Origin of the sequence: Collinsella sp. LCP19S3_B7, assembly GCF_052121795.1 — a bacterium.
GTDB lineage: Bacteria > Actinomycetota > Coriobacteriia > Coriobacteriales > Coriobacteriaceae > Collinsella.
Genome location: NZ_JBQKDO010000001.1, coordinates 1 through 57,671, shown reverse-complemented (window position 1 = coordinate 57,671; position 57,671 = coordinate 1). Strand labels below are relative to the sequence as shown.

The 57,671-nt window shown below is 62.3% G+C and carries 43 protein-coding genes, 4 tRNA genes and 1 pseudogene (1 of these 48 running past the window's edge); 43 read left to right on the top strand and 5 right to left on the bottom strand.

Annotated features, from left to right (window positions below; all coding sequences use genetic code 11):
• The 12 genes and pseudogenes from selB to ACTQW0_RS00185 form a co-directional block, all read left to right on the top strand.
• Positions 1-1,215, top strand: the 3' portion of a protein-coding gene (gene selB / locus ACTQW0_RS00240; RefSeq protein WP_441566355.1) for a selenocysteine-specific translation elongation factor. Its footprint begins 753 nt before the window's first position; the window shows 1,215 of its 1,968 coding nt (coding positions 754-1,968); its start codon lies beyond the left edge, outside the window; it ends in the stop codon at positions 1,213-1,215.
• Between the two features lie 36 nt (positions 1,216-1,251).
• Positions 1,252-1,348 (top strand) — tRNA-Sec (locus ACTQW0_RS00235).
• 348 nt (positions 1,349-1,696) lie between these two features.
• Complete coding sequence (gdhA, locus tag ACTQW0_RS00230) at positions 1,697-3,052, top strand: NADP-specific glutamate dehydrogenase (protein WP_154515369.1); 1,356 nt, start codon at positions 1,697-1,699, stop codon at positions 3,050-3,052.
• Between the two features lie 133 nt (positions 3,053-3,185).
• Complete coding sequence (locus ACTQW0_RS00225; RefSeq protein ID WP_441566353.1) at positions 3,186-4,088, top strand: FAD binding domain-containing protein; 903 nt, start codon at positions 3,186-3,188, stop codon at positions 4,086-4,088.
• A pseudogene (locus tag ACTQW0_RS00220) lies at positions 4,088-4,531 on the top strand ((2Fe-2S)-binding protein); the annotation flags it as partial. The gene ACTQW0_RS00225 and the pseudogene ACTQW0_RS00220, both read left to right, overlap by 1 nt.
• A gap of 180 nt (positions 4,532-4,711) precedes the next feature.
• Positions 4,712-6,919, top strand: coding sequence for a xanthine dehydrogenase family protein molybdopterin-binding subunit (locus ACTQW0_RS00215; protein ID WP_441566464.1), 2,208 nt, complete (start codon positions 4,712-4,714; stop codon positions 6,917-6,919).
• Positions 6,920-7,189: 270 nt separating this feature from the next.
• Positions 7,190-7,273 (top strand) — tRNA-Leu (locus ACTQW0_RS00210).
• Between the two features lie 88 nt (positions 7,274-7,361).
• Positions 7,362-8,663 (top strand): trigger factor, encoded by a 1,302-nt coding sequence (gene tig / locus ACTQW0_RS00205; protein WP_370450562.1) that lies wholly within the window; start codon positions 7,362-7,364, stop codon positions 8,661-8,663.
• Positions 8,664-8,826: 163 nt separating this feature from the next.
• Positions 8,827-9,447 (top strand): ATP-dependent Clp protease proteolytic subunit, encoded by a 621-nt coding sequence (locus ACTQW0_RS00200; protein WP_022095182.1) that lies wholly within the window; start codon positions 8,827-8,829, stop codon positions 9,445-9,447.
• Between the two features lies 1 nt (position 9,448).
• A complete protein-coding gene (gene clpX, locus ACTQW0_RS00195; RefSeq protein ID WP_154515377.1) occupies positions 9,449-10,864 on the top strand; it encodes an ATP-dependent Clp protease ATP-binding subunit ClpX in 1,416 nt (471 codons plus the stop codon).
• Positions 10,865-11,151: 287 nt separating this feature from the next.
• Positions 11,152-13,848 (top strand): valine--tRNA ligase, encoded by a 2,697-nt coding sequence (locus ACTQW0_RS00190; protein WP_441566351.1) that lies wholly within the window; start codon positions 11,152-11,154, stop codon positions 13,846-13,848.
• Positions 13,849-14,094: 246 nt separating this feature from the next.
• Positions 14,095-15,438: a bifunctional folylpolyglutamate synthase/dihydrofolate synthase gene (locus ACTQW0_RS00185; protein WP_441566349.1), complete on the top strand. Its 1,344-nt coding sequence runs from the start codon at positions 14,095-14,097 to the stop codon at positions 15,436-15,438.
• Between the two features lie 239 nt (positions 15,439-15,677).
• Here the strand turns inward: ACTQW0_RS00185 and ACTQW0_RS00180 are convergent, their stop codons facing one another.
• The 4 genes from ACTQW0_RS00180 to ACTQW0_RS00165 all read right to left on the bottom strand — a co-directional run bounded on the left by ACTQW0_RS00180 (position 15,678) and on the right by ACTQW0_RS00165 (position 20,529).
• Positions 15,678-16,766, bottom strand: coding sequence for a M24 family metallopeptidase (locus ACTQW0_RS00180; RefSeq protein ID WP_441566347.1), 1,089 nt, complete (start codon positions 16,764-16,766; stop codon positions 15,678-15,680).
• Positions 16,767-17,232: 466 nt separating this feature from the next.
• Positions 17,233-17,631, bottom strand: coding sequence for a DUF1667 domain-containing protein (locus ACTQW0_RS00175; RefSeq protein ID WP_441566345.1), 399 nt, complete (start codon positions 17,629-17,631; stop codon positions 17,233-17,235).
• A 2-nt stretch (positions 17,632-17,633) separates the two neighbouring features.
• Positions 17,634-19,055 carry an NAD(P)/FAD-dependent oxidoreductase gene (locus tag ACTQW0_RS00170; RefSeq protein WP_441566343.1) on the bottom strand — a complete coding sequence of 474 codons (1,422 nt, stop codon included), beginning with the start codon at positions 19,053-19,055 and terminating at the stop codon, positions 17,634-17,636.
• 1 nt (position 19,056) lies between these two features.
• Complete coding sequence (locus ACTQW0_RS00165) at positions 19,057-20,529, bottom strand: NAD(P)/FAD-dependent oxidoreductase (protein WP_441566341.1); 1,473 nt, start codon at positions 20,527-20,529, stop codon at positions 19,057-19,059.
• A 797-nt stretch (positions 20,530-21,326) separates the two neighbouring features.
• On the opposite strand from ACTQW0_RS00165, the gene ACTQW0_RS00160 reads away from it, so the two are divergent.
• The 4 genes from ACTQW0_RS00160 (at position 21,327) to ACTQW0_RS00145 (ending at position 25,079) form a co-directional block, all read left to right on the top strand.
• The gene (locus ACTQW0_RS00160) at positions 21,327-21,758 is read left to right on the top strand and encodes a double zinc ribbon domain-containing protein (RefSeq protein ID WP_006234085.1); all 432 of its coding nucleotides are present in this window, start codon (positions 21,327-21,329) and stop codon (positions 21,756-21,758) included.
• A gap of 255 nt (positions 21,759-22,013) precedes the next feature.
• The gene (gene thrS, locus ACTQW0_RS00155) at positions 22,014-23,777 is read left to right on the top strand and encodes a threonine--tRNA ligase (RefSeq protein ID WP_441566339.1); all 1,764 of its coding nucleotides are present in this window, start codon (positions 22,014-22,016) and stop codon (positions 23,775-23,777) included.
• 55 nt (positions 23,778-23,832) lie between these two features.
• Positions 23,833-23,994 carry a GH32 C-terminal domain-containing protein gene (locus tag ACTQW0_RS00150; RefSeq protein WP_441566337.1) on the top strand — a complete coding sequence of 54 codons (162 nt, stop codon included), beginning with the start codon at positions 23,833-23,835 and terminating at the stop codon, positions 23,992-23,994.
• 95 nt (positions 23,995-24,089) lie between these two features.
• Positions 24,090-25,079, top strand: coding sequence for a PLP-dependent transferase (locus tag ACTQW0_RS00145; protein WP_441566335.1), 990 nt, complete (start codon positions 24,090-24,092; stop codon positions 25,077-25,079).
• A 104-nt stretch (positions 25,080-25,183) separates the two neighbouring features.
• On the opposite strand, the gene ACTQW0_RS00140 is transcribed toward ACTQW0_RS00145, so the two are convergent.
• Positions 25,184-25,528 carry a winged helix-turn-helix domain-containing protein gene (locus ACTQW0_RS00140; protein WP_427719637.1) on the bottom strand — a complete coding sequence of 115 codons (345 nt, stop codon included), beginning with the start codon at positions 25,526-25,528 and terminating at the stop codon, positions 25,184-25,186.
• Between the two features lie 193 nt (positions 25,529-25,721).
• Here ACTQW0_RS00140 and ACTQW0_RS00135 point away from each other — a divergent pair, with 193 nt between their 5' ends.
• The 27 genes from ACTQW0_RS00135 (at position 25,722) to ffh (ending at position 57,411) form a co-directional block, all read left to right on the top strand.
• Positions 25,722-27,233: an IMP dehydrogenase gene (locus ACTQW0_RS00135; RefSeq protein WP_154515410.1), complete on the top strand. Its 1,512-nt coding sequence runs from the start codon at positions 25,722-25,724 to the stop codon at positions 27,231-27,233.
• 259 nt (positions 27,234-27,492) lie between these two features.
• The gene (leuS, locus tag ACTQW0_RS00130; protein ID WP_441566333.1) at positions 27,493-30,069 is read left to right on the top strand and encodes a leucine--tRNA ligase; all 2,577 of its coding nucleotides are present in this window, start codon (positions 27,493-27,495) and stop codon (positions 30,067-30,069) included.
• 256 nt (positions 30,070-30,325) lie between these two features.
• Complete coding sequence (rimP, locus tag ACTQW0_RS00125; protein WP_441033500.1) at positions 30,326-30,820, top strand: ribosome maturation factor RimP; 495 nt, start codon at positions 30,326-30,328, stop codon at positions 30,818-30,820.
• A gap of 1 nt (position 30,821) precedes the next feature.
• A complete protein-coding gene (gene nusA / locus ACTQW0_RS00120; RefSeq protein WP_154515419.1) occupies positions 30,822-32,069 on the top strand; it encodes a transcription termination factor NusA in 1,248 nt (415 codons plus the stop codon).
• A 91-nt stretch (positions 32,070-32,160) separates the two neighbouring features.
• The gene (infB, locus tag ACTQW0_RS00115) at positions 32,161-34,836 is read left to right on the top strand and encodes a translation initiation factor IF-2 (protein ID WP_441033496.1); all 2,676 of its coding nucleotides are present in this window, start codon (positions 32,161-32,163) and stop codon (positions 34,834-34,836) included.
• Positions 34,837-34,847: 11 nt separating this feature from the next.
• A complete protein-coding gene (gene rbfA, locus ACTQW0_RS00110; protein WP_006234038.1) occupies positions 34,848-35,258 on the top strand; it encodes a 30S ribosome-binding factor RbfA in 411 nt (136 codons plus the stop codon).
• Complete coding sequence (locus ACTQW0_RS00105; RefSeq protein ID WP_441566331.1) at positions 35,251-36,294, top strand: DHH family phosphoesterase; 1,044 nt, start codon at positions 35,251-35,253, stop codon at positions 36,292-36,294. Before rbfA ends, ACTQW0_RS00105 begins: the two co-directional genes overlap by 8 nt.
• A 15-nt stretch (positions 36,295-36,309) precedes the next feature.
• On the top strand, positions 36,310-37,242 hold the full coding sequence (gene truB / locus ACTQW0_RS00100) for a tRNA pseudouridine(55) synthase TruB (RefSeq protein WP_441566329.1): 933 nt from the start codon (positions 36,310-36,312) through the stop codon (positions 37,240-37,242).
• The gene (gene ribF, locus ACTQW0_RS00095) at positions 37,239-38,246 is read left to right on the top strand and encodes a riboflavin biosynthesis protein RibF (protein ID WP_441566327.1); all 1,008 of its coding nucleotides are present in this window, start codon (positions 37,239-37,241) and stop codon (positions 38,244-38,246) included. The genes truB and ribF overlap by 4 nt, the downstream gene beginning before the upstream one ends.
• Positions 38,239-40,347 carry a DNA primase gene (gene dnaG, locus ACTQW0_RS00090; RefSeq protein WP_441566325.1) on the top strand — a complete coding sequence of 703 codons (2,109 nt, stop codon included), beginning with the start codon at positions 38,239-38,241 and terminating at the stop codon, positions 40,345-40,347. The genes ribF and dnaG overlap by 8 nt, the downstream gene beginning before the upstream one ends.
• A 110-nt stretch (positions 40,348-40,457) precedes the next feature.
• The gene (rpoD, locus tag ACTQW0_RS00085) at positions 40,458-41,801 is read left to right on the top strand and encodes an RNA polymerase sigma factor RpoD (RefSeq protein WP_370450567.1); all 1,344 of its coding nucleotides are present in this window, start codon (positions 40,458-40,460) and stop codon (positions 41,799-41,801) included.
• Between the two features lie 342 nt (positions 41,802-42,143).
• Positions 42,144-42,218, top strand: a tRNA-Asn gene (locus tag ACTQW0_RS00080).
• A gap of 33 nt (positions 42,219-42,251) precedes the next feature.
• Positions 42,252-42,326: transfer RNA gene (locus ACTQW0_RS00075), tRNA-Asn, on the top strand.
• Between the two features lie 161 nt (positions 42,327-42,487).
• Positions 42,488-42,877, top strand: a complete 390-nt coding sequence (locus tag ACTQW0_RS00070) for an Asp23/Gls24 family envelope stress response protein (protein ID WP_187361832.1) — start codon at positions 42,488-42,490, stop codon at positions 42,875-42,877.
• Positions 42,878-42,904: 27 nt separating this feature from the next.
• Positions 42,905-44,566, top strand: coding sequence for a DAK2 domain-containing protein (locus ACTQW0_RS00065; protein ID WP_441566323.1), 1,662 nt, complete (start codon positions 42,905-42,907; stop codon positions 44,564-44,566).
• Between the two features lie 10 nt (positions 44,567-44,576).
• Positions 44,577-46,754 (top strand): ATP-dependent DNA helicase RecG, encoded by a 2,178-nt coding sequence (recG, locus tag ACTQW0_RS00060; RefSeq protein ID WP_441540868.1) that lies wholly within the window; start codon positions 44,577-44,579, stop codon positions 46,752-46,754.
• The gene (gene rsmD / locus ACTQW0_RS00055; RefSeq protein ID WP_441566321.1) at positions 46,751-47,395 is read left to right on the top strand and encodes a 16S rRNA (guanine(966)-N(2))-methyltransferase RsmD; all 645 of its coding nucleotides are present in this window, start codon (positions 46,751-46,753) and stop codon (positions 47,393-47,395) included. The genes recG and rsmD overlap by 4 nt, the downstream gene beginning before the upstream one ends.
• The gene (gene coaD / locus ACTQW0_RS00050; RefSeq protein WP_154515440.1) at positions 47,388-47,885 is read left to right on the top strand and encodes a pantetheine-phosphate adenylyltransferase; all 498 of its coding nucleotides are present in this window, start codon (positions 47,388-47,390) and stop codon (positions 47,883-47,885) included. Before rsmD ends, coaD begins: the two co-directional genes overlap by 8 nt.
• A gap of 68 nt (positions 47,886-47,953) precedes the next feature.
• Positions 47,954-48,451: an ATPase gene (locus ACTQW0_RS00045; protein ID WP_154515443.1), complete on the top strand. Its 498-nt coding sequence runs from the start codon at positions 47,954-47,956 to the stop codon at positions 48,449-48,451.
• Positions 48,451-49,005, top strand: coding sequence for a YceD family protein (locus tag ACTQW0_RS00040; protein ID WP_154515446.1), 555 nt, complete (start codon positions 48,451-48,453; stop codon positions 49,003-49,005). Before ACTQW0_RS00045 ends, ACTQW0_RS00040 begins: the two co-directional genes overlap by 1 nt.
• Before the next feature lie 64 nt (positions 49,006-49,069).
• Positions 49,070-49,249, top strand: a complete 180-nt coding sequence (gene rpmF, locus ACTQW0_RS00035; protein ID WP_022094017.1) for a 50S ribosomal protein L32 — start codon at positions 49,070-49,072, stop codon at positions 49,247-49,249.
• Positions 49,250-49,337: 88 nt separating this feature from the next.
• A complete protein-coding gene (gene plsX, locus ACTQW0_RS00030; RefSeq protein ID WP_441566319.1) occupies positions 49,338-50,354 on the top strand; it encodes a phosphate acyltransferase PlsX in 1,017 nt (338 codons plus the stop codon).
• Positions 50,355-50,471: 117 nt separating this feature from the next.
• Positions 50,472-50,714, top strand: a complete 243-nt coding sequence (locus ACTQW0_RS00025) for an acyl carrier protein (RefSeq protein ID WP_154515452.1) — start codon at positions 50,472-50,474, stop codon at positions 50,712-50,714.
• 3 nt (positions 50,715-50,717) lie between these two features.
• On the top strand, positions 50,718-51,443 hold the full coding sequence (gene rnc, locus ACTQW0_RS00020; protein WP_154515455.1) for a ribonuclease III: 726 nt from the start codon (positions 50,718-50,720) through the stop codon (positions 51,441-51,443).
• A 10-nt stretch (positions 51,444-51,453) separates the two neighbouring features.
• Positions 51,454-54,990, top strand: coding sequence for a chromosome segregation protein SMC (smc, locus tag ACTQW0_RS00015; protein WP_441566317.1), 3,537 nt, complete (start codon positions 51,454-51,456; stop codon positions 54,988-54,990).
• Positions 54,990-55,907 carry a signal recognition particle-docking protein FtsY gene (gene ftsY, locus ACTQW0_RS00010; protein WP_271807278.1) on the top strand — a complete coding sequence of 306 codons (918 nt, stop codon included), beginning with the start codon at positions 54,990-54,992 and terminating at the stop codon, positions 55,905-55,907. Before smc ends, ftsY begins: the two co-directional genes overlap by 1 nt.
• 10 nt (positions 55,908-55,917) lie before the next feature.
• Positions 55,918-57,411, top strand: coding sequence for a signal recognition particle protein (gene ffh / locus ACTQW0_RS00005; protein ID WP_441041149.1), 1,494 nt, complete (start codon positions 55,918-55,920; stop codon positions 57,409-57,411).
• Positions 57,412-57,671 lie beyond the last annotated feature (260 nt).

The window sequence follows — 57,671 nt, the reverse complement described above, 5'->3', positions numbered from 1 at the left end:
GGGCAACGCGTGGCGCTCAACCTGGTCGGTGACGGTGTCGCGGCGCTTGACCGTGGTGAGATGCTGGGCGTGGAGGGTCGCTTTGGTCAGACGTTGCGCTTTATGATGACGTTTACCTACCTGGGCCGCGAGGGCGCCAAGCCGCGCGTGCTCGAGTCGGGCGCGCGCGTGCACGTGATGGCCGGCACGGCCGAGGTCGTCGGCCGCGTTATGCTTTTGGAGGGCGAGGCCCCCATGGCGGTGGGCGAGACCCGTACCGTGCAGGTGCGCCTGGAGGAGCCATTGCCGCTGCGCGCCGGAGACCATGCCGTGGTGCTGTCGTATTCGCCCGTTATGCTCATCGGCGGCGGGCGTGTGCTGCTTTCGCGCTGCCGTCGCTCGCGCGAGCTTTCGGCCGGCGAGCGTGCGCTGTTTGCGGCGCTTGAAGCCGGCGATGCCGTTGTTGGCGTAGACGCGTGGCTGGCGCTGCAGGCGCTGCCGGTTGCGGCGGCTGATGTTGCCGAGGCGCTCGATCTTGTTGCCGGTGAGGCTGAGGCAGCGCTGGGCGAGTTGGTGGCGCGAGGTGTTGTTTGCGAGCTTGCCGGCTCGGGCGGCACGTTGTATGCGAATGGCGCCGTGCTCGATGCCGCCATGGACGTGCTGGCGGCGACCCTGTCTGCCATGCACGCGGCGGCTCCCAAGGAGACGGGTTTTACGCCCGGCGCCGTTGCCCATGCTGCGTGGCCTGCCGCCGATGAAGGCGTTGCCGCGGCTCTGATTGCCGAGGGCTGCTCGCGTGGCGTGTGCGCCGCCGAGGGCACCGAGGTGTTCGACCCGCGCTCCGCTGCTGCCGCGGCGCGTGTGGTGCGCGAGGCGTGTGAGCGCATTGCGGCGCTGCTCGACGGGGCCGGCCTCGATGCGCCGACGCTGCCCGAGGTGGGTGAGCGACTGCAGCTCGACCGCGACACCATGACGCGCGCTCTGCGCGAGCTTTCGCTCAACCGCTCGATCGTTAAGGTCGAGCGCGACGTTGCCCTGTCTGCCATCTCGGAAGCCCATGCGCGCGAGCTTGTCGCCGCTGCCATTGAGGCAGCCGGCGGCGCTGCCACCACGAGCGTGCTGCGCGAGGCGCTGGGTGTGTCGCGCAAACGTGCCATCAGCATCTTGGAGCACCTGGATGCCGTACGCTTTACGGTGCTCGACAAGGAAGCCGGTGGCCTGAGGTCCCTACGCTAGACTGGCTGCTCGGTTTGGTAAAATACCGCCGCACTTGGGAACGGATGGGCTCCGGTGGGCTCCGCGGTCCTCAAAACCGTTGCGAGGCGTGCAAAACGTCTTGGATGTGTTCGATTCACATACGTTCCCGCCACACGCCACCAGCGCTTTTGTGCTCGCGGTCTTGCTGCGTGCCGCAAAGGCGCTGTTTTGTTTTGTGCGGGTCGGCCGTGTCGTCTGTCTTGCCGCCGGTGTGCCCGGGCGCATCATGTGTCCCCAATGTGGTGGTTTGGAACATGTGGACGAAACAGCTTCGAAACACGCGATTTCTACGTCGGGTGCTCAAAAACGCTTCTACCTGCATCGTAATCAAAACGAAACATCTGCTCGTCGGCTTATGCGAAACTTTGCTGCAACAGTGCGATATTATCCATACACGATAAAGTCCGCGGCGCATAGGGTGCCGTGACCGACATTTTCGTTTCCCATCATTGGAGGAAGCATGAGCTACACGCAGAAAGTTCTCGAAGAGCTCAAGGCCCGCTATCCCGAGCAGCCTGAGTTCATCCAGGCCGCGACCGAGATCCTCGGCACCATCCAGCCGGCGCTCGACGCCCACCCCGAGTACGAGGAGGCCGCCCTGCTGGAGCGCCTCGTCGAGCCCGAGCGCATCGTCATGTTCCGTGTTCCCTGGGTCGACGATCAGGGCAAGGTTCAGGTCAACCGCGGTTACCGCGTCGAGTTCAACTCTGCCATTGGACCCTACAAGGGCGGCCTACGCTTTAACCCGACGGTCACCCTGGGTATGCTCAAGTTCCTGGGTCTGGAGCAGATCCTCAAGAACAGCCTGACCACCCTTCCCATGGGCGGCGGCAAGGGCGGCTCCGACTTTGACCCCAAGGGCAAGTCCAACAACGAGATCATGCACTTCTGCCAGTCCTTCATGACCGAGCTCTATCGCCACATTGGCCCCAACACCGACGTTCCCGCCGGCGACCTGGGCGTTGGCGGCCGCGAGGTTGCCTACATGTTCGGTCAGTACAAGCGCCTGACCAACGAGTGGACCGGCGTCCTTACCGGCAAGGGCCTCTCCTTTGGCGGCTCGCTCGCTCGTACCGAGGCCACCGGTTACGGTCTGGTCTACTTTGTGGACGAGTACCTCAAGAGCCGCGGCGACTCCTTCGAGGGCAAGAACGTTGTCGTTCACGGCTCCGGTAACGTCGCTATCTACGCGGTCCAAAAGGTCGCCCAGCTCGGCGGCAAGGTGCTCGCCTGCTCCGATACCCACGGCTGGGTCGAGGATCCCGACGGCATCGACTACACCGTGCTCGAGCACGTCTACAACAAGAAGCGCTCCGGCCACGACAAGGGCGTCACGCTCGCCATGTATGTTGACGAGAAGCCCAACGCCGTGTGGCACGAGGGCGACGGCCGCGGCGTGTGGCAGCTGCCCTGCGACATCGCGCTGCCCTGCGCTCGCGAGAACACGCTGCTGCTCGAGGACGCCCAGGCGCTCGTCGCCAACGGCTGCAAGGTGGTCGGCGAGGGCGCGAACATGCCCACGACCATCGAGGCCACGACTTACTTCCAGGAGAACGGCGTCGCCTTTATGCCCGGTAAGGCTGCCAACGCCGGCGGCGTGCTCGTGTCCGGTCTGGAGATGAGCCAGAACGCCGAGCACCTGTCCTGGACCTTCGAGGAGGTCGACGGCAAGCTCGAGCAGCTCATGCGCGGCATGTTCCACAACGTGGACGACACCGCCAAGGAGTACGGCCAGGAGGGCAACTTTGTCATGGGCGCCAACATCGCCGGCTTCCTGAAGGTCGCCGACGCCATGCTCGCCCAGGGCGTCTGCTAAATCTTCGCTCGACATAGCATGTGATGAGGCTCCCAGCCATCCGGCTGGGAGCCTTTTTCTATGGTGGCGAGGGCTGTGCGCCCTCGTTTGGTACACTTAGAGGTACTGGACAAGTGAAGAGATGGGGGAGAACGTGCTCAAGTTCGGTACCTACGTTCGCGTTGGAAACGCGGCCGAAGCCTATGAGCTCTTACAGAAGAACCGCAACAACAAGATTGTGGGCGGCGGCATCTGGATGCGCCTGGGTTCGCGTCGCGTGGCGACGGCGATTGACCTTTCGGCCTGCGGACTCGATCAGATCGAGGAGACCGAGACCGAGTTTCGCATCGGTGCCATGTGCACCCTGCGCCAGCTCGAGCGCCATGCCGAGCTCAACGCGCTTGTCAACCATGTCTTTGAGTTCGCCGTCCACGATATCGTGGGCGTGCAGCTGCGCAACACCGCCACGGTGGGCGGCAGCATCTACGGTCGCTTTGGTTTCTCGGACGTGCTCTCGGCCTTTTTGGCGCTCGATTCATACGTTGAGCTGACGGGGGCCGGTCGCGTGTCGCTCGCCGAGTTCGTGGATATGGGCTACGTGCGCGACGTGATCGAGCACGTGGTGGTCGTTAAGCACGATTACCGCGCAAGCTACGAGGCCGTGCGCAAGGCCGCGACCGACTTCCCCTCCTTAAACGTCACCGCTGCCTGGTGGGACAACAGCTGGCATGTCACCGTGGGCGCCCGCCCGCTGCGCGCGACCCTGCTGCAGGGCGAGGCGTGCGGCCTGGTGAGCGAGCAGCCTTCCGAGGACGAGCTGCGCGCCCTGGCCGCGTCCGTACGCGCACTGAGCTACGGCACCAACCTGTGGGGCTCAGCCGACTATCGCCGTTGCATCTCGGCGCCGCTGGCGATTCAGGCCGTGCGTCGCGCCGCCGGCATCGAGCTTTCGGCCTCGCTTGCCCGCGAGCTCGAGGGCGTGCAAGTGCCTAAGTTTGCCACGGACGAGTATTCCTGCCGCCGCGTGCCCGGCGTCGATTCTAGCGAGGTGCGCTAATGGCTGCCAAACTCATCGATCTTTCCTTTACGCTCAACGGCCGCAAGGTCAAGGTTCAGATTGCCCCCGACACCATGCTCTTTGCGCTGCTGCGCGAGCAGGGCTGCGCGTCGGTGCGCTGCGCCTGCGAAACCACCAACTGCGGCCTGTGCACGGTGTGGCTCGACGGCGACCCGGTGCTGAGCTGCTCGGTTCCCGCTGCGCGCGTCGAGGGCCGCTCCGTCACCACGCTCGAGGGCCTCAAGGCCGAGTCCGAGGCGCTCGCCCACGCAATGGCTGCCGAAGGCGCCGAGCAGTGCGGTTTTTGCGCCCCCGGCCTCATCATGAACGTGCTGGCGCTTGCCCGCGCCGCCAAGGAGGACCCGAGTCTCGTCGCCACGCGCGAGGAGCTCTCGCGCCAGCTCGCCGGCAACCTCTGCCGCTGCAGCGGCTACGAGAGCCAGCTGCGCGCCATCGTCCGCTTCCTTAACGAGTCCGGCGTGCAGGTGGGCTTTGAGATGCCCGAGCTTCCGGTCAACGACACCAGCTGCGATGGTGTCTCGTACAAGCAGATCACCCATAAGCAGCCCAAGAAGGACTCGAAGGCCCTGCTCGAGGGGCGTCCCGTCTACACAGGAGACCTGGTGCCCGCCGGCGCCCTTATCGTCAAGCTCAAGCGCAGCCCGTATGCCCGTGCCAAGATCCGCTCCATCGATACGTCGCGCGCCCTGAAGGTGCCCGGCGTCGTGGGCGTCTACACCTACGAGGACGTGCCCAAGCGCCGCTTTACCATCGCCGGCCAGAGCTATCCGCAGCCGAGCCCCTACGACCGCCTGATCCTCGAGAACCTGGTGCGCTACCAAAACGAGGAGGTGGCGATCGTCGCCGCCGAGACCGAGGAGGCCGCCGACAAGGCGCTCAAGCTCATCAAGGTCGACTACGAGGTGCTCGAGCCCCTGCTCGACTTTACCCAGGCGCTCGATAACGACATCGTGGTCCACCCCGAGGGCGACGTGACCTTTATGTTCCCGCAGGGCGGCGACGTTGCTCGCAACCTGGTGTGTAGCGGTACCAGTGATTTTGGCGACCTGGACGAGGCCTTCGCCCAGAGCGACATCGTCTTTGAGCGCACTTACACCAGCCAGGCCACGCAGACCGCGCCCATGGAGACCTTCCGTGCCTTCGCGACGACCGACGCGTTCGGCCGCATCTCGGTGACTACCTCCACGCAGGTGCCCTTTCATGTGCGCCGCATGGTCGCGCAGTCGCTCGACATTCCTCAGTCGCAGGTGCAGGTTATTAAGCCGCGCATCGGCGGCGGCTTTGGCTCCAAGCAGACGGGCTGCTGCGAGATCTTCGTGGCGTTCGTGACGCAGCAGACTGGCCGTCCGAGCTATTGCTGCTACACCCGCGAGGAGACCATCACTGCGGGCAACTCGCGTCACCAGATGCAGATGACCGTCAAGCTGGGCGCCATGAACGACGGCACCATCACGGCCATCGACCTGCACACGTTGTCCAACGCCGGCGCGTATGGCGAACATGCCACCACGACGATCGGCCTCTCGGGTCACAAGAGCCTGCCCATCTACAACCACGTGAAGGCGAGCCGCTTTAGGTGGGACGCCGTCTACACCAACACCAACCGCGGCGGTGCGTATCGCGGCTACGGCGCCACCCAGGGCCAGTTTGCCGTGGAGAGCGCCGTCAACGAGCTTGCCGACATGCTGCACATGGATCCCGCCGACCTGCGTCTTAAGAACATCGTGCGCGAGGGCGAGATTATGCCGCAGTACTACAACGAGAAGCTCAACGCCTGCGCGCTCGACCGCTGCCTGCTGCGTGCGATGGACATGATCGGCTGGCGCGACAAGCCGCTGGCCGTGGACCTGGGCGACCGCGTGCGTGCTCTGGGCTGCGCGCTCACCATGCAGGGCTCGGGCATCTCCAACGTGGATATCGGCGGCATTGACATGCGCCTGGAAGAGGACGGCTTCATTACCATCGGCACCGGCGCCACCGATAACGGCATGGGTGTCGACACGATCCTGGCGCAGATTGCCGCCGAGGAGCTGGGCGTGGAGAGCTCGCTTATCGTGGTGCGCGGCGTGGACACCGACGTCTCGCCGTTCGATGCCGGCTCGTACGCGAGCTCGGGCACGTACGTGACGGGCCTGGCAGCCAAGAATGCCGCGACCGAGCTGCGCGAGAAGATCTGCGCCAAGGCTGCCCAGATGTGGGACGTGGACGCCGCCGACGTGGTCTTCGACGGCCAGTACGTGCGTCTGTCTGACGAGCGCGCCGCTCGCGAGTGCGGCCGCTACCTCACGCTGCGCGACTTTGCCAACCTGTGCGTCAAGAACATTGCGGGCGGCGACGCGCTCACCTCGCATGCTTCTGCCTGCCTGCCCGTTTCGCCTCCGCCGTTTATGGCTGGCATTGCCGAGGTCGAGGTCGACAAGGCCACCGGCAAGGTGACTGTGGTGGACTATGCGGCGGCTGTGGACTGCGGCACCGTGATCAACGAGGCACTCGCGCGCGTCCAGGCCGAGGGCGGCATTGCCCAGGGCATCGGTCACGCGCTCTACGAGATTGTCGAGCACGACGACCGCGGTCGCCTGCGCACCGGTAACTTTATGAGCTACAAGCTGCCCACGCGCCTGGATATCGGCAGCATTCGCGTGGCCTTTGAGCCGAGCTACGAGCCGACGGGCCCGTTTGGCGCCAAGTCGATCGGCGAGGTCGTCATCAACACACCGCTCGCCGCCGTTGCCTCGGCCGTGGCGCACGCCACCGGCCACCAGGTTCGCTCGCTGCCGATCACGCCCGAGAAGGCCCTGCTGGGGGAGTAGGCGAGGAGTCGCTGTCGACACTCTTTGCCTAGCCCGGGGAAACCGCAGCCCACTTTTCAACCGAATTGTGGGCGGCGGGAGATAGCCGATGGGGGTAGCTAATTTGGGAGGGGGGTTTTTTCGCACCCCCCACAAGCGGGGTAGCTAAAAAAGCCCCGTCCCAAATTAGCTACCCTGTTCCGCTGTAACTCGTGGTGAGGTCGTGGGCCTAAAAAGGTGTGCGTGCGCTTGCCGTTCGTATCTGCTATCATTCCTAGTCTGTGCGCTCATGCGGGCGTGGCGGAATTGGTAGACGCGCCAGATTTAGGTTCTGGTGGGATTCCCGTGAAGGTTCGAGTCCTTTCGCCCGCACCAACGCACCTGCGTCGGCCTCGGCCGTCGCGACACTTTGTTGCATAAAGGTACCAGCACCTCAGATAAGCTGGGCAGTATGAGGAGGAACGTGTTGAACATCACCGCTTCTGACGTCAAGGACGCCAAGCTCACCGCTACGGTCACCATCCCGGCCGCCGACGTCGACGCCGCGATCAAGAAGGCCTACAAGGACACCGCCAAGAAGTACCGCTTCCCGGGCTTCCGTGCCGGCAAGGCTCCCCGTCCGGTCATCGACGCTGCTCTTGGCGCCGAGGCTACCCTCGCCCAGGCCACCAACGATCTGATCGCCGCCAACGAGCCCGCCGTCCTCAACGAGCTGGACATCGTCCCCACCAAGAACGGTGACTACAAGGAGCTCGACCTCGCCAAGGATCACGAGGACTACACCTACACCGTCGAGTTCTCTCTGCGTCCTGCCGCCGAGCTCTCCTCCTACGACGCCGTCGAGATCGAGATGCCTCCCGCGGAGGTCACCGAGTCCGAGATCAACAACCAGGTCGAGATGCTCCTCAACTACCGTGCCACCTTCGAGGACGTCGAGGATCGTGCCGTCGAGGCCGAGGACTACGTTACCGTCGACCTCAAGGCCGTCGAGAACGCCGACAACTTCGCTGCCGAGGGCCGCATGCTCATTGCCGGTAGCGACAGCAACCCCAAGGAGTTCAACGAGGCTCTGATCGGTGCTAACGTCGACGACGTCAAGACCGTCACCTGGACCGACGAGGTCGAGGATGGCGAGGAGGCCGAGACCCACACCGTCGAGGTCACCGTCAAGGGCATCAAGGTCCGCAACACCCCCGAGCTCACCGACGAGCTCGTCAAGTCCGACTTTGGCTTCGACAGCATCGACGCTATGCGCGACGCCATCAAGCTCGAGATCGAGCAGGACAAGGCTTCCCGCCTTCCGGCCGAGAAGGAGAACCGTTGCGTCGCCGCTCTCGCCGAGCGTCTGCAGCTCGAGGAGATGGACGCCGACTACGAGCAGTCTGTCTTTGAGGAGCTTGGCCAGAACTTCCTGTCCAACCTCGCTGCCCGCGGCATGACGCTGGACACCTGGCTGCCCGCTTCCGGCCTGACCATGGAGCAGTTCATCGGCGACCTGCACAAGCAGGCCAACGACGTTGCCCGCGAGTCCCTGGCGCTCGACGCCCTCGCCCGTGAGCTCAAGATCGAGGTCACCGAGGACGACGTCAACGCCGAGTTCGAGAAGGCTGGCGTCAAGGACGTCGAGGCTTCCAAGGCCGAGTTCATCGCCGATGGACGCATGCCTGCCGTCCGCGAGTCCATCCGTCGCTCCAAGGCCGTCGACCACCTGGTCGAGAACGCCAAGGTGACCGAGGTCGACGAGACCGCCAAGGACGCCGAGTAATTCTCGCCACCTTTCCCGCGAGCGCATGCAGGCGCCCGTGATGGGGTAAAGTTATAAACCGGTTATTCGGTTGCTTCGTACGGTGCCAGCCAATGCATAGCATGCGGGCACCGTACGTTTATCTAGAACCAATTTGGTCCGCAAGAGAGAAATGGAGATGCGTATGATCGCTAAGTTCGATTCCGCCCTCGTGCCATACGTTATCGAGCAGACGCCGCGCGGCGAGCGCAGCTACGATATCTATTCGCGCCTGCTCAACGACCGCATCATCTTCTTGGGCGAGGAGATCAACTCCGTCAGCGCCAACCTGGTCGTTGCCCAGCTGCTGCATCTTGAGAGCCAGGATGCCGAGAAGGATATCTCGCTCTACATCAATTCGCCCGGTGGCGAGGTCTACTCCGGCCTGGCGATTCTGGACACCATGAACTTTATCAAGCCGCAGGTCTCCACCATTTGCGTCGGTATGGCCGCGTCTATGGCCGCCGTGCTGCTTTCGGCCGGCGCCAAGGGCAAGCGCTTCTGCCTGCCGCACTCCAAGGTCATGATTCACCAGCCCAGTGGCGGTGCCCAGGGTCAGCAGACCGAGATCGAGATCGTGGCCGAGGAGATCAAGAAGACCCGTCGCGAGCTCAACCAGATCTTGTCCGACGCCTCGGGCCAGCCGATCGAGAAGGTCCAGGCCGATACCGAGCGCGACAACTACCTGACCGCTGCCGAGGCGCTTGACTACGGCCTGATCGACCGTATCGTCACCTCGCGCGATCTTGCCGCGAAGGACGCCTAGGATGGCCGGTAACATGCAGGACAACTTTGACGAGAACGGCAACCCCATCCGCTGCTCCTTCTGCGGAAAAGAGCAGGGTCAGGTGCGCCGCCTTGTAAAGGGCCCTACCAACATCTTTATCTGCGACGAGTGCGTTGCCGCCTGCTCCGAGATCTTGGAGGAGTCGCTGGCTTCGGACTTTATGGATGCCGCCTGCAACGGCAAGCTGCCGGGCTTCCTCAACGACCACGGTCAGGCTGCCGGGCAGCCTGCCATGGATCCCGAGGCCGAGGGCTTTGAGCTCGAGGACGACGTACGTCAGGTCATCACGCACGTGCCGACCCCGCACGAGATCTATGACGAGCTTTCGGCCTATGTCATGGGTCAGGAAGACGCCAAGCGCGCCATGTCGGTTGCCGTGTACAACCACTACCGTCGCGTGATCGAGGGTGGCGCCGCGCTTTCGGCCTTTGACGAGGCCTCGGGTGCGGGTTCGCGGCTCGACGACGATATGGACGAGGTGGAGCTCGCCAAGTCCAACATCTTGCTGCTCGGTCCCACCGGTACCGGTAAGACCTTGCTCGCCCAGACGCTCGCGCGCATCCTCGAGGTGCCGTTTGCCATCGCCGACGCCACCGCACTCACCGAGGCCGGTTACGTGGGCGAGGACGTGGAGAACATCCTGCTCAAGCTCATCAATGCTGCCGATGGCGATATCGAGCGTGCGCAGGTCGGCATCATCTACGTGGACGAGATCGACAAGATCGCCCGCAAGGCCGAGAACCTCTCCATCACCCGCGACGTTTCGGGCGAGGGCGTTCAGCAGGCGCTGCTTAAGATTCTTGAGGGCACGGTGGCAAGCGTTCCGCCCACCGGCGGCCGCAAGCACCCCCAGCAGGAGCTGCTGCAGATCGACACGACCAATATCTTGTTTATCTGCGGCGGTGCCTTTGTGGGTCTGGACAAGATTATCGCCGATCGCGTGGGCAACAAGGGCGTGGGCTTTAACTCCGAGATCGCCGGCCCCACCTCGGTCGACGAGAACGACCTGCTGCGTCAGGTGCTCCCGCAGGACCTCAACGCCTTTGGTATGATCCCCGAGTTTGTGGGACGTACGCCCGTCGTCACCCAGACACAGGCGCTCGACGAGGACGACCTGGTGTCGATCCTGACCGAGCCAAAGAACGCCGTTGTGCGTCAGTACCGCAAGATGTTCCAGCTCGAGGACGTTGAGCTTGAGTTTGAGGACGCCGCCCTGCACGAGATTGCTCGCATGGCGCTTGCCCGCAAGACCGGCGCCCGCGGCCTGCGCTCCATCTGCGAGGACGTGCTGCAGCAGACGATGTTCGACCTGCCGAGCGAGGAAGGAGTCGCCAAGGTCATCGTGACCGAAGCCTCCGTAAAGGGCACCGAACAGCCCCAGCGCATCTACGGCTAAACCTGCCTAAAACGTGTTTGTTAATAGCCTCCGACCACCCGCGGTCGGAGGCTATTTTATATATACGCAATAACCGCAACTACCTGTGTTATTCTGTGTGTTTGTTTAAGCCTCAGCGAAGTTATATCAGACTGAAGTAATCGATACCTAAGGGGAGGAATGTAGGCCCGATTTTCGTAGATTCCGCACGAGCCGAAGACCACTTAATGTGGTCTTCGAGCGAGCCCAGGACTTGACCGAGCGAAAATCGGGCCTACATTCCTCCCCGATGGGCAAGGGAGAGATATATGGAAGAAATGCCCAAAAACTACGATCCGTCGACCAACGAGCCGGCGATCCTGCAGAAGTGGCTCGACGGCGGCTACTACAAGCGCCGTGAGGGCGTGGGCGACTGCACTGTCACCATTCCGCCTCCCAACGTGACCGGCAAGCTCCACATGGGTCACGCCACCGACGATTCCATCCAGGATGCCATCATCCGCATGGCCCGCATGCGCGGCAAGTCCACGCGCTGGGTGCTGGGCACCGACCACGCCGGTATCGCCACGCAGACCAAGGTCGACAAGAAGCTCAAGAGTGAGGGCATTAGCCGCCTGGAGATCGGTCGCGACAAGTTTGTCGACGCCTGCTGGGACTGGACCCACGAGTACGGCGGCATCATCGTCGAGCAAATCAAGCGTATGGGCTGCTCCGTCGACTTTGATAACGAGCGCTTTACCATGGACGAGGACTATGCCCAGGCCGTGCGCAAGGTCTTCTGCGACTGGTACCACGACGGCCTGATTTACCGCGGCAAGCGCATCGTCAACTGGTGCCCCAACTGCACTACCGCCATCTCGGACGACGAGGCCGAGTATAAGGACGAGAAGGGTCACCTGTGGCACCTGCGCTACCCGCTGACCGAGCCGGTCAACGGCCAGGACTACATCGTCGTCGCCACTACGCGCCCCGAGACCATGCTCGGCGACACGGGCGTGGCTGTCTCCCCGAAGGACCCCGAGAAGGCCGCCTTTGTGGGTAAGACCGTCAAGCTCCCCATCGTCGACCGTGAGATCCCCATCTTTGAGGATTGGCATGTCGACGCCAACTTTGGCTCCGGCTTTGTCAAGGTCACCCCGGCCCACGACCCCAACGATTACGCCATGGGTCAGGCCCACGACCTGCCGCAGATCAACATCTTTGACGAGCATGCGGTGGTCGTCGAGGGCTACGGCGAGTTTACCGGCATGACCCGCGAGGAGTGCCGCGAGGCCGTCATCAAGTGGTTTGAGGAGCACGACCTGCTCGATCACGTCGAGGATCACGATCACTCCGTCATGCACTGCTACCGTTGCGACTCCGCACTGGAGCCGTGGCTGTCCGAGCAGTGGTTTGTGGCCGTCGACAAGCTCAAGGGGCCGGCGCTCGATGCCGTCAACTCCGGCAAGGTGACCTTCCACCCCGCGCGTTGGACGCAGACCTATACCACCTGGATGGAGAACCTCAAGGACTGGTGCATCAGCCGCCAGCTGTGGTGGGGCCACCGTATTCCCGTGTTCTACTGCGAGGACTGCGGCTGGGAGGATGCCCTTACCGAGGACACCGACGTGTGCCCTAAGTGCGGCGGTCATCACGTGCATCAGGACGAGAACGTGCTGGATACCTGGTTCAGCTCGCAGCTGTGGACTTTCGCCACGCAGGGCTGGCCCCAAAAGCCGGAGCTGCTCGAGGGACATCACCCCACGACGGCACTCGTCACCGCGCGCGACATCATCGCGCTGTGGGTCGCCCGCATGGTCATGAGCTCGCTGTACTTCCTGGACGAGGTGCCGTTTAAGGACGTCGTCATCTACCCGACGATTCTTGCCAAGGACGGCAGCCGCATGTCCAAGTCCAAGGGCAACGGCGTTGACCCCATGGACCTCATTGGCATGTACGGCGCCGACGCCATGCGCTTCAACCTGCTGACGCTCTGCACCAACAACCAGGACGTTAAGTTTGACGCGAACATCGATAAGAAGACCAAGAAGCTTATCGACAGCCCGCGTACCGAGCAGGCCAAGTCGTTTGTGACCAAGATCTGGAACGCCAGTCGCTTCCTGCTTATGAACATGGAGGGCTACACGCCCGGCGAGCCCGTCGTGGAGACGCCGGCCGACGCCTGGATGTTCAGTCGTCTGGCCAAGGCCGTCAAGATGGTCACCGAGGGCATCGAGAACTACACCTTTGGCGACATGGCCCGCGGTGTTCAGCAGTTCTTCTGGAACGAGGTCTGCGACTGGTACGTCGAAGTCACCAAGGCGCGCCTGAAGGGCGAGGGCCGTCTGCAGGCGCAGCGAAACCTGATCTTTGTGCTCGATACCTCTATTCGCCTGATGCACCCGCTCATGCCATTTGTCACCGAGGAGATCTGGGACAACATGCCGGCGAGCGTGCTCGACCTGGACGCCGAGGGCAACGTGGACCGCGCCGAGGCGCTCATGATCGCCAAGTGGCCCGAGCCTGCCGACTATGTCAAGTATGTCGACGAGGACGCCGAGCGCGCGTTTGAGCTGTGTCGCACCGTTGTTTCTGCCGCCCGCGCCACGCGTTCGCGTTATCGCTTGAGCCCCAAGGCCGAGCTCGACGTGGTCGTGCGTGCCGGTGCCGAGGATATCGAGAAGCTCGAGAGCCTGCGCTCGACCATCGAGCCGCTGGCCAATACCGCCTCGCTGGTCATGGGTACCGATGTTGAGAAGCCGGCCGCGAGCATCGCCGTGGTCGACAGCGGCGTCGAGGTCTTTGTGGTGCTCGAGGGCAAGGTTGACCTTTCGGCCGAGAAGGCACGTCTGGAGAAGGAGATTGCCGCGGCCCAGAAGGAGCTCGCCGGCTGCGAGAAGACGCTCGCCAACGAGGGCTTTGTGGCCAAGGCCGCGCCCGCGGTGGTCCAGAAGAAGAGGGACCGTGCAGCTGAGCTCCAGGAGATCCTGGAGGCACTGACTGCTCAGGTTGCTGACTTCTCGTAGGCGTTACTGGGGGACGCGGTTTGGGGCATTGCTCGCTACTGCGGACACCTATTCCGCCGTTCTAACGAACGGCGGCTGACTCGACGCTGCAAACGCCTCTGATGGCCAATCTGCCGTTCAACTTCGGGCGCATGGGCATAAGCCCTATGCGCCCTTGTTTCACGGCACCTTGGCTCATCAGAGGCGTTTTCGCTGACTATCCTCAACCTATACTGTTTTATTTTTCTATGAATGGCGGTTCTGAAAATGCCTAAGCGTTCTGGCTTGTATACCGTTCCTTTTGAGTTTGATTTGCTTTCGTTTGGTGAGGCTGTTGGGCTTGCTGCCGATACGGGGCGGATTTCTGGGGATGCTGGTCCTCTGCTCGAGACGGTTGTCGATATGCTCGATGAGCTGGGGCGGCCGGACGAGTACTTTGATTGCATTCAGGTTGCCGGTACCAATGGCAAGACTTCGACGACGCGTTTTTCGGCTGCTATCCTTCGCGGCGAGGGGCTCAAGGCTGCGCTTTATACGTCGCCGCAGCTTGTTCGCTATCCCGAGCGCATGGAGGTCGATGGGCACGTCGTGAGCGATGAGGCGTTTGCCCGTGGCGTTTCTGCTGCTGTTGAGGCGGGGCATCGAGTGAATGCGCGCCGCGTGGTGGCGGGGGAGCGTGCCTATACCATCACGCCGTTTGACCTGCTGACGGCCGCCGCGCTTGTGGTGTTTGCCGAGGCTCGCGTGGATGTCGCCGTGCTCGAGGTCGGCATGGGCGGTCGCTGGGACGCCACGAGCGCGACCGATCCCGTTGCCGTTGCCATCACGGGCATCGGACTCGATCACACGCGCATTCTGGGCGATACGCTCGAGGCCATTGCGGGGGAGAAGGCTGCGGTCATTAAGCCCGGACGCCTGGTTGTGCTGGGCGAGGGCACGCATGAGCCGAGCGTTCAGCGCGTTATGGACACCCGTTGTCGCGAGTGTGGTGTGGTGCCGCTGGTGGTGAGCCACGCCACGACCAAGGTGCCGGCGCATGTGGGCGATACGGTTGAGTTTAGCTGCACCACGCCGCGTGCGATTTATACGTCGAGCATGGTTAAGCCGGCGTATCAGCCGCAGAATGCCGCGTGCGCGATTATGCTCTGCGAGGGGTATCTGGGTCGCGAGCTCGACCATGAGGCGCTTGATGCTTCGCTTATGGGCTGTCCCACGCCGGGCCGTTTTGATGTGTTGGGAACCGACCCGCTCAAGCTGATCGACGCCTGCCATAACCCCCAGAGCTGCGAGAACTTTGTGAGCGCCTTGGACGAGATCGATCCGTGCGTAGAGAATCGCCCCACGTTGCTGTGCGCCGCGCTGGCAGACAAGGACGTGGCGGGTATCGTCGACGTGCTGATCCCGGCCTTCCCGCGCGTGGTCGTCACACAGACCGATTCCGATCGCGCCCTGCCGGCGGAGGAGCTTGCTGCCCTGGTGGACTCCGATAAGCTCGCAGGCGTGTACCCCAGCGTGTCCGAGGCCCTCGCAGCCTTTGAGGCCGCAGGCGAGCCCTTCGTAGCAGCAGGCACCATCACCCTGGCCGGCGAAGTTGCCGGTCTGCTCCGCTAGATCCCTTCCGCAGGGTAGCTAGTTTGCCTGCTCGCCACGAAATGGGTCTATCTACTACGTTTGACCGGCTACCCTCAACCATGCCGAGAATCGCAAAATCAAAACCGCAGGTAGAAGGCTTGCCAATTTTCAAAAAATACCCGCATGGTCGCCCCATGCGGGTTAAACGTAGTAGATAGGCCCATTTCCTGGCGACATTCATGTGATGCGGCAAAGGGGCTGTCCCTTTGCCGCATTGCCTAGTCTAGGCGGACAGGATCGTGGGGGTAGGCGTTGAGGATCTCGACGCCGCTCTCGGTGACCAGGGCAAGGTCCTCGATGCGGACGCCGGTGCGGCCGGGGAGGTAGATGCCCGGCTCGATGGAAAACGTCATGCCCGGCTCCACGACCTGCTCGTTGACGCGCGAGACGTCACCCGGCTCGTGGTCTTGCAGGCCGATCGAGTGTCCCAGACGGTGCGTAAAGTACTTGCCATAACCCGCGTCCTCAATCACGTCGCGCGCGGCACGGTCCAGATCGCACATACGCACGCCCGGTGCGATGAGCGCCTCGGCGGCCTCGTTGGCGCGGCGCACGATGTCGTAGATGCGTGCCGTCTCCTCGTCCGGCTTGCCCCAAAAGAACGTGCGCGTCATATCCGAGCAATAGTTGCGGCGACGTCCGCCAATATCGAACAGCACCACGTCGCCACGCTTGAGTGCCGTATCGTCTGGCTCGTGGTGCGGGTCGCCGGCGTTGGCGCCAAAGCTCACGATGGGCGGAAAGCTAAAGCCCTCGCAATCGTGCTTGCGATACAGGCCAAGCATCTGGTCGGCGATCTCGCGCTCTGTCACGCCTTCGTGGACGAGCTCGATCGCGTCGGCCATCACGGCGTCGTTAGCGGCCGAGGACACGCGCATAAGCTCCTGCTCGGCGGCGTCTTTGTAGGTTCGCGCGGCGGTCACGGCAAAATCGCCTAGGAAGAATTCGCTCGCGGCATGGCGCTCCATGAGGGGCATCAAGAAGCCGGAGCGCATGACGGTGTCGATGCCGAGCGGTTTGGTCGGATCAACCTCGCGAGCGATGGCGTCGGCCACGACGTCGGTATCGGTGTGGTACGCGACGCGGGCATTGTCATACTCGGGCAGCTGATGCAGCGCGTTGACCAAGATCACGGGCTCGCTACCGCGTGCGAGTAGTACGCCGCAAAAACGCTCGAACATATCGGCATAAAAGCCGGTCAGGTAATAAATCGACCACGGGTCGTTTACGAGCAGCTGCGCGCCGGGGTGCTGAGCCTCGAGCGCATCGAGCACGCGTGCCACGCGCTGGTCATCGACATGTGCCATACATCGTCCTTTCGTTTGGTTGCCACCATGGTATCCCCAATGCCAGGGTAGTCAATTTGGGACGGGGCTATTTTAGCTGCGTCAAACATGCGAGCTGATAGGTAAAAGTAGTCAATATGGTCCCGTCCCAAATGGGCTGGTTTCAAAACTATGGCGGATTACGGGGCTGGACCTGTATTACTTGACCATGGGAAAAATAGCGAAATTAAAACCGCAGGTAGAAGGCTTATCAAAAATCGAAAATTGCCGGTATGGGTGGGGGTCTCCGAATCAGCCCCGTAATCCGGCATAGTTTTGAAATGGCACTAAAGTAGGCACAAACTAAATACCGATCCCAAGGCAAGTTGCGGTGGAATAGTTCCTTGATGCCGGGGTTTTGGCGGAAATCGGGAATTATTTCACCGCAATTGAGGAGGGGCGGGGCGGATGCGGGGTAGCTAAAAGAGCACCGTCCCAAACGAGCTGCTTAAGCCGGGTCGATGTCCATGCTGGCGATGAGGTCGGTACCGGTGTCTAGGAGGTTGGGGAGGACTACATCGCCCATGCGGATGGGGACTTTGACCACTAGGCCGCGGATGAGGTCCATGGCTGGGGCATGGAGTTCGAGCGGGATGGCTTCGGCCGTGCGGACGGGCAGCAGCGCCTCGTCGCCGCCTGATACCGCCACGGTGGTAGTGAGGACGCGCATGGGGCAGGTGAGCTCCTGATGTGCGAACTTATCGCCGCGCGGGCAGCTGTTGCCGGTCACGGCGCGCACCGTCGCCACGCGGTCGTCGGCCCCGCGCTCCACTTCCACCGTAAGGAGGCACTCGGATGGGCAGGTGGTGCAGTTGAACTGTAGCGTCTCGATCGCATTTGTGCTCATGGCTATGCCTCCTCGACGGGCTCGACGGAAAGGATAATCTCGCTGGCACCCAGGTCGAGCGCTCGCTGTATCACCTTTGCCGGCAGCGGGAAGCTTTCCATAACGCTCGGTTTAAACGTGCGGACCTTGCCCGTAAGCAGTTCCTCGTCGTCCGCCAGAATGCGCACGCGGGCGGCATCGACCGGCCGGCGCACGCGGAAGTTGAGCCTGGTGAGTGCCACGGCCGTAATGCGTCCCGGCAGCGCGTAGCCGGCGATGCCGGCAGGGGAGACCGTGAGCTGGCAGCCAGCGCCCGTTTCGACATCCGCGCCGGTCCCCAGCGCGTACGCCGCCGCGGCTGCGCCGGCACGCTCGGACTCGGTCGTCACGTTATCGGCCAGGTCGTGCACGTGCAGCACGTTGCCGCAGGCAAAGATGCCTGGCACGCCCGTCTGCAGGCTCTGGTCCACCACGGCGCCGCGCGTGCGCGGGTCAAGCTCAACACCCGCGCCTACCGAAAGCTCGTTCTCGGGAATCAAACCTACCGAAAGCAGCAGCGTGTCGCACGGAACGATGCGATCGGTCCCCGGAATGGGCGCCAGATTTTCGTCGACCTGGCTCACCTCGACGGCCTCCACGCGGTCGTGCCCAATCACGCGTGTGACGGTGGTGGACAGGTGCAGCGGAATGCCAAAATCGTCCAGGCAATTCTTTACATTGCGGCGCAGGCCGTTGGCGTATGGCATAAGCTCGTACACGCCCTCGACCGAAATCCCCTCGAGCGTGCAGCGACGCGCCATGATGAGCCCAATGTCGCCCGAGCCTAAAATGACGGCGCGCGAGCCGGGCTTGAGGTTGTCGATGTTGATGTATCGCTGCGCCAGGCCGGCGGTAAACACGCCGGCGGGGCGGCTGCCGGGAATCTTGATCTCGCTGCGCGTGCGCTCGCGACACCCCATGGCAAGGACGACGGCGCGCCCGGTGAGCTGCAACATGCCGGCGGGGCTCATGAGCGTGACGGTGTGTGCCGAGGCATCGCTCGCCGCGCCACTTGCGCCCGTGCCTGCGACTTTGTCCTCGCTTGAGTCGATCCCAATCACCATACTGTCCAGGAACAGTGCGATATCGGTTTCGCGCACCTGGTCGATAAAGCGCTGTGCGTACTCGGGACCGGTCAGTTCCTGCTTAAAGTGTGAGAGGCCAAAGCCCGGGTGGATGCACTGGCGCAGGATGCCGCCCAGGTGCTGCTCGCGCTCCACGATGGCCACGCGCGCTCCGGCCTTGTGTGCGGCAAGTGAGGCCGCCATTCCGGCAGGTCCGCCGCCGATAACGACTACGTCGAACGCCTGCGTCTGCACGGCGCCGGCAGCAATTGATACCCTGTCGGCATCTGCGCAAGTGCACTCGACGCCCGATACCGCACCCATATCGATACTCGTTGCCATCCTAGCGCACCCCCTTCAACGGTCCCTCTACCAGCCAGGAGCCAGTGTCCTCCAGCAGCACCTCGCTGGGATCGCAGCCCAGCTCGCGGGCCAGAATCGCCACCACGCGGCTCTGGCAAAAGCCGCTCTGGCACCGACCCATGCCGGCGCGGCAACGGCGTTTGACGCCCTCGACCGAGACCGCACCCGGGCGGCGTCGGATCGCGGCCACGATCTCGGCCTCGGGCACCGTCTCGCAGCGGCAGACGATCTGCCCCCACGCGGGGTCGGACTCGATCAGCTCTTCCTTGCGCGCAAGCGGCGCGCGGTCAAAGTCGTCCGGCGCGCGACGAATCGGATCCCAATCGGCCCGCTCGCGCAAAGCAACGCCCGCCTCGCGCAGCACCTGCTCCATGCGCTCGGCAATGGCCGGAGCGCTCGCTACGCCCGGCGACTGAATGCCCGCCGCCTGGAACAGCCCCGGCACCACGGCGGACTGTCCAATAAAAAAGTCGTTCGTTCCCTTAATGACCGGACGCCCGCCGGCAAACGCTCGCACCACGCGGCGCGTATCCAGATCGGGCACCAGCTTGCGCGCGCCGCCCAGCAGCGCGTCGATATCGCTCGCATAGGTCTGCGTGTCGCCGGGCTCGCGCACGGCGGCGGTCGCGGTGATCACCGTGTTGCCGTGGACGGTGCCCGTAACGATGACGCCCTTGGAAACCGGCGTGGGAACGGGGTAGAGCGGCATGAGTGCGCGCGGCTCCTTGTCCAGTACCACAATGTTGCCCTGGCGCCAGACCATCTGGAACTCCTCGGCGCCCGCCATATGCGAGATGTCTGCGGCGCCGTTGCCCGCCGCGTTAATCAAATAGCGGCAGCGCACATCACCGGCCGGTGTCACCAGCGTAAAACGAGCGGTCCCGTCACCGCTCCTGTCGCCAGCGCCGGGAGCTACCTCGATCGTCTCCACCGGTGCGGAGCGCACAAACGTCACGCCGTTGGCGACCGCGTTTTCCATCGCGGCGATGGCGACCTCAAACGGATCGACATAGCCGGTCGAGGGACACCACAGTGCGCACGTGGCCTGGGCGCTGGCGCGCGGCTCCAGCTCGTGGATGCGCTCGGCCCCGATGATCGCCAACTCGGGTACGCCGTTTGCCAGCCCGTTGCTTTGCAGCTGCTCCAGCTGCGCGCGGTCTTGGTCGCTAAAGACCAGCACCATGGACCCGGTGCGGCAAAACAAAAAGCCCAGCTCCTGGGCCCACGTGCCATATAGCTCGCAGCCGCGGGCGTTGACCTGGGCCTTAACCGTGCCCGGCGCCGGATCGTAGCCGGCGTGCACCAGGCCGCCGTTGGCCTTCGACGCGCCCAGGGCAATGTCGTTGGCCGCCTCGACCACGCAGATGGACAGGTCATAGCGTGCGAGCTGCCGCGCGATGGCGCATCCGGTGATGCCCGCGCCCACAATCGCGATATCAAACGTTTCCGTCACAGTGCCTCCAAGACGAGTTGACAGGCTGTCAATAAGGCTATCCTACGGTGTGCGCATCCCCCGCGCAGCGGCAATGCGGCGAACAGCCCCGCTGCATCCGCCAACGGCAGGCGAGGGGAGACTCAGGTCAATCGGTGACCTCGTCTGGCACCCCTGTTGTCAAAGGTTTGTCTCGTTCTGTAACGGTAATCAGAAGAGTTGGGTTCCAGATGTTACGGATCGAGACGTTTGCCAGGCGGGCCCTCTGTTTGTCTTGATTTGTAACAGTAAGAGTAGAAAATCGGTCCTATGTGTTACAGATTGAGATTTAAAGTCAGGGAGAGGTCATCTTTCTCGATCTGTAACATCTCGGGACCGTTTTGGGGTCTAGCTGTTACAGATTTAGATGAACCCATCAGTCGGTTTCGAATGTCTAAATCTGTAACAGCTAGACCTGTTTTTGCCGAGTTGTTGTTACAGATTGAGATATTGAGATTGGACATTTTCCTTTGTCTTGATCTGTAACAGATAGAAGGGGTTCTGGCCCCTAGTTGTTACAGATTGAGATATTTAACGGAGGGCTCACCGTTCATCTTGATCTGTAACAGTAGGGACTGATTCTGGAGCCAAGATGTTACAGATCGAGATTGTAGTCGGGGAGAGAACGGTTTGTCTAATTCTGTAACATCAGGACCCGGATTTCGCTCTCACCTGTTACAGATTGAGATGTTTCTATCCGCCCATGCCTGTGACCTGCCAAATCGTTAACCCCCGTGTTACACTAACTCGAGTTGTAACTACCCCGAAAGGTATCCGTAATGTCCAAGTACATCTCTGAGCTCATGTCGCCGCAGCTTATGGGCGTCATCTATGCCTTTGTTGGCTTTATCATCGCCCTGTACGTGCTGTCGGTCGTCTATGTGTTTATTGACGCCCGCCGCCGCGGCGCCAGTGCCTACGTGGCCTGGGGCATTATTGCCCTCATCCCGTTTGTAGGCCTCATCGCCTACCTGGTCCTGCGCCCGCACTCCTATGCGGCCGACCGCGAGGAGCAGGAGCTGGACATGGCCCTGCGCGAGCGCCAGCTTGCCCAGTACGGCACCTGCCCGCAGTGCGGTGCGCCCATCGAGAAGGACTTTGTGGTCTGCCCGGTGTGCGACACCCAGGTTCGCAACGTGTGCCCCAGCTGCCATCGCCCGCTCGACGCACACTGGAAGGTCTGCCCCTACTGCCGAACTCGCATCCAGTAGCGCATCCATCGCCGGGCCGGCCGCAAGCCACGGGCCCCGCGCGCCGCGCGCAAGCCGCACGCAGCCCCGCCCCCACACGATGAAGCATGCGTAGAAATTCGCCCGCCGTGCCATTAAGGTGCGGCGGGCGCTTGTATACCTAGGTAACCTGCCTATAATGATGCAAGTCAAAACGCACGCGCCGGTAAGCGCAATGCACACCGCACGGCGCCAAGCAGCACTTGCACCAGGCATCCGAGAGGAGAAAACATACCCATGAAGGCACTCTACAATGACGGTTCGGTGGCCGAGCTCCCGCAGGACGAGGTCACGCACGTCATCCGCCACTCCGCCGCGCATATCATGGCGCAGGCCATCAAGCGCCTGTACCCCCAGGCCGATTTTGCCTACGGCCCCGCGACCGACAACGGCTTTTACTACGACGTCGACCTGCCCGAGGGCGTCAAGATCAGCGAGGACGATTTCCCCGCGATCGAGGCCGAGATGAAGAAGATCTGCAAGGAGAACCTCAAGTTCACCGTGTACGAGAAGCCCCGTGCTGAGGCCATCGCCCTTATGGAGGAGCGCGGCGAGAAGTACAAGGTCGAGCACATCGGCGACCTGGACGACGACGCCCGCATCACCTTCTACCAGCAGGGCGACTACATCGACATGTGTGTCGGCCCCCATATCTGCTACACCAAGGCCCTCAAGGCCTTTAAGCTCACCGGCGTCTCGGGCGCCTACTGGAAGGGTGACAAGGACAACAAGATGCTCACCCGCATCAACGGCGTCGCCTTTGCCACCAAGGAAGAGCTCGACGAGCACATGCACATGCTGGAGGAGGCCAAGAAGCGCGACCACCGCAAGATCGGCCGCGAGATGGACCTCTTTATGATGCGCGACGAGGCCCCCGGCTTCCCGTTCTTCCTGCCCAACGGCATGATCCTTAAGAACACGCTGCTGGACTACTGGCGCGAGATCCACCACAAGGCCGGCTACGTGGAGATTTCCACGCCGCTCATCATGAACAAGCAGCTGTGGAAGACCTCGGGCCACTGGGACCACTACAAGGACAACATGTACTCCACCGTCATTGACGACGAAGAGTACTGCATTAAGCCCATGAACTGCCCGGGCGGCGTGCTGGTGTACGCCTCCAAGCCGCACTCCTACCGTGAGCTGCCCATTCGCGCCGGCGAGATTGGCCTGGTGCACCGACACGAGCTGCGCGGCGCCCTGCACGGCCTGTTCCGCGTGCGCTGCTTTAACCAGGACGACGCCCACCTGTTTGTGCGTCCCGACCAGCTGACCGACGAGATCGTGGGCGTGGTCAACCTCATCGACTCCGTGTACCAAAAGTTTGGCTTTAAGTACCACGTAGAGCTTTCCACCCGCCCCGAGGACTCCATGGGCTCCGACGAGGACTGGGCTCGCGCCGAGGAGGGCCTGCGCACCGCTCTGGAGCAGCTGCACATGGACTACGAGGTTAACGAGGGCGACGGCGCCTTCTATGGCCCCAAGATCGACTTCCACCTGGAGGACTCGCTCGGCCGTACCTGGCAGTGCGGTACCGTTCAGCTCGACTTCCAGATGCCGCTCAACTTTGACCTGGAGTACGTGGACGCCGACGGCACCAAGAAGCGCCCCATCATGCTGCACCGCGTGTGCTTTGGCTCCATCGAGCGCTTTATTGGCATTCTGATCGAGCACTTTGCGGGCAAGTTTCCCACCTGGCTGGCTCCCGTGCAGGTCAAGGCACTTCCGGTTTCCGAGAAGAGCCGCGACTATGCCCACGAGGTGTGCGCCAAGCTGGAAGAGGCCGGCATTCGCGTGGTCTGCGACGACCGCGACGAGAAGATCGGCTACAAGATCCGCGAGGCCCGCTCCATTGACCGCGTGCCCTACATGCTCATCCTGGGCGAGAAAGAGGTCGAGGCCAGCAACATCTCCGTCCGCGATCGCTCCAACGAGACCGTCCCGATGAGCGTTGACGAGTTTGTTGCTAAGGTGACCGAGGAGATTAAGACTCGCGCCTAGCACGAACAACACAAGAAGCAATAAAGGCGATCGTCCTCGCGGGCGGTCGCCTTTTTTGTTGTGCAAAAAGGTACGCATTGTTGGCGATGTCTCGTCGGTCGAGGTGCTTGTGAACGATGGCGCGCTCGTGTTCTCGACGCGCATCTATCCCGAGGACTATGGCGTGACCGTTGACGCTCCGGGTGCGAACGTGACCTACCACGCGCCCAACATCTAGGCGACTCGTCGCATATCGGCGCTATACTTCAGCCGTTGCCCACGATGCGGGAAACATCCGCATCGTGGGCTTTTGTTTTGAAGGGACGGTGTCACGTGGACGCACAACAGCTAGAAGAGGCCTGGGCTGCAAGGGCTGGCGCGCGCGAGGCGCGACTGGTTGCAGCCTCGCATGTGCCGGCGGCGCTTTCGCTTCTGGGGATTGTGCGCCCCGGCGATCGCCTGGTGGCCTTTGCGGATGACTTTGCCGAAGCGTTTGCTTGCGGCTTTGAGGGCTGCGATGTCGTGCTGGTGGGCTCGCCGTCCGCCGAGGCGTTTGCTGCTGCGTCCGAGGGCTTTGATGCTTCGCTTGATGCCGAGGGGCCGCACCTGTGGTGGTTCGTCAACTCCATCGGCGGGCATGGCCTTCGTGTGCCCGATTTGCGCGCTCTGGGTCGGGCGGCTCGCGAGGTCCATGCGCTGCTCGTGGTGGATAACACGGTGGCGTCGGCTTTTGGCTGCGATCCGCTGCGGCTGGGTGCTGCGCTGTCGCTCGAGGCGCTCGACCGCGTGTGTGCCGGTAAGGCCCCGCGTAAGCTCGTTGCCGCTTCGGTGGCGCGATCGCAGCTCAAGCGCCATCGTGTGGATGCCGCGGCTGAGTGCGCGCATGCGTTGTTTGCGGGCTGCGGTGCGTCGGCGCTCGATCTTTCTGCTGAGGAGGCCGACGTGCTGGAGCGCGGGCTTTCCTCGCTTAACGCTCGCATGCAGGCTCACTTCGATCGAGCCCGTGCGCTGGCCGAGTATCTGGCCGCGAACGAGATGGTGCGCAACGTGCGCTATCCCGGGCTGAGCTCGCATCCTGACCATGCGGTTGCAACGGGAATCCTCGAGCATGGCTTTGGCCCGGCAGTTGAATTTGACCTTATCGAGCGTAGTGCGGGAGAGTTGTTCGACGCTTTGCCGGGGGAGTTTCGCACATCGTCTACCGGCGGCGCAACGACGCGTCTTTCGGCCCCACGTGGCAAGCAGGGGGACACCATCCGCCTCTTCGCCGGCACCGACGATCCCCTGACGGTAGCCGCCGCCCTCGATAACGCCCTCCGATAGTAGCTAATTTGGGACGGGGCTTTTTTAGCTACCCAATGTCAATTTTTGGCTATGAGTTAAGAATGCTCTGGATGGGTAGCTAAAAAAGCCCCATCCCAAATTAGCTACTCTTTGATGGTGTCGATCAGGTCGTTGGCCCTTGCGGCTATGACTTCGTTGATCTCTGCCTGCAGCTCCTCGTAGGCCGCTATGGCTCGCTCGCCGGCGGGGGTGAGCGAGCTCCCGCGGGCGCCGTCGCGCTCGATGAGCTTGCACCCCAGCTGCCCCTCGGCCTCGTTCACAATGCGCCATGCCTTGGAATAGGCCATGCCCATGCTCTTGGCGGCGCGGTTGATTGAGTGTTCGCGGGCGATACCCTGCAGCAGCAAGACGCAGCCGTGGCCGAACACGCCCGGCAGATCTTTGTCGCACGACTGAATGACCAGTTTTGCCGTCGTCTTGTACTCCATGCGCTCCACGTCTCTCCGCTAAAGTGTCTGCTGGGCAAACGCAAAGCCTGCGTTAAACCCTCGTGTGCTCTTCTTAAATCATGCATTGTAGCAGTCAAAGTGCGTTAAGATACTTGCCCAGTATTGGGCGCCCAAGGTTGGGCTGGGTCCTACGAGGCCTGCAGCCGACCGGTCGCATGGAAAAAGGAGAAACATGGCTACGTTCTTTCCCGGTGAGTCCCACACGTTTTCGGAGTATCTGCTGGTCCCTGGTTATTCGTCCTCGCAGTGCATCCCCAACAACGTCTCTCTAAAGACGCCGCTAACCCGCTTTAAGCGCGGCGAGAAGCCGGCAATCACCCTGAACATCCCCATGGTTTCCGCCATCATGCAGTCCGTCTCGGGCGTCGACATGGGTGTCGCGCTCGCTACCGAGGGTGGCCTGTCCTTCATTTACGGTTCCCAGACCCCCGAGTCCGAGGCCGCCATGGTCAAGGCCGTCAAGGATCACAAGGCCGGCTTCGTTCAGTCCGATTCCACGCTGACCCCCGACATGACCATGGAGCAGGTCATCGAGCTCAAGGAGAAGACCGGTCACTCCACCATGCCGGTCACCGACGACGGCACTCCCAAGGGCAAACTCCTGGGTATCGTTACCAGCCGTGATTATCGCCCCAGCCGCGATGACCACCAAAAGAAGGTCTCCGAGTTCATGACCCCGCGTGAGCAGCTCATCGTGGGCGACAAGAACATCAGCCTCAAGGTTGCCAACGACGTCATCTGGGACAACAAGCTCAACGCCCTGCCCATCGTCGACGACAACGATCACCTTATGGGCATTGTCTTCCGCAAGGACTACGACAGCCACAAGACCAACCCCAACGAGCTGCTCGACGGCGACAAGCGCTACATGGTCGGCGCCGGCATCAACACCCGCGACTATGCCGAGCGCGTGCCGCTGCTCATCGAGGCCGGCGCCGATGTCCTGTGCATCGACTCTTCCGAGGGCTTCAGCGAGTGGCAGAAGCGCACCATCGAGTGGATCCGCGCCAACTACGGCGAGGACGTCAAAGTCGGTGCCGGCAACGTCGTTGATGCCGAGGGCTTCCGCTTTTTGGCCGACTGCGGTGCCGACTTCATCAAGGTGGGTATCGGCGGCGGTTCCATCTGCATCACCCGCGAGACCAAGGGCATCGGCCGTGGCCAGGCCACCGCGCTGATCGACGTCTGCCGCGCTCGCGACGAGTACTACGAGGAGACCGGCGTCTACGTGCCCGTGTGCTCCGACGGCGGTATCGTCTACGACTACCACATGACGCTCGCCCTTGCCATGGGTGCCGACTTTATGATGCTGGGCCGCTACTTTGCCCGCTTTGACGAGAGCCCGACCGAGCGCGTCAACGTCAACGGTCAGTACATGAAGGAGTACTGGGGCGAGGGTTCTGCGCGTGCCCGCAACTGGCAGCGCTACGACCTGGGCGGCGCCGCGAAGCTCAGCTTTGTCGAGGGCGTCGACTCCTACGTTCCCTACGCCGGCTCCCTTAAGGACGGCGTGGGCGGCACGCTCTACAAGATCAAGTCCACGATGTGCAACTGCGGTGCCCTTTCGATTCCCGAGCTCCAGAAAAAGGCACGCCTGACCCTGGTGAGCTCGACCTCGATCGTCGAAGGCGGCGCCCACGACGTAGTCGTCAAGGATTCGCAGCAGTCTGTGTCTTATCGATAGGATAAGAGCCGCACATAAAGGTTGAGTTCCAACCACGTTATTAAGATAAAGCGAGATGCCTGCAAGTCGCAGGCATCTCGCTTGTCGTATTTGCTATCATCAGTCAAGTTAACCTTAGGGTCGGTCGGCTTGGCTTTGTTCGCTACAAGTTCCGCACGCAAAGAAGAGCACTTAATGTGCTCTTCGTCTTGCGCAGGACTGTCCGCAGTAGCGAATAAAGCCAAGCCGACCGACCCCAGCTAAGATTAAAGGAGCTGATATGTGCGATTGCACAGATCATAAGGACGAGATCCCTGCCTACGACGCGCAGGCCATTGAGTCCAAGTGGATGAAGGCCTGGGAGGACTCCAACCTCTTTGCCGTCGACACCGACGCCAGCAAGCCCAAGAAGTACGTGCTCGAGATGTTCCCGTATCCTTCGGGCGACCTGCACATGGGCCACGCGCGCAACTATACCATCGGCGATGCCATGGCCCGTCAGGCCCGCATGCGCGGCTTTGACGTGCTGCACCCCATTGGCTTTGACGCCTTTGGCCTGCCCGCCGAGAACGCCGCCATCAAGCACAACACGCAGGCTGCCGCCTGGACGTATAAGAACATGGACCAGGCGCTCGCCACGATGAAGCGCATGGGCTTCTCCTACGATCTGGATCGCATGGTCAAGACCTGCAGCCCCGACTACTACCGCTGGGGTCAGTGGATCTTTGAGAAGATGTGGGAAAAGGGCCTGGTCTACCGCAAGAAGAACCCGGTCAACTGGTGCCCCAACTGCAAGACCGTTCTGGCCAACGAGCAGGTTACCGAGGGCAAGTGCTGGCGCTGCGGCACCGAGCCCGAGAAGCGCGACCTTGAGCAGTGGTACTACAAGATTACCGAGTACTCCCAGGAGCTGCTCGACGATCTGGAGAAGCTCCCCGGCTGGCCCGAGCGCGTTAAGCAGATGCAGGCCAACTGGATCGGCCGCTCCGAGGGCGCCGAGGTCGACTTTACCCTGTGTGATGCCAACGGCGATCCCATCGAGGGCGACGAGGGCAAGATCACCGTCTTCACCACGCGTGCCGACACGCTCTTTGGCGTCTCCTTCTTTGTCCTGGCTCCCGAGTACGCTCGTCTGCACGAGCTCGTCGAGGGCACGGAGTACGAGGAGGCCGTGACCAAGATCGTCGAGGACTCCAAGCATATCTCTGCCGTCGAGCGTGCCCAGGGCACCCTCGAGAAGCACGGTGCCTTTACGGGCCGCTACGTGGTTAACCCCGTCAACGGCGAGAAGGTTCCCGTGTGGGTTGCCGACTATGTCGTTGCCGATTACGGCACCGGCGCCGTCATGGCCGTTCCCTGCGGCGACCAGCGCGACTTTGAGTTTGCCCGCAAGTACGACCTCCCGATCGTCCCGATCATCCTGAACGATGACGACCGCGCTGCCGTCGAGGCCAGTGGCGAGACCATCGATACCTTCCATGCCGAGACCGTCGACTGGGATTGCGCCCACGCTGCCGAGGGCACGCTCGTCCAGTCCGGCAAGTACACCGGCATGCGCGGCGGTAAGCACTCCGAGGGCGAGGCTGCCATCGTGGCCGACCTCGAGGCCATGGGCTGCGGTCGTCGTAAGGTCGAGTTCCGCCTGCGCGACTGGCTCATCAGCCGTCAGCGCTATTGGGGCAACCCCATCCCGGCCATCCATTGCGAGCACTGCGGCATTGTGCCCGTGCCCGAGGACCAGCTGCCGGTGACGCTGCCCGAGAACCTGGACCTGGGCGCCGGCGAGACCCTCGCCGAGTGCAAGGACTTCTACGAGACCACCTGCCCGGTCTGCGGCCGCCCGGCCAAGCGCGAGACCGATACCATGGACACCTTCACCTGCTCCAGCTGGTATTACCTGCGTTATACCGACCCGCACAACACCGAGCTGCCCTTCTCCCGCGAGGCGGCAGACCGTTGGATGCCCGTCGATAACTACATCGGCGGCATCGAGCACGCCATTTTGCACCTGCTCTACAGCCGCTTCTTTACCAAGGCGCTGCGCGACCTGGGTCTGCTCAGCGTTGACGAGCCCTTTACCAACCTGCTGTGCCAGGGCATGGTCAAGGACGAGAACGGCGATACCATGTCCAAGTCCAAGGGCAACGTCGTGCCTCCGAGCTCGGTTATCGAGCCCTACGGCGCCGACACCATGCGTCTGGCGATCCTGTTTATCGCCCCGCCCGAGAAGGACTTTGACTGGGATCCCAAGGCCGTCGAGGGTGCCAACCGCTTTATCAAGCGCGCCTGGCGTATCGTGTGGCAGCTTGTCCAGTCGGGTGATGCCAACGTTGCCTTCGACAAGTCCGTGCTCGACGAGACCGCGATGAAGCTCTATCGCGAGCGTCACCGCACCATCGCCAAGTGCACTGAGGACTTCGATCGCGGCCAGTTTAACACCGCGATCTCGGCCGTCATGGAGCTCGTCAACGCGGCGAGCGCCTACCTCAACGCCACCGAGGGCGCATCGCGCGACAAGGCACTGTGCTACGGCGTGGCCAAGGACATCGTGAGCGTCCTTGCCCCCATCTGCCCGTTCTGGGCCGACGAGCTGTGGCACGAGGCACTCGGCTGCGAGGGCAACGCCTACACCGCCTCCTGGCCCGAGTTTGACCTGGCCGAGTCCATCGAGGACACGGTGCAGATCGTGGTCCAGGTGCTCGGTAAGGTCCGCGGCCGCATCGATGTGGCCCGCAATGCCTCCAACGAGGAGATGCAGGCTGCCGCCGAGGCCGCTGTTGCCAAGTGGCTCGAGGGCAAGACGGTCGTCAAGGCCATCTGCGTGCCCGGCAAGCTGGTCAACCTGGTGGTTAAGTAAACCTTGCGAATATAGTTGATGCACAATAGACGAGGGACGATCCGGCTGGGTCGTCCCTCTTTTTGGATATGGATACTTGCGACTACACCCAATTATCCATTTCTTGTGGAGATGCTGTGGCCACGCTGACCTGCGGGTTTATGAGATAGTTGCACGTTTTCGCAGGTATTGGTATAGTTTGCTTGCAAATGAAGTTGTAATTGAAAGAAGTGGGGTTTCGGCCCCGCTTCTTTTTTGTATGGATGGAGGTGCCGCAATGGTCAAGACCAAGACCGAGCAGGCGATCATCGACGCGCTCGAGGCCGTCGCTCCCCAGCACGATGTCGATATTGTCGACGTTGAGCTCGTGGGTGCCACCAAGGCCCCCTGCGTGCGTGTGCGTATCGAGGGTGCCGAGGGTCAGAGCCTGTCGCTCAACGACGTCACGGCCAACACCAAGTGGGTCGGCGACGTGATCGAGGAGCTCGACCCCATCTCTTCGAGCTATACGCTCGAGGTGTCGAGCCCGGGTATGGCGCGCCCGCTGCGCCGTCCGCGTGACTTTGCCCGCTTTGTGGGCGAGGACTGCGAGCTTTCCTCCACCGCCACCGAGGGCCGTCGCAAGTACTCCGGCAAGATTGCCGCCGCGACCGAGACCAACGTAACCCTCGAGCTCGAGGACGGCGAGTCTGTCACCCTCGATTTTTCCGATGTTAAAAAGTGCAAGTTGAAGCCAGTCTATGACTTCAAGCCCGCGAAGGAAGGAAACTAACATGGCAGCATCCGACATGATGTCCGCCCTGATGGAGCTTTGCCAGGAGAAGCACATCGACCAGCTCTACCTGATCGACCGTCTGGAGCAGTCGCTCGCCAAGAGCTATGCCGAGATCCTGCATCTTGAGTGGGGCGCCAAGGTGACCATCGACCGCACCACCGGCAAGATCTATGTCTACCGCCTGGAGCCGATCGACGATTCCATGGACGAGGAGGGCAACTTCACCGAGTTCGAGGAGATCGACGTCACCCCCAAGAACACCAGCCGTATCGCCGCCCAGCACGCCAAGGCCGAGATCAACGCCATCGTGCGCAACTCCGCCCGCGAGCAGATCTACGAGGAGTTCTCTGGCCGTATCGGCGACCTCATCAGCGGTACCGTACTGCAGTCCACACCCGACTTTACGATCGTCAAGATCCGCGAAGGCGTCGAGGCCGAGCTTCCGCACTTTGATCAGCGCCGCTACGAGAACGAGCGCAACGAGCGCCCCATGGGCGAGCGCTATCTGCACAACCAGCACATCAAGGCCGTGATCATTGACGTTCGCGACCCCAACTCCACGCTTCCGCCGGTCCGCGGCGAGCACAGCCGTCCGCCGATCGTTATCTCGCGTACCCACCCCGAGCTCATGCGTCGTCTGTTTGAGCAGGAGGTGCCCGAGATCTACGAGGGCACCGTCCAGATCAAGTCGATCGCCCGCGAGCCCGGCCAGCGCTCCAAGGTCGCCGTCCACTCGCTCGATGACCGCCTGGATCCCGTGGGCGCCTGCGTCGGCCCCAAGGGCAGCCGTGTGCGCGCCGTCGTGGGTGAGCTGCGCGGTGAGCGCGTCGACGTCATCCTGTGGGATGCCGATCCGGCCGTCTACGTCGCCAACGCCCTGTCGCCCGCCAAGGTCACTCGCGTCCTTATCGACGAGGAGAAGGCCTATGCCGGCGTCATCGTGCCCGACGACCAGCTTTCGCTCGCCATTGGCAAGGAGGGCCAGAACGCCCGCCTGGCCGCACGCCTGACCGGCTGGCACATCGACATTAAGTCCGAGACCCTTGCCGCCGACATCCTCAAGAACGTTCCCGTTCACGAGGAGCCTGCCGCTGACCTGATCGGTGACGAGGAGGATGACGACGCCCGTCGTTGCGAGTACGTGTCCGAGGACGGCATCCAGTGCCGCAACCAGGCCCGTCCCGGTTCCCGTTTCTGCGGTGTCCACGACACCGACGCCTTCGATGATGCGGAGGACCTGATCTAGCGCGCGGTTGCGCTGGACAGGTTCCGGCGCACATCCCACGCTCGTTCAGTCTCTAGGCACCCAAGGTGCCAGAAAGGGTAGGTGAAGTCATATGGCAAAAGTCCGTGTGTCCACCCTGGCCAAAGAGTTCGGCATGACCTCCAAGGAACTGATGGGTCACCTCGCCGAAATGAAGATTCCCGCTAAGTCTGCTTCCTCCGCGCTGGAGGACGCTTATGTTGCCATGGTCCGCAAGCAGCTTGCCTCGGTGATCGAGGCCCGCGCCCAGGAAGTCGAGGCCGCCAAGCAGGCCGAGGAGGAGGCTGCCGCCGCCGAGGAGGCAGCGCGTGCCGCCGAGGCCGAGCGCGAGCGCATCGCCGCCGAGAAGGCACGCGAGGAGGAGCGCCGCCAGTTTGCCGCCGCCCAGGCCGCCGAGGAGGCAGCCCGTGCCGAGGCCGAGGCCAAGAAGAAGGCCGAGCAGGAGCGCCTTGCCCGCGAGAAGGAGGAGGCTGCTCGCGAGGCCCAGCGCCGCGCCGTTCCCGCTTCCGACTCCGGTTCGCGCTTCCGTTCGCTGCTCGATCAGATCGCCGCACAGGAGACCGTGCTCAAGGAGAAGAAGGACGCCGAGGACAAGGCCAAGGCCGAGCGCGGCAACCGTCGCGGCGGCAACAACGATCGTCGTGGCGGCCGTCGCAACGACCGCAACGCCTCCGAGAACCGCCCGCACAGCCATCGCACCAACGCCAGCAACAATGTCGCTGCCGGCATGGATTTCCCCAACCCCGATAAGCAGGGCAAGGGCAAGAAGCGCAAGGGTGGTCACAACAGCGAAGAGGACCACTACAGCCGCATGGCGCGCGAGGCCGAGGAGTACAGCCGCGAGAAGGTTCTCGAGGAGGCCCGTGCCGCCGTCGAGGAGGCCTCTCGCGAGTCCACCGGCCGCCGCAAGAAGCGCAAGGAGAAGCGCGAGCGCGAGGCCGCTAGGGCTCAGGAGGAGCGCAAGATTGAGGAGGCGCTGGCCCAGGGCGTGAACCCCGAGGAGCTCGACGCCATCAAGGTCTCCCAGGGCGTTACCGTCCAGGAGCTTGCCGAGGCGCTCGACGTTCCGGCCAACGACATCATCAAGCGCCTGTTCTTGCTGGGCACGCCGCTCACCATGACGCAGTCCATGTCCGACGACCTTGTCGAGCTTGTTGCCGACGACTTGGGCCGTCAGATCAGGATCATCACCCCCGAGGAGGAGAACACCTTCTCGTTCTACGATGATCCCGCCGACCTTAAGCCCCGCGCCCCGGTCGTCACCGTCATGGGTCACGTCGACCACGGCAAGACGAGCCTGCTCGACGCCATCCGCCACACCGGCGTCGCTGCCGGCGAGGCTGGCGGCATTACCCAGGCCATCGGCGCATCGCAGGTCATGATCAACGACCGCAAGATCACCTTCATCGATACCCCGGGCCACGCTACCTTTACGGCCATGCGTGCCCGTGGCGCCAAGGTGACCGACATCGTCATCCTGATCGTCGCCGCCGACGACGGCGTCATGCCCCAGACGGTCGAGTCGATCAACCACGCCAAGGCCGCCGGCGTTCCCATCGTCGTCGCCGTCAACAAGATCGATAAGCCCGGCGCCAACCCCGACCGCGTGCGCCAGGAACTCACCGAGTACGGCGTCATCCCCGAGGAGTGGGGCGGACAGAATATGTTCGTCAACATCTCGGCCAAGCAGAAGATCGGTATCGACGATCTTCTGGAGACCGTGCTGCTCCAGGCCGACGTGCTCGAGCTCAAGGCCAACCCCGATACCTTCGCCTCGGGCAACGTCCTCGAGGCCAAGCTCGACAAGGGCCGCGGCTCGGTCGCTACCGTGCTCGTGACCCGCGGTACCCTGCACGTGGGCGATACGCTGGTCGCCGGCCTTACCTATGGCCGCGTCCGCGCCATGCTCGACCCCAAGGGCCGCGCCGTCACCGAGGCCGGTCCCTCCGACGCCGTCGAGATCCTGGGCCTGCAGTCCGTTCCCAACGCCGGTGACGAGTTCCGCGTATTCGAGGACGAGCGCGAGGCGCGCGCCCTGGCCGATGAGCGCTCGCTCAAGGCCCGCATCGAGGAGCAGAGCCGCGTGAAGCACGTCACGCTCGAGAACCTCTTCGAGACCATCGCCGACGCCGAGGTCAAGGAGCTCAACCTGATCATCAAGGCCGACGTCCAGGGCTCCATCGAGGCCCTTCAGGACTCGCTCGACAAGATGGATCAGTCCGAGGTCCGCATCAACACGATCCACTCCGCGGTCGGTGCCATCAACGAGACCGACGTCGTCCTGGCTGACGCCTCCAACGCCATCATCATTGGCTTTGGCGTGCGTCCCGACGGTAAGGCCCGCTCTGCTGCCGAGCGCGAGGGCGTCGAGATTCGTTGCTACGACGTTATCTATAAGTGCCTCGAGGAGCTCGACGCTGCCCGTATCGGCATGCTCAAGCCCACCGAGGTCGAGGTCTCCACGGGTACCGCGACCGTCCTGGACACCTTTAAGGTGCCCAAAGTCGGTATCGCCGCCGGTGTCCGCGTCGAGGAGGGCGAGATCGCCGCGACCGATTCCGTGCGCCTGGTGCGCGACGGCATCGTTGTCTTTAACGGTAAGATCGCCTCGATGCGCCACTACAAGGACGAGGCCAAGAGCCTCAAGAGCGGTTCCGAGGGCGGCATTGGCCTGGAGAACTTCCAGGACATCAAGCCCGGCGACCAGATCGAGGGTTATCGTATCGACCAGGTTGCCCGTACCGAGTAGGGGGTAGCGCTATGAAGCAAACGCAGGCAACCCGCCGTCTGGGCGAGCAGCTTCGCGAGAAGCTCGGTTATATCCTTCTCTTTGAGGTTTCCGATCCGCGTCTCGACCTGGTCACCCTGACCGCGGTCGAGGTCGCGGTGGACCGTTCGTTCGCGCGCGTGTACGTGTCGTGCGATGCGAGCCGCTACGATGAGGTCATGGAGGCGCTCGCCAGCGCCAAGGGCCGCATTCGCAGCCTGTTGGCTCGCTCGCTCGACTGGCGCGTCACGCCCGAGCTCGATTTTCGCATCGATCGCTCGACCGATGAGGCCGAGCGCATTACGCGTGCGCTGGAGAATGTCCCGGCCACGCTGGCGATCGAAAAGGACGAGGACGGCTATCCCATAGCGGATGCCGCCCAGGAGGCAGCTTTAGATGACTAATTCCGCCGACCTCGTCTCGTGCGAGTCTGCAGATATTAAACGACGCATCCTTGAGCTTATCGAGGGTGCGTCCTCCATTGCGATCTCGGGTCATACCTCTCCCGACGGCGATGCCCTGGGCTCCGTGTTGGGCTTGGGTCTTTCGCTCATGAAGGCGTTCCCCGACAAGGACATCGCGCTGCTGCTCGCAGACGACGATCCCGTTCCGCGTATTTACCGCTTTATGGAAGGCGCCGATCGTCTGGTGCCGGCTTCGAGCTTTACGGGCGATCCCGACCTGTTTATCTCGGTGGATGTGCCGGTTGTCGAGCGTCTGAACAACTCGGCCGACGTGCTCCGCCGCTCCAAACATGTGGTGTGCTTTGACCACCATCCGGCGCGCGAGGAGTTTGCCGAGGTAAGCCTGAGGCGTGTCGATGCTGCGGCGTGCGCCATGATCATCGACCGCTTTTTGGATGATTGCGGCATTGTCGTTCGCGATCGCATCGCCACCTGCCTGCTCTGTGGCCTGGTTACCGATACCGGTCGTTTTCAGTATCAGAATGCCGATGCCGCTGCGTTCCATGCGGCTTCGCGCCTGGTGGCGCACGGTGCCGACCCGGCGCGTGTCGCGCTCGAGGTCTATCAGAGCATGCGCGTCGAGTTCTTGCACCTCAAGTCCATCGTCATGGGCCGCATCAAGACGGTCGCGCACGGGCGCGTGGCGTATAGCTACGCGTACGAAAGCGACCTTAAGGAATGTGGCGTCACCTCGGATGAGTGCGACGGCTTGGTCGATGTGGTGCGCTCGGTGATGGGTGTCGAGGTCTGCCTGTTCCTTAAGGGCATCGAGGGCGATACCAAGGTGCGCGGAAACCTGCGCTCCAAGGGCGACATGGATGTCTCCGAGATTGCGGCCAACTTTGGCGGAGGCGGACATCACGCTGCCGCCGGCTTTACCAATAACGGAACGATTTTCGAGACGCTCACCGCGGCACTTCCCATGCTGGCCGAGCTGGTGGGGGAGGATCCCGCTTCGGTGGCCGTCGAGCTTTAACTTTTTGGATGGTACATGGCTCGTCGTACGCCTTCTCAATTGAATATGCTGCTCGCCGTCGATAAACCGGTGGGCTGCACGTCCCACGACGTGGTTTCGCAATGCCGGCGCGCCCTCCATGAGCGGCGCGTCGGTCATGCCGGCACGCTCGACCCCATGGCGTCGGGTGTCATGGTGGTGGGCGTGGGCCAGGCTACGCGTCTGCTGGGCATGCTTACCCTCGATACCAAAAGTTACGTCGCCGATATCTCGTTTGGCGCCGAGACCAATACCGACGATGCGGAAGGCGAGGCCGTCCGTACTGTTGCCATTGCACCCGAGCTGCGCGATCCGGCCTATGCCCGTGAGCGCTTGAGCGCCATGCTGGGCCCTCAGATGCAGGTCCCGCCGGCGTTTTCGGCTATTTCGGTCAACGGCGTGCGCGCCTATAAGTCTGCACGTGAGGGCAATGCCGTTGAGTTGCCTGCGCGCCCGGTCGAGGTATATTCTGCCGACCTGATCGCCGTGAGTGGCGAGGGCGATTCCTGCATTTGGACCGTTGCCTTCTCGGTGAGCAAGGGCACCTATATCCGTGCGCTCGCTCGCGACCTGGGTCGCGCCTGCGATAGTGCCGCGCATATTTCCGCGCTGCGCCGTACCGCTTCTGGCATTGTCTCCATCGGTGCCTGCCATGCGATCGAGGATCTTTCTCCCGAGTCCGCTGCCGGCTTTGCCTTGGACCCCATTGCGGCCCTCGGCGCCACGCGTGTCGACTTGCCGGGCAATCTTGCGGAAGATCTGCTGTGCGGTCGTCGTATTCCTATTGATCGCGCGCTCGCCGGCTTCGATGCGTCGAAGGCACCGTTTGCGCTGGTGCTCGATGGCGGGCTCAAGGCTTTGGCTCGTATCGAGGATGGTCGCTTTGTGATGGAGCACGTCTTTCCGCAGGCGATCGGCGGTGTTCGATGATGCTGGACCCTCGCGAGCTCGCGCGCACATTTTTTGTGGGCGCGGCGGCGGAGGCCCGCATCGTTTTGGCTGATGCTTTTGATGACTGCGAGTCTATGGGTGCCGCCTCGATTGCCATCGGCGTGTTCGATGGCGTGCATAGGGGACATCGTGAGCTGATCGACGCGGTCATTCGCGATGCGCGCGTCCACGGCTGCAAAGCGGTTGTCGTAACGTTTGACCCTGATCCAGATGTTGTGGTGAGCCCTGCGCCCGCTCAAAAATTGATGACGACGGCCGACCGCCTGCATGCCCTGGCTCAGACTGGGGTCGATGCCGTGGTGGCTGTTCCCTTTACGCCTGCGGTAGCGTCGCTCGACCACGTGGGCTTTCTTGAGTTGTTGGCGCATGTTGTCGACATTCGCTCCATTCGCGTTGGCAGCGATTTTAGGCTGGGTTGCGGCGGTGCCTCGGGCGTTGCCGAGATGCAGGCATGGGGTGTCGAGCGCGGTGTTGACGTGTATGGGCACAATTTGCTGTGCGAGGCCGGCGAGGCTATCTGCGCCACCCGCATTCGACGTGAGCTGAGCTTGGGCCACGTTGAGCTGGCAGCCGATCTACTCGGCCGTCCCTATATGGTGCGCGGCGGCGTGATTCGCGGTCGCCACGAGGGCTCCGATATGGGATTTCCGACGGCAAACCTGCTGGTGCCAAACGGAATCCAGCTGCCTGCCGATGGCGTCTACGAGGGCCTTGTGCTGGTCGACGATACCGTGTGGCCTGCTGCCGTCAACGTGGGCCTGCCGCCGACGTATGCCGACGATGCCGCCTCGGCGCATCTCGAGGCCAACTTGATCGGGTATGCGGGCGACCTGTATGGACGTTCGGTTTCGTTGGCGTTTACGCGTTGGCTGCGTCCTTCGCGCGTGTTTGATTCGCTGGACGAGCTTATCGCGACCGTCGAGGGTAATATTGACGATATCCGTCACAACTTGGGTGAGCAGGGGGTGAGCATCCGTGATTAGCGATGAGGAGAAAGACCAGGTGCGCGCTGCGTCCGACCTGGTTGCCATTGTGCAGGAAACGGTTGAGCTCAAGCCCCGCGGCCATGAGTTTTGGGGTTGCTGCCCCTTCCATGGAGAAAAGACCCCATCGTTTCACATTATCCCCGCTACACAGGTGTGGCACTGCTTTGGCTGTGGCGAGGGCGGCGACGTCTTCACCTACATCATGAAGCGCGAGAACCTGAGCTTTCCCGAGTCGATTCGCTACCTGGCCGATCGTGCCGGCATTGAGCTGCACGATACCGGCGCGCAACGCGATCGCGGCACCAAGCGCGCCCGCATCTATGACCTGTGCGCCGAGACGGCCCAGTTCTATCACACCATGCTCATGCGCGGTAAGGACAGCCGTCCGCGCGAGTACTTTGCCAGCCGCGGTATGGGTGGCGACGTCTGCCGTCGCTACTGCCTGGGCTTTGCGCCGGGTCGCAATATGTTGGTGGCCCATCTGTCGCAGAAGGGCTTTACCCCGCAGGAGATGATCGACGCCAACGTGGCCGTGAGCCGCGGGCGCGGACAGCTCACCGATCGTTTTTACGACCGCGTGATGTTTCCCATCTTTGACGAACAGGGTCATAACATCGCTTTTGGCGGTCGTATTATGGGCGATGGCCAACCCAAGTACCTCAACACCGCCGAGACGAGCGTGTTTCATAAAAAGAGAAACCTCTACGGCTTTAACTGGGCCAAGGAGTTTATCGTCGCGCAGGATACCGCCATCGTGGTGGAGGGATATACCGACTGCATCGCCTGCTGGGAGGCGGGGATCAAAAACGTCGTCGCCACGCTGGGCACGGCGCTGACGGAACATCACGTAAAGACGCTCACCCGTTTTGCCAAGCGCATTGTGTATATGTTCGATGGTGACGCCGCCGGTCAAAAGGCCGCGCGCCGCGCGATTCAGTTTATCGAGCAGGACTCGATGGACCTGCGCTGCGTGGTGCTTCCCGACGGCAACGACCCTATGGAGTTCGTCACGGCGCATGGTGGCGAGGCACTGCAGGCGCGTATCGACGCCGCCGAGCCCCTCATGGACTTTGTGTACCGCTCACTGCAGGAGTCGAGCGACATTACCACGCCGGGCGGTCGCGCCAAGGCGCTCGAGGATGCGCTGACGCTCATCTATCCGCTGCGCGATAGCTACATGATCGATACGTACTTTATCCAGATCGCCGACCTTCTGGGCCTGGATTTGGAGACGGTACGCTCGAGCTCGGGCCGTGTGTTTCGCGATGTCGCCAAACGCGAGGACGCCGAGCGTCGTCGCGAGCAGAACTACGAGCGCCAGCGGGCACAGGCCGAGCGCGCAGGAGGCGCGGGCGGTCGGGTGTCCGGTCCGCAGGGGGCATCTCGCGGCGCCTGGGCGTCGGGGACGACGCCGCCGGTATCCGCACCGGTCGAGGAGGAACCGTACGACTATGTGCCGCTCGAGGCCTACGGGGCCGCGCCGGTCGAGGTCGTCGACGATATGCCGCCGATCGATGTGCCTGCTGGCATGGACGCGGCGCCCGCGGGGTCTGCTTCGACCGCTTCCGTTCCGGCGACGCCGATCGTGCTGACCGATCTGGAGCGGAAGTCTCTGGCGGGGGAGCGCGAGCTGTTGACGATGCTCACCAGCTACCCCGACCTATTCCGCACGTACGCCGATCGCATCTGCTCGATCGAGTGGGTAGACCCCCGTCACGAGTCCATCGCGTGGGCCGTGCTCGCGACGCCGCCGGGCACCGATCCCGCGGCGTGCATGGACGCCGCGCGCGCGGTGTGTCCCGAGGCGGCTTCGCTTGTCAGCGCCGGGCGCATCTCGGCGACGAGCAAGCATCCCACCGAGACGAACATCGTCTTTATGCTCGATACGCTTGAGCTTTACACGATCAAGCGCCGTATGCGGGCTGCCCAGGCCAAGCTGCGCCAGGACCGGTCGCTCGACGATGACGCGCGCCGTGCATTGACCATGCAGGCCGCGCAGGATTCTTTGCGCCAGCGCGAGCTCCAGAAGTCGATTGGCGGCGTGGCCGATCCGTTCCGGTTGATTGGTTTGGAGGCCGCGGGTCCCGATCAGGCCTAGATGTTGTGGTCAATCGGCATGTTATCTGCTATATCCAGTCTGAATTTTGGGTATAGACGTGTAAGTGTGTGCTAAAGTAATGTGTCCTGTGGACTACGAAGGGAGAATCTGTGCCAAATAAGACTGAGAGCACGGGTACTGGGCTGGAATCCTACGTTGCTAAGCTCATGGGCAACGGCTCAAACAGGACTTCGGTAACCGAGGACGAGATCCAGGTCGTCCTGAAGGATATCGATGTTTCTGACGAGCAGCTCAACGCGGTCTATTCCGCGCTGCGCAACAGCGGCATCCAGATTATCTCCGCGAGCGGAAACGACGACGCCCCCATGGACGTCGACGATGACGATAACGATACCGACGATTTCGATGACGACGAGGAGCACGATTCCGGCTCGCTCGACGATCATGAGCTTAAGATGGCCCGTCAGGCTGATGCCGAGATGGGTTCTTGCAAGAGCAAAAAGAAGCGCACCGTCCGCACGTCCCGTTCGCGTTCTCGCGTGCGTGGCATCGATGCCTCCACGGTGATGCTGACCGGTGACCCGGTTCGTATGTACCTTAAGGAGATCGGCAAGGTCGACCTGCTGACCGCCTCCGAAGAGGTCGATCTGGCCATGAAGATCGAGGCCGGTCTCGAGGCCACCGAGAAGCTCGAGGCCGCCGAGGCGGGCGAGATCGAGCTCACTCGCGCCGAGATGCGTCGTCTGACTCGTATCGAGAACGTGGGCCTCGAGGCCAAGCAGGCGCTCATCAGCGCCAACCTCCGTCTGGTCGTCTCCATCGCCAAGCGCTACGTCGGTCGCGGCATGCTGTTCCTGGATCTGATCCAGGAGGGCAACCTCGGTCTGATCCGCGCCGTCGAGAAGTTCGACTACCAGAAGGGCTTCAAGTTCTCCACGTACGCCACGTGGTGGATCCGTCAGGCCATCACGCGCGCTATCGCCGACCAGGCCCGTACCATCCGTATTCCCGTGCACATGGTCGAGACCATCAACAAGCTTGTCCGCGTGCAGCGCCAGCTCCTCCAGGATCTGGGTCGCGACCCGACCCCCGAGGAGATCGGTGCCGAGATGGACATGAGTGCCGACCGCGTCCGCGAGATTCAGAAGATCTCGCAGGAGCCCGTGTCGCTCGAGACTCCTATCGGCGAGGAAGAGGATTCCCAGCTGGGCGACTTTATCGAGGACTCCCAGGCCATCGTTCCGCCCGATGCCGCCAGCTTCTCCATGCTGCAGGAGCAGCTCACCCAGGTGCTCGACTCACTTGCCGATCGTGAGCGCAAGGTTATTGAGCTGCGCTTTGGACTTGTCGACGGACATCCCCGCACGCTCGAGGAAGTCGGCCGCGAGTTTGGTGTCACGCGCGAGCGCATCCGCCAGATCGAGTCCAAGACCCTGGCCAAGCTCCGCCACCCCAGCCGCAGCAGCAAGCTCAAAGACTATATCGAAAGCTAGTCAGGCAAGAAGCGCCCTCAAGCACATCCGCTTGAGGGCGCTTTCATGTAACAAGGGCCGGCAGTTGGGGCACGGGTAGTCTTTTTGGGACGGGGCTTTTTTAGCTACCCAATCTGGGGCCTTTAAAGCTTGAGCCGCTCATTGAGATAGGGTAGCTAAAAAAGCCCCGTCCCAAAAAGACTACCCTGGGCGTCTGGTTGATTAGTCGTTGGGGACGTTCTTGAATGACTAGTCGTTTAAGAACGTCCCCAATGACTGGGTCGGAAAATTTCTTAAAAAAGTTCTTGCCCTGAGCTGATTCGTCCGTATAATAAACTTCGTTGCTTGAGAGCATGCACCTATTCCTCGGTAGCTCAATGGTAGAGCACGCGGCTGTTAACCGCGCTGTTGTAGGTTCGAGTCCTACCCGGGGAGCCAGAATTTCTCAGCCCAATCTGCTGGGCTTTAAATTCCTCGGTAGCTCAATGGTAGAGCACGCGGCTGTTAACCGCGCTGTTGTAGGTTCGAGTCCTACCCGGGGAGCCAGATTGTAAAACCCGTCGCTTTTGCGGCGGGTTTTTTCATACCGCGATTGCTTAACGCAAACGTTGCCATATCAACATTTCGTGTCGAGGATGTAATCCCGCGACCCACCACCTCAACATGGCGCGGTCGTTGTAGAATATTGCAATGATTGCTCCCACGACATGGTGCCGCGAGCACCAGATAAGGAGATTCTTGTGTCTGAGACCATTAACGGCAGCCTGAGCGTCTCGAACGACGTTATTGCCGATATTGCCGGTTATGCTGCGATGACGTGCTATGGCGTCGTCGGTATGGCCGAGCAGCTCCAGGGCGCCGAGAGCGTGCGCCTGCTTGCCGGTCAGCGCCTCCGCAAGGGCGTGCTTGTCTCCGCCGACGAGAACGGCCTTACGGTCGACCTTCACGTCGTGCTCGAGAACGGCGTCAACATGAAGTCCGTCTGCCACAATCTTTCGAGCTCCGTTGCTTTCACCCTGCAGGAGATCGCCCAGATCGATCCCGCCAGCCTTAAGATCGGCATTCACATCGACGCGCTCAAGAGCCGTCTGAACTAGCATCCGAAAACGGAGATTCAAATACTCATGATTGTAAAGACCATTCGCACCTGTTTTCCGATCGCTGCGGCTGCCGTTTCCGACAAGGCCGAGGAGATCAATAAACTCAACGTCTTTCCCGTGCCCGACGGCGACACCGGCACCAACATGTCGCTCACGCTCGCCTCGGTGACCAAGGAGCTTTCCGCCCTTCCCGCCGATGCCGATATGGAGGCCATCGCCGGCGCCATCACCCACGGCTCCCTCATGGGCGCCCGCGGCAACTCCGGCGTTATCACCTCGCAGATTCTGCGCGGCGTGGCCGAGGGGCTCGTCTCTGTCGATGAGCCCATCACGTCTGCCAACATCGCGCATGCTTTCCGTCGCGCCGTCAAGGTCGCCTTCCAGGCCGTCCGCAAGCCCATCGAGGGCACGATTCTTACGGTCCTGCGCGACGTCTCGACCAAGGCCGACGAGTGCGAGAAGAAGAAGTTCTCGGCCGAGGACGCGCTCGACGCCATCGTCGTCGAGGCCTACCAGTCTGTGGCTCGCACGCCCGACCTGCTGCCCGTTCTGAAGGAGAACGGCGTGGTCGACTCCGGCGCCTTTGGCTTCGCCATCTTCCTGGAAAACTTTGTTGCCGCTGCTCTGGGCCGCAGCACCGTTGTCGAGGATTTCTCCACCACGTTTGATTCCGCTGGCTCTGCCCGCGATGCGGCCCTCGGTCGCGTCGAGATCGAGGCCAACGACGACTGGGAGGGCTCGGAGTTCCGCTACTGCAACGAGTTCCTCTTTAAGGCCGACGCCCCGTTTGACGAGGACGAGTGCCTTAAGTTCCTGGGTTCCATGGGCGACTGCGAGCTGCTCGTGGGCGCCTACCCCGACTACAAGATCCACGTGCACTCCAACACCCCCAACCTGGTGCTCGAGCACATGCTGCAGCTTGGCCAGATCTACGAGGTCTTTATCCACAACATGGAGATGGAGGCCCACGACCGTACCGCTAAGATCCACGAGGACCAGCAAAAGGCCGCCGAGCCCGCCAAGGCCCTGGGTTTTGTCGCCGTTGCCGCCGGTTCCGGTGAGGCCGACATCCTCAAGTCCCTCGGCGTCGACGTGGTCGTTTCGGGTGGCCAGACCATGAATCCCTCGACCGCCGACCTGCTGGGCGCGGTGGACCAGGTCAACGCGACTTCGGTCATCATCCTGCCCAATAACGGCAATATCCGTATGGCTGCCGAGGCTGCTGCTTCTGCCTGCACCGACAAAAAGGTCGCCGTGGTTCCCACCAAGACCGTTCCGCAGGCGTTCTCCGCTCTGTTCGCGGTGCTGCCCGATTCCGAGCTCGAGGACGCCGTTGCCGCCATGGTCGATGCCATCAGCGAGGTTCGCGATGGCGAGGTCACCCGTGCCGTGCGCGATTCCAGCGCCTCTGACGGCTCGCCGATTCACTCCGGTGACGTCATGGGTATCATTGCCGGCTCCATCGACGTGGTCGGCTCCGATGTGAAGCAGGTCACGCTCGACTGCATCAACCGCATGCAGGAGGAAGAGGAGGGCGACGCGCTGACGATTCTGGCCGGCGAGGAGCTGTCCGATGAGGCCTTCCAGGAGATCGTTGACGCCATCGAGGAGGCTCAGCCCGACCTGGAGATTGACGCCCATCGTGGCGAGCAGCCGCTCTATCCCGTGATCTTCTCGATCGAGTAGGCATCTGCCCATGTCCGAGCTGTGCTCCGTGCCGCGCGTCTCGGAGCGCTTTGCCCAGAGCAATGCGCTCGACGAGGATATCGCGCGACTCAAATATGTTTCGGGTAAACGTGAGGAGGCCCTTCGCCGTCTGGGAATTAGGACGGTGGGGGACCTCCTTCTCCATATCCCTCATCGATATCTGGACTTTACACGCTCCTGGTCCATCGAGATGGCGCCTATCGGTACGGTGTGCACGATCGTCGCCACGGTCGATCGTATCGTTCAAAAGCAGCCCCGCCCGCGTATGCAGGTTACCGAGGTCTCGCTTGTGGACGAGACGGGCGTGCTGCAAGTCGCTTTTTTCCGCCAGCCCTGGATTGCCCAGCAGCTCAAGCAGGGCGACCGCCTGGCCGTGATGGGTAAGGTCGAATTTGCCTATGGCTTTAAGCAGATGGCCTCGCCGCATTTCGAAAAGCTCGAGGACGGGCGTGCCGCGGGCACCATCCTTCCGGTTCACTATGTGAGCGACGGTGTGAGCCAGGCTTGGATGCGCCGTATCGTGAGCGGCGCGCTCGAGATTGTCGGCAATCCCTTCGACCCGATTCCCGCGCCCCTGCGCGCCAAGCGTCGCCTTATGAGCAGCGCCCGTGCGCTGCGTTCGATTCACTTTCCCTCAAGTATGGCCGAGCGCGATATCGCGCGCGCACGGCTTGCCTATGAGGAATGCCTCTATCTTCAGCTGGCGCTTCGTCTGCGCAACGACGGCGGTATGGTCGAGGTGGTTCCCTACACCCATACCGCGGGTGGTCATTTGACGGCGCTTAGGCGGGCCCTGCCGTTTTCGCTGAGCGACGAGCAGGAGGCCGCGTTCCAAGACATCCTGCATGACATGTGCGATGGCGACCACGTGATGAACCGCTTGCTGCTGGGCGATGTCGGTACCGGCAAGACCGCCGTCGCCGCCTGCGCGCTGGCAGTCGCGGCCGATTCGGGTACCCAGTCCTGCGTCATGGCACCCACGGGCGTGCTGGCGCGTCAATATGCCGATAAGACCGGCCCTTTGCTCTCGCAGGCCGGTATGTCCTGGGCGCTCCTGACGGGTGCTACCCCGGCCGCCGAGCGCGAGCGCATCCATGCACAGCTGCAGTCTGGTGAGCTCGATGTGCTCTTTGGTACCCATGCGGTCCTTTCGGATAACGTAACGTTTAAACATCTTTCACTCGTCGTTATCGACGAGCAGCACCGATTTGGCGTGGGGCAGCGCAATGCCCTGCGTGCCAAAGGCCCAGGTGCGGACTTGCTCGTTATGACGGCCACGCCTATTCCGCGCACACTGGCGCTCTCGGTCTATGGCGACCTGGACACGTCCATCATTCGTCATCGCCCCGTTCCCGGGGCCGGCGTCTCGACGCGCGTGCTCACCGAGTCGAGCCGCGACCTGGCCTACGGTGCCATTCGCGAGGCGCATGCCCAAGGACAGCAGGCTTACGTTATCTGCCCGCTTGTGGAGCCGAGTGACTCCGCGGACGATTTGGAAGACGTTCCCGGCATTGCTCGCGACGATGAAGGTCGCGTGACGGTGCCCGTGCCGTTACACGACACCGCGACCGAGCTCGACCGCCTGCGTCTGGCATTGCCGGGGCTTTCCGTCGAGCGTCTTCACGGCCGCATGCCGGCGGGGGAGAAGGACCGCGTGATCGACGCCTTTAAGCGCGGCGAGATCGACGTGCTCGTCTCGACTACGGTGGTCGAGGTGGGCGTCGACGTGCCCAACGCCACCGTCATGGTTATCGAGAACGGCGAGCGCTTTGGCTTGGCGGCCCTGCATCAGCTTAGAGGCCGCGTGGGCCGCGGCAGCGTGTCGGGCACGTGCCTGGTCATGACGCATTCCAAGGGCAATGGCGGTGTGTCTGCTGCGCAAGACCGACTGCGGGCGCTCGAAAAGACCTCTGACGGTTTTGCGCTTGCGCAGATGGACCTGCGTTTGCGCCACGAGGGCGAAATCTTGGGTTATCGCCAACATGGCGGTGTGACCCTGCGTTTTGTGGACCTGGATGCCGACGAGGATCTTATCGAATGGGCCCATTTGGACGCGGTCGAGCTCTTGCGGTATGCTTGCAACCTTGACTCCGTGGCGACGCGTCCCTTGCGCGATGCGGTTGCCACGCGTTATCGACATATCTTCAAGGAGGTCAGCGGAGGATGAGAATCATCGGCGGTGAATGGCGCGGCCGCAAGATCGAAGAGCCGCGTGGGCGCGATGTCACCCGTCCCACGACCGACCGCGTGCGCGAGGCATGTGCGTCCATGGTCATGTCGGCATTCGATTTCGATCTGGACGAGGTCCGCGTGCTGGATGCCTTTGGCGGCTCCGGTGCCCTGGGAATCGAGATGCTCTCGCGCGGCGCTCGCTCGCTCATCACGTTCGAGATCGATCGCAATGCCGCCCGACTGATCACTAAGAATATCGAGTCGCTGTGTCGCGACCGCTCGCGTTGGCGCGTCGTTACCGGCGATGTGTTGGCGAGCGCCTCGCGTGGCCGTGTTCCGGGCGGCCCCTTTGATCTGGTCCTGCTCGATCCGCCCTATGCCTTTGGTGCCGAGCCGGTCGAGGAGCTGCTGCGCAATCTTGCCCAGCAGGGCTTGCTGGCACCAGGGGCCTTTGCCCTGTTTGAGCATGCCGCAAGCGACGCGGGCGCTCATCCGGCTGGTTTTGAGACCGTGCGAGAGAAACGCTACGGCATTACCTCGGTTGACTTGCTGCGCTGGGTGGCCGCGGACGAGTGCGACCACGCTAATGACAGCGATATTGACGAGGACGCGCCTTTGGAGGATACCCATGAATGACACTATCAACCGCGTGATCGTTCCGGGTACGTTTGACCCCATCACGTTTGGTCACATCGATGTAATCCGCCGCGCCCGCCGCATTTTTCCCAGCGTGATTGTCGCCGTGGCGGAGTCGCAGGGCAAAAACGGCGTGGGCACCACCTTTATGCTCGATGAGCGCGTGGCGTTGGCCCGCGAGGCCCTGGGCGATATTGACGGTGTCGAGGTACTGCCCTTTACCGGCCTGTTGGTCGATTTTGCCCGTGAGCAGGGTGCGGGTGCTGTGGTCAAGGGCCTGCGCGCCATGACCGACTTTGAGTACGAGCTGCAGCAGGCAGACCTCAACTATCGCCTGGATAACGAGCTTGAGTCCATTTTTGTCATGAGTGCGCCGCAGTACGGCTATATTTCGAGCTCGGTGGTTCGTCAGATCGCATCGCTCGGAAGCGATGTGTCGACGTTTGTGCCGCCCAATGTGGTCGAAGCGCTTAAACATCGCTTTTCGTGACGTTTCATATTGCCTGATGGCATGTGGTAAACTAACACGATGTCATGTTACCTATGAAAGGAGACCGGATGCCGGGCGAGAATTTTCCTGGCGACAGGATCGTGAGCCTTGTCGAGGAGCTCGAGGGGCTCATCGAAGAGGCTAAGACGCCGTTCGGCAAGAATGCCCAGATGAAGGTTATCGATGCCGACGTCTTCTTTAACATCCTTGACGAGATCCGTATGAGCTACCCCGAGGAGTGGCAGAAGTCCCGTCGCATCCTCAAGGAGCGCGACGAGCTTATGGCTTCCGCCGCTGCTCAGGCCGATTCCATCATTGCCGATGCTCAGCAGCAGGCACTCACCATTGCCGGTGAGCAGGAGATCGTCCGCTTGGCGCAGCAGCAGGCCGACGATATCCGTGATCGTGCCCAGCAGTACGAGCGCGAGACGCGCTATGCGGCCGAGGATTATGCCGAGCAGGTCTTTACGCACCTCGAGGAGAACCTCAAGAGCCTGACCGGCACCGTTACCCGTTGCCGTCAGCAGCTCAACGAGGGTGCCGCCCAGCAGAACGGTCAGTGGTAATGGCTGAGTTCCCGAGCGTTACCGTCGATCTTTCCGAGCAGCTCGAGTTTCCCGGAGACTCGTATCCGCTGACCGGCAAGGTCGATGTCGCCACCTACACGGTGGGCGAGAAGGAGTACCAGCTGCAGGACGGCATTGCTTACGACGTGGTTTTTACCAATGCGGGCACCGGTGTTCTGCTCTCCGGCATGGTTCGAGCGCACGCCACCGGCGAATGCGACCGCTGCCTTGAGCTCGCCTCGTTTGATATCGCCGGCGAGATCGAGGAGTTCTACCTCTTTGAGGAGCCCGAGGATCCCGAGGCCTACGAGGACGGTTACGAGCTTTTGGGCGAGGACCGCATTGTCGATCTGGGGGAGCCCATTAACGACGCCGTTGTCATGGACACGCCGTTTGTGGTGCTCTGCAAGCCCGATTGCCGCGGCCTGTGCCCCACCTGCGGTATCAATCTCAACGTCGAGCAATGCGATTGTGCCGCCCAGGCCGAGGCCGAATGGGCCGCTGCCACGGAAAATCCATTTGCAGCATTGAAGAATCTCAATCTTGATGAGTAAAAATGTGGTAGTATCGCTACTTGCGCGTAATCGCCACACTGGATAGTTCATAAGGAAGGTCACTATGCCCGTACCTAAACAAAAGCAGGGTCGTATCCGCACCCATACTCGTCGTTCCGCCAACATGAAGATCTCGGCTGCGGCTCAGTCTACGTGCCCCCGTTGCGGCGCTGTCAAGCTCCCGCACCACGTGTGCCCCAGCTGCGGTTTCTACAAGGACCGCGAGGTTATCGTTACCGAGTAACGGTATACTCTGGATACGATGCCGTTCCAACTGGAACCACAATGGCCGGCTCAATGAGTCGGCCATTTTTGTATAAGGAGCACTTGAAATGAGTAACGTTCGCGTTTGTGTAGACGTTGTGGGCGGAGACGAGAAGCCCCAAGTTGTCCTCGACGGTATTGAGGCCGCACTTGCCGCCGATCCCGATATCGAGGTCATTGCTGTTGGCCCCGCCGATATCGTCAACCCCTTTGCCGCGGCGCACGCGCGCGTGGAGGCTCTGGAGGCCCCCGATGTCATCGCCATGGACGACGATCCCATCCGCGCCGTGATGACCAAGCGTAAGTCTTCGATCGTGCTTGCCTGCCGTGCTATTAAGAAGGGCAACGCGGACGCGTTTTTCTCCGCGGGGTCGACCGGCGCCATGACGGCTGCCGCCACCGCCTACGTGACGCCGTTTAGATATTTGGTAGAGGGTAAGAAGCAGCCGGTGCGTCCATGCCTCACCAATGCGCTGCCCAACCGCACCGGTGGCCTTACGGTACTGTGTGACATGGGGGCCAACCCCGATGTCGAGGTCGACGACATGGTTCGCTTTGCCCAGATGGGTGCAGCCTATGCCCGCGTGGTCTTGGGCATCGAACATCCGCGTGTGGGCCTGCTTGGCAACGGCACCGAGGACGAGAAGGGTTCTAACTTTACCAAGGCGTGCTTCCCGGCTATGAAAGCCGCGGTCCCCGGTTTTGTGGGCAACTGCGAGGGCACCGATCTTACGTCGGGCAATTTTGACGTTGTGGTCGCCGACGGCATGTCGGGCAATATTGCGCTCAAGGCAACCGAGGGCGCTGCCAAGTTTTTGCTGCAAGAGCTCAAGGGCGCCTTTATGTCTTCGCTCGGTACCAAGATTGCCGCACTGCTCATCAAAAAGCAGATGCGCCAGATGAAAGCCAAGCTCTCGGGCGATGCCAAGGGCGGCGCGATCCTGCTGGGCCTTCGCGGCGTCGTTTTGATTGGCCATGGCGCCACGTCGGCCGAAGCCGTTAAGAACGGTACGCTCGCCGCGGCTCAGGCCGTTCGAGCCGGGCTTATCGAAAGCATTGCCAATTCCATGGAAGGTATCGTTTAGCAAGAGCTCCGTTACGTGGCTCAAGCTATGCATCGTGGGGTAGAATCGGAGCCGTGCTGCAATGCGGCTTCCGCCCGCGCGACACATTGTATTCCACGACTTATGAGAGGATGCGCTATGGATCGCTCCGAAATCTTTGACAAGATCGCCGAGGTCGCTGCCGACGTGCTGGGCGTTGACGTTGCCGAGATCAGTGATGAGACGACTTTTGACGACCTCGATGCCAATTCGCTCGAGCGCCTGCAGCTGGTGACGGCCATCGAGGACGAGTTTGACCTCGAGATCGATGACGAGACCCTGTTGTCGCTTACCTCCGTTGCCGACGCCGTCGACGCTATCGAAAACGCCAGGGAGGCCTAGGTCTTGGCTTTATCTCAACGACTCACGCGCGCTCAGGAAATCCTGGGCCATGAGTTTAATAACAAGGTGCTGCTACGCGCGGCGCTCACCCACCCCTCGGCAGTTGAGGGGCAGCCGGTCTCTGCCAGCTATGAGCGGCTTGAGTTTTTGGGTGACTCCATTCTGGGCGCCGTGGTTGCCCGTTCGCTCTTTGAGTCTTATCCCGAGTTCGATGAAGGCAAGCTCACGCGTCTGAAGGTATCGCTTGTTTCGGGTGCCACGCTGTCCGAGGTTTCGCACGAGCTGGGCATCGACGACATCATCATCTTTGGCGCCTCCGAGACCGGTACCGGCGCGCGCGGCCTTAACTCGGCGCTCGAGAACGTCTATGAGTCGCTCGTGGGTGCGTTGTACCTCGATGCCGGCTGGGATGCGGCGGCGGAGTTCATCCACCGCACGCTTAAGCCCCATTTGGCCTCCGAGCGTGCCGAGCACCCCGCGAACCCCAAGTCGTTCTTGCAGGAGTGCGTGCAGGCAGACGGTCACGAGCCCCCGGCATACAAGCTGGTAGGCTCCGAGGGCCCGGCACATGCGCCTACCTTTACCGCCGTGGTGCTTGTCGACGGTATCCGTCAGGGCCGCGGCACCGGCGCCTCTAAGAAAGAGGCCGAGGGAGCCGCTGCACTCGAGGCGCTCGACCGCATGGGTTACACCACCAACGGTGTGATTCTCAACAAGAAGCCCGTTTAAGCGAGGAACCGTGTATCTCAAGTCCCTTACGCTCAAAGGGTTCAAGTCGTTTGCCGACCGCGCCCATATGACGTTTGAGCCGGGCCTGACCGTCATCGTCGGTCCTAACGGCTCGGGAAAATCGAATATCTCCGATTCGATTCTGTGGGTACTGGGCGAGCAGAGCGCCAAGCAGCTGCGCGGCCAGGCCATGGAGGACGTCATCTTCTCGGGCTCGTCGGCGCGCAAGCCGGTGGGCGTTGCCGAGGTCACGCTGGTGCTCGATAACTCGGACCATGTGCTGCCTGTCGACTTTGACGAGGTTGCCATCACCCGCCGCATGTATCGCTCGGGCGAGAGCGAATACCTCATCAACTCGAGTCCGTGCCGCCTGATGGATATCCAGGACATTTTGCACGATTCGGGCTTGGGTAAGGATACGCATTCCATTATCAGCCAGGGCAAGCTCGATGCCATTTTGCAGAGCCGTCCCGAGGAGCGCCGCGCCCTTATCGAGGAGGCTGCCGGCATTTCCAAGCACAAGCGCCGCAAGGAGCGTGCGCTCAAAAAGATTAAGTCGATGGACGAGCACCTTACTCGTGCCCGCGACATCAATAAGGAGATTGCCCGTCAGCTGCGACCGTTGGAGCGTCAGGTCGATCGCGCGCGCAAGTACAAAGAGCTGTCCTCGCGCGCGAACGAGCTTACGCAGATGCTGGCCGTTGACGAGCTTCGTTCGCTGCAGTCGCAGTGGAACGATCTGGAGAGCCGTTCCAAAGAGGGTGCCGCCGAGCTGGAGCTTGCGCAGTACCGCTTGGGCGAAAAGGAGCGCGAGCTCGAGAAGCTCCAGGTGATGCTCGAGGAAAAGGGCCTGTTTGTGGGTGACTTGGGCGAGCAGCGCCGTCATATGCAAGATGTGGTCGGCCGTATTAACTCCGATATGCGCCTGCTCGAGGAAAAGGGCCACAATATGGTGTCGCGCCTGTCCGATATGCGCGGCCAGATTTCGAGCTCCGAGCATCAGCGTCGTCGCGTGGTCGAGGAGCTCGAGGATGCACGTGCCCAGCTTGAGGAAGTGACCGGTGCGCACATGCAGGCCCAGGACGACGTTGACGCCGCCGGCCCTGCCGCCGCCGAGCTCCACGAGCGCCGTGTTGAGCTCGACAATCAGATTTCGCAGCTTACGCGCGAGCAACGCGATGTGCAGCGCGTGGCCGACAAGGCTGCGCTCGAGCTTGCCAAGGTGAAAGACTCGTTGAGCAATGCCGAGGTCGAGGACAACATGTACGCCTCGCGCCTGGAGCAGATTGACGAGCAGCTCGAGGAGGTCACGGCCTCGCTCGAGAGCCGTCGCGACCGCGCCGAGGAGCTCGACGGCGCGCTCGATCAGGCTCGCCAAGCCCAGGCCGATGCGCGCCAGGCCACCGAGGTCGCCCGTGCGGCGTTGAAGGACTTGCGCGCCCGTGAGAGCGAGTCGCGCAACAAGTTGTCCGAGGTGCGCTCTGAGCTTGCGAGCCAAAAGAAGCTCGATGCCCGTATGGCCGATAGCTCGCCGTTGGTGAGCCGTCTGGTAGGGGCATTGGGCGATGACGTAACGGGCCGCCTGGGCGACGTGCTCGAGGCGCCGCGTGAGCTTGAGGTCCTGGTCGAGCAGCTGCTTGCCGGCGATATCGATGCCCTGTTGTTTGATGACGCCGCCACGCTTGAGCGTGCCGGTCGTGCGGCTTTGGACCAAAAGAAGGCCTCGGGCGAGGCACTGCTGGTGGCGCGTGGTGTGAGCGGCTCTGCTGCTGCCGAGGGCGCTGCCGGTTCGCGTCTGGTTGATCGCCTGTCCGTGCGTGCCGGTTATGGCCCGATTGTCGAGGCACTGCTCGGCGGCTATTACGTGGTCGATGACTTAGCTGCCGCGCTGGCGGCACCAGTCGTTGACGGTGTGACCTATGTGACGCCCGATGGCGCTCGCGTGAGCTTTGGTGGCCTGGTGCGCGTGGGGCTCGATGCCGGCGAGGCCTCGGGTGCCCTGGAGCGGAAGCGCCGCATTCGCGAGCTCGAAGGCCTGGAGCCCGATTTGGCTGCCGTTTTTGAGCATGTGTCGAACCAGGTTATCGAGGCCAATGCGGCCGTCGAGGAGGCGCGTGCCGCCGAGGGTGATGCCGCCGGCGAGATCGCCCGTCTTGAGGGCGAGCGCCGCTCGCTGCTCTCCGAGATTGGCCGCCTGGAGCAAAGCGCCAACAGCGCCGAGGTCGAGCGTGCGCGCATCTCCAGGCGCCGCGAGCAGGCGGCCGAGGCCGTGAACGCCGCGCGCCCGCGCGTTGACGAGCTCACCCGTTCGCGCGACGAGGCCCGTGCGCAGGCAAGCGACCTGGGTCTCCAGATTGCCGAAGCCAACGACGAGCTCGATCGCGTGCGCCGTGACGATTCCGAGGCAGCCGGTAAGCTCGCCGATGCCAAGGTGCGCCTGGCCCAGACGAGCGAGCGCCTGCGTTCGCTGAAGGGCCGCGTGCCCGATCTGGAGCATCGCCTGGAGGGCATTGACCGCCGTATCCGCGGAACACGTCAGGCTTCGCGCTCGCTCGAGCTGCTGCGCCTGCGTGTCGATCCCATGCACGAGCGCTATTCGGCCCTGCTGGAGCGTGCATCTGATTGGGCCGCGCGCCTGCGTGACCAGGCCTCACTCGAGGAGGCAGACTCGGCTTCGCTCAAGAAAACCATCGAGGATGCCAAGGCCGAGGTCTCCCGCGCCAAGGAGCGGGTCGATGCCGCCACGGCGACACAAAACGAGTTCAAGGTCGCGCGCGGCAAGCTCGAGGTGCAGGTAGAGGCGGCCATCAAGGCCATTACCGCCGATGGCACCACCGTGCTTGAGGAAGCGCTCATGCTTCCTGCTCCCACCGATCGCGACGCCGCCGAGCGCGAGCTCAACCAGCTCGTGCGCCAGATCAACAACCTGGGCCCTGTGAACCAGGTTGCCATGGAGGAGTACGAGCAGCTCAAGCGCCGCGCCGATTACATCGAGGAGCAGCTGGCCGATCTGGAGAGCGCGCGCAAGGCGCTCACCAAGATTACCGTGGCCATCGACCGCAAGATGCGTAAAGCCTTCCTGGTGACCTTCGAAAAGGTCGATGCGAACTTCCGCGAGATCTTCGCCATGCTGTTCCCGGGTGGCCAGGCACATCTGGAGATGACCGACCCCGAGCACCCGGCCGAGACGGGCATCGAGGTCGTGGCGCAGCCGCGCGGCAAGCGTATCACCAAGATGATGCTCATGTCGGGCGGCGAGAAGAGCCTGACGGCGCTCGCCCTGCTCTTTGCCGTGTATCGCACGCGTACGGTGCCGTTCTATGTGCTGGACGAGGTCGAGGCGGCGCTCGATGACGCCAACCTATCCAAGCTCATCGGCGCGCTTGACGTGCTGCGTTCCGATACGCAGCTCTTGGTTATCTCGCATCAGCGCCGTACTATGGAGGACGCTGACGTCCTCTACGGCGTCTCGATGCAAGCTGACGGCGTCAGTCGCGTCGTCTCGCAAAAACTCGATCGCGAAACCGGAAAGGTCGTGAATGCATAATGGGATTCTTCGATGCTCTCTCGCGCGGACTTGAGCGTAGCCGCGAGGCCCTCAACGAGGTCTTTTACTTTGGCGGCGAGGTCGACGAGGATTTTTGGGAGGACCTAGAGGACACCCTCGTCATGGGTGACATGGGTGCCGAGGTCGCCATCCAGGTCTCCGACGACCTGCGCGATGCCGCGGCCAAGAAGAACCTCAAGACCGCCCCGCAACTCCGTCGGGCCCTGGCCGAGCAGCTCGAGCAGCATTTTGTACCCGTCGAGCGCGATCCGTTCGCCGACACGCCGAGCTGCGTGCTGTTTGTGGGCATCAACGGTGCCGGCAAGACCACTACGGTCGGCAAGATCGCGAGCGCCATGGCCGCCCGCGGCAAGAACGTCGTGATCGGCTCGGCCGATACCTTCCGCGCTGCCGCCATCGAACAGCTCGATGTGTGGGGCCAGCGCGCCGGCGTCCCCGTCATAAAGCGCGACCGCGGCTCAGACCCGGCAAGCGTTTGCTACGACGTGCTCGACGAGGCCGATAAGCGCGGCAGCGACCTGGTGCTCATCGACACCGCCGGTCGTCTTCACACGAGCCCCGAGCTCATGCGCGAGCTTGCCAAGGTGGTCAACGTGACGCGTAAGCGCGCCGCCAATATGGCCGCCGGCCCCATGCCCGTCTCGGTCGTCCTCGTGATCGATGCCGCGACGGGCCAAAACGGCCTGAACCAGGCGCTCGAGTTTAATGAGGCGCTGGGTCTGGACGGTATTATCATGACTAAGCTCGACGGCACGGCAAAGGGCGGTATCGCCATGGCCGTGGCCGAGAAGCTCAAGCTCCCAATTCTGCGCGTGGGCGTGGGCGAGCAGGTCGATGACCTGCAGGAGTTTAATGCCAAAGATTTCTGCCGCGCCCTGGTGGGCGAGTCCAACTAAGGAGTGACCAGTGTTTGATTCTCTGAGCGATCGCCTCAACGACACATTTGACCGCCTGCGCGGCAAGGGCAAGCTGACCGAGGCCGATATCACCTCGGCCATGCGCGACATTCGCATGGCGCTGCTCGAGGCCGACGTCAACTTTAAGGTCGTCAAGGAGTTTGTCGCCAAGACCAAGGAGCGCTGCATGACCGCCGAGGTCATGGAATCGCTGACTCCGGCGCAAAACGTCGTCAAGATCGTGCTCGACGAGCTCACCGAGATGCTCGGCTCCACCGAGAGCAAGCTCGTCTTTAGCAACCGCATTCCCAACGTCATTATGCTCGTGGGCCTGCAGGGCTCCGGTAAGACCACGGCGGCTGTAAAGCTGGCATACCTGCTCAAGAAGCAGGGCCGCTCGCCGCTGCTCGCCGCGTGCGACGTCTACCGTCCCGCCGCTGCCGACCAGCTGGCCACGCTTGGTGGAGAGATCGGCGTGCCGGTCTTCCGCGGTGACGGCGAGCACCCGGTCGATATTGCCAAGGGCGCCATCCAGGAGGCCGTCGACCACCTGCGCGATGTGGTCATCGTCGATACCGCCGGTCGTCTGCAGATCGACGAGCAGATGATGCAGGAGGCCGTGGACATCAAGAAGGCCGTCAAGCCCGATCAGGTGCTGATGGTCGTCGATGCCATGACCGGCCAGGATATCGTCAACGTTGTCTCGACCTTCGCCGAGCGCACCGACTTTGACGGCGTGATCATCTCCAAGCTCGACGGCGATGCCCGTGGCGGCGGCGCGCTTTCGGTGCGCCAGGTGACCGGCAAGCCCATCAAGTTCGTGAGCATGGGCGAGAAGCCCGATTCGCTGGAGCCGTTCTATCCCGATCGCATGGCCAAGCGCATCTTGGGTATGGGCGACGTCGTCGGCATTATCGAGAAAGCCCAGGAGGCAGCCGATGCCGAGCAGCTCGAGGCTGCCGAGCGCATGCTGCGCGAGGGCTTTACCATGAACGACATGCTCGACCAGATGAAGGCCGTCAAGAAGATGGGCGGTATGAAGGGCATTCTGGGCATGCTTCCCGGCGGCCAGCGCGCGCTCAACCAGATGGGCGGCAACCTTGATGAGGGCATCTTCGACAAGAACGAGGCCATCATCATGTCGATGACCAAGGAGGAGCGCCTGCGTCCTTCCATCATCAACGGCCAGCGTCGCGCCCGCATCGCCAAGGGTGCCGGCGTGACCCCCACCGAGGTCAACAGCCTTATGAAGCAGTGGGGCGAGATGAACAAGATGATGGGCCGCATGCGCTCGATGGCCAACCAGGCGCAAGCCGGCGGCAAGAAGGGCAAGAAGGGTAAAAAAGGCAAAAAGATGCGCATGCCCAATATTCCCGGTCTGGATGCCATGGGCCTGGGCAGCATGGGCGGCCTGGGTGGCCTGGGTGGCATGGGAACAGGTGGTCCCAAGTCCGATATGGACCTGCTGCGCCAGATGGAAGCGCAGATGCGTAATAAAAAGTAACGACTGGTTGAGTCGAGTATGGCGAAGGCCGCCTGGATGGTACTCCAGGCGGCCTTCGCCGTTCGTTCGCAGGTTTTCTCACGCGCGGAAGCGTGTTGACGTTGAGGTGCTTGCCACTAGGGTGACGCATAATTTCTTTCGCAAATTGACAACCGCATAGCGGAACACGGCCCGCGCCCCGTCATATGATTTCTAGCGACTAAACAACAAATCACCGACGAAGGGGGCACGGGCCGTGTCTGCGAACATCGTATCAGTCG

Bases quoted from the DNA above. Each gene is read 5' to 3' on its own strand.
- gdhA (WP_154515369.1), top strand. From the start codon at position 1,697: ATGAGCTACACGCAGAAAGTTCTCGAAGAGCTCAAGGCCCGCTATCCC.
- ACTQW0_RS00200 (WP_022095182.1), top strand. From the start codon at position 8,827: ATGATCGCTAAGTTCGATTCCGCCCTCGTGCCATACGTTATCGAGCAG.
- clpX (WP_154515377.1), top strand. From the start codon at position 9,449: ATGGCCGGTAACATGCAGGACAACTTTGACGAGAACGGCAACCCCATC.
- ACTQW0_RS00190 (WP_441566351.1), top strand. From the start codon at position 11,152: ATGGAAGAAATGCCCAAAAACTACGATCCGTCGACCAACGAGCCGGCG.
- ACTQW0_RS00185 (WP_441566349.1), top strand. From the start codon at position 14,095: ATGCCTAAGCGTTCTGGCTTGTATACCGTTCCTTTTGAGTTTGATTTG.
- ACTQW0_RS00180 (WP_441566347.1), bottom strand. From the start codon at position 16,766: ATGGCACATGTCGATGACCAGCGCGTGGCACGCGTGCTCGATGCGCTC.
- ACTQW0_RS00175 (WP_441566345.1), bottom strand. From the start codon at position 17,631: ATGAGCACAAATGCGATCGAGACGCTACAGTTCAACTGCACCACCTGC.
- ACTQW0_RS00170 (WP_441566343.1), bottom strand. From the start codon at position 19,055: ATGGCAACGAGTATCGATATGGGTGCGGTATCGGGCGTCGAGTGCACT.
- ACTQW0_RS00160 (WP_006234085.1), top strand. From the start codon at position 21,327: ATGTCCAAGTACATCTCTGAGCTCATGTCGCCGCAGCTTATGGGCGTC.
- thrS (WP_441566339.1), top strand. From the start codon at position 22,014: ATGAAGGCACTCTACAATGACGGTTCGGTGGCCGAGCTCCCGCAGGAC.
- ACTQW0_RS00140 (WP_427719637.1), bottom strand. From the start codon at position 25,528: ATGGAGTACAAGACGACGGCAAAACTGGTCATTCAGTCGTGCGACAAA.
- ACTQW0_RS00135 (WP_154515410.1), top strand. From the start codon at position 25,722: ATGGCTACGTTCTTTCCCGGTGAGTCCCACACGTTTTCGGAGTATCTG.
- leuS (WP_441566333.1), top strand. From the start codon at position 27,493: ATGTGCGATTGCACAGATCATAAGGACGAGATCCCTGCCTACGACGCG.
- rimP (WP_441033500.1), top strand. From the start codon at position 30,326: ATGGTCAAGACCAAGACCGAGCAGGCGATCATCGACGCGCTCGAGGCC.
- nusA (WP_154515419.1), top strand. From the start codon at position 30,822: ATGGCAGCATCCGACATGATGTCCGCCCTGATGGAGCTTTGCCAGGAG.
- infB (WP_441033496.1), top strand. From the start codon at position 32,161: ATGGCAAAAGTCCGTGTGTCCACCCTGGCCAAAGAGTTCGGCATGACC.
- rbfA (WP_006234038.1), top strand. From the start codon at position 34,848: ATGAAGCAAACGCAGGCAACCCGCCGTCTGGGCGAGCAGCTTCGCGAG.
- ACTQW0_RS00105 (WP_441566331.1), top strand. From the start codon at position 35,251: ATGACTAATTCCGCCGACCTCGTCTCGTGCGAGTCTGCAGATATTAAA.
- truB (WP_441566329.1), top strand. From the start codon at position 36,310: ATGGCTCGTCGTACGCCTTCTCAATTGAATATGCTGCTCGCCGTCGAT.
- ribF (WP_441566327.1), top strand. From the start codon at position 37,239: ATGATGCTGGACCCTCGCGAGCTCGCGCGCACATTTTTTGTGGGCGCG.
- ACTQW0_RS00070 (WP_187361832.1), top strand. From the start codon at position 42,488: ATGGTGCCGCGAGCACCAGATAAGGAGATTCTTGTGTCTGAGACCATT.
- ACTQW0_RS00065 (WP_441566323.1), top strand. From the start codon at position 42,905: ATGATTGTAAAGACCATTCGCACCTGTTTTCCGATCGCTGCGGCTGCC.
- recG (WP_441540868.1), top strand. From the start codon at position 44,577: ATGTCCGAGCTGTGCTCCGTGCCGCGCGTCTCGGAGCGCTTTGCCCAG.
- rsmD (WP_441566321.1), top strand. From the start codon at position 46,751: ATGAGAATCATCGGCGGTGAATGGCGCGGCCGCAAGATCGAAGAGCCG.
- coaD (WP_154515440.1), top strand. From the start codon at position 47,388: ATGAATGACACTATCAACCGCGTGATCGTTCCGGGTACGTTTGACCCC.
- ACTQW0_RS00045 (WP_154515443.1), top strand. From the start codon at position 47,954: ATGCCGGGCGAGAATTTTCCTGGCGACAGGATCGTGAGCCTTGTCGAG.
- ACTQW0_RS00040 (WP_154515446.1), top strand. From the start codon at position 48,451: ATGGCTGAGTTCCCGAGCGTTACCGTCGATCTTTCCGAGCAGCTCGAG.
- rpmF (WP_022094017.1), top strand. From the start codon at position 49,070: ATGCCCGTACCTAAACAAAAGCAGGGTCGTATCCGCACCCATACTCGT.
- plsX (WP_441566319.1), top strand. From the start codon at position 49,338: ATGAGTAACGTTCGCGTTTGTGTAGACGTTGTGGGCGGAGACGAGAAG.
- ACTQW0_RS00025 (WP_154515452.1), top strand. From the start codon at position 50,472: ATGGATCGCTCCGAAATCTTTGACAAGATCGCCGAGGTCGCTGCCGAC.
- ftsY (WP_271807278.1), top strand. From the start codon at position 54,990: ATGGGATTCTTCGATGCTCTCTCGCGCGGACTTGAGCGTAGCCGCGAG.